Origin of the sequence: Maribellus sediminis (assembly GCF_011799805.1) — a bacterium.
In the GTDB taxonomy this organism is placed as follows: Bacteria; Bacteroidota; Bacteroidia; order Bacteroidales; family Prolixibacteraceae; genus Draconibacterium; species Draconibacterium sediminis_A.
Genome location: NZ_WXUB01000002.1, coordinates 922,747 through 980,417 on the forward strand (window position 1 = coordinate 922,747; position 57,671 = coordinate 980,417).

Here is a 57,671-nt window from a genome sequence, read left to right on the forward strand (position 1 = left end):
AGGGGTTCACCTTCAAAAGCCACGGAAACCTGACCAAGATACTGGGAAAACAACCTGAAATAAACGGTTTCGCTGATCTGACGGTTTTGAGTCTGCAAGGTCTTTTTTACCACAGCCCCCAGTTTTTCAATGGCCTGATACACCGAATAGATCAATTCCAGCAGAATGGCATCGCCACTCGTTTTTTGCTGATGATACAAAAGACCAAGCACATCCAGGAAATAATCACTATAATCTTCGGTCTTGTCCGGTATTGTGAAAATGCGTTGATGAAGCGTCGAGAAATCGATCCCGGCGAGCTCCACATTAATTTTATTGTTTTTCTTCAGATCGCTTACAAAAGCCGTGGTTACTTCTTTTTCTATGCCGCCCAACAACTGGTGATTCAAAATATCTGTAACATAACGATGAAACGCCATATAGCCGTCTCCGCTTTTTCGTTTGTTTTTCAACAGGTTGATCAGGAGCATTACAAAACCATAAACAACCGAGTTTCGCACCGGGTAACCCATGGTAATGTTGATGGTTCCTGTTTCCTCAGGAATGGCTCCCAATGACGGAAACAGCAGCGATTCATCGGCAAGAACAACCGCCGTATTATCAAATTCCTGGCGGTAATCTTTTTCGGTAGCCTTCAGAAAATTTGGAATTTGCTGACTCTGTCCATACACCGAAGAAACAGCTACCAGGTTGATGTCTTTCCGGTGATTGAAAACATCGGTATTCAGCTCAAAATCTTCAGGCGGAGAAAATACCTTCAGGTTTTTACGTAAAAAATATCCGGCTTCATTCTGCTCATCGTCCACATAGGTTTTATCGAAGTCCCACAAAAACTCAGCTTTCCCTTCATTTTTCAGGTGATCGAAAATCCGAATCTCACAGGTATTTAAGGCATTCAGCCCAATAATGTAATATTTGCTGAACGGAAATTCCACAGTTCCGGCTTTCACCTGTTCTGCAACTTCCCGGTCTATCATTCCCGGAAATGCCAGATTTTGCCCGCGAAGCAGCTTTTTAAAATCGGCATAAACAGGATACAGTTTATCCCAGATAGCAATGTATTTTTCGCGAAAACCGCTTTTATCGGCCACGGCCATGCTACCCCAAAATCGTTCCAACGCTTTTTTCTGGTCCTCGGTAAGGTAATCAAATATCGATTCTATTTCTTTTAGGTCCGAAATATTCCGGAACAGATCTTTCGCATCAACCAGATATCGGTCGATATCGTTAAAATCGGCCAGCAGGATCTCGCCCCAAAAGTAAAATTCATCAAAGGTTTCGGTGGTTTTTGTATGCTTACTAAAAACATCGTAAAGCAGAGAAATCAGTTCCAGCTTTTCAGCTGTATTCCACGAAGAATAAGAAGCTATCAACTCGTTTACGGTGGTGGTCTTTGGCCCGATCGCCGGCATTCTCAGTTCCTTTTGCAAATAAGCCGTAAAAAAGACACCCGAGCGCCGGTTCGGAAATACAAGGCAAATGTCTTTTAACTGGTTCGAATGCTTTTTATAAATGTATCTGGCACACTGGGCGAGGAATCTTTCCATTATTGATCTTCAAAGTTCAGAGATCAAAGTTCAGAGTTTGGTCGAAAAATACAAGTAAATAATTAAGAAAATAGACACAGAATTTACAAGTCTTTCTAATTGTAATAACAGAGCCATAATTTGATATGGAAGAACATTTCGTTAAATCAGAATCATTTTTTACTATATTAGTTTCCATTAAATCTCAGTACTTAATACTCAGTACTCCATACTCTAGAACTATGAAAAAATATTTGCTGTCATCTGCCTTCATCTTTTTAATTTTCTCCGTTTTCGCACAAGACCGAATCACCGGACTTAATTTTGCCACCCGCAGCGAGGTGATCGCCCAGAACGGCATGGCGTGTACCAGCCAGCCTCTTGCCACACAAGCTGCTCTCGACATATTAAAAGCCGGTGGAAATGCAATTGATGCAGCCATTGCTGCAAATGCGGTTCTGGGATTGGTAGAACCCACCGGAAACGGAATGGGCGGCGACTTGTTTGCCATTGTTTGGGACGCAAAAACGAAGAAATTATATGGTTTGAATGCCAGCGGACGTTCGCCGTACGAACTTACTCTCGACTACTTTAAGGAAAACGGGTACGAAAAAATCCCATCGTACGGACCGCTTCCCGTTTCTGTTCCGGGTTGTGTTGATGGCTGGTTCGAACTGCACAATAAATTTGGGAAACTGCCCATGACCGACGTATTAAATCCGGCCATTTCGTATGCTGAAAACGGATTTCCACTCACTGAACTCATTGCATACTACTGGGGACGAAGCGCCAACTTCCTGAAACAATATCCTGGATTTGAAGAAATATTTATGCCGAACGGTAAAGCACCCGAAAAGGGTGAAGTATTCAAGAATCCATACCTGGCCAATACACTTCGCCTGGTTGCAGAACAGGGACGCGATGTTTTTTACAAAGGCGAGATCGCTGAAAAAATTGTTGCATACGTGCGTGAGCAGGGTGGATTTCTGAGCATGAAAGATTTTGAAGATCATCATTCAGACTGGGTGGAACCGATTTCGACCAACTACCGTGGTTACGATGTTTGGGAACTTCCGCCAAACGGTCAGGGAACAGCAGTTCTGCAAATCCTGAATATCCTCGAAAACTACGACATTGGCGGCATGCGTTTTGGCTCTCCCGAATACATGCACCTGTTTATCGAGGCAAAAAAACTGGCGTATGAAGACCGCGCCAAATATTATTCCGATCCTGATTTCAATAAACTGCCGATCGCAGAACTGATTTCAAAAGCATACGGAAAAGAACGGGCAGCTTTGATCAGCGAAAACCGTGCGGCGCGCTCCTACCCGGCCGGAGAGTTGGAACAGGGAAATACCATTTACCTTACCACCGCTGATAAAGACGGCAATATGGTTTCACTTATTCAGAGTAATTACCGTGGAATGGGCTCGGGAATGACACCCGGAAAACTGGGTTTCATTCTTCAGGACCGCGGCGAATTGTTTGCACTCGAAGAAGGCCACATGAACGTTTACGAACCACACAAACGCCCGTTTCATACGATTATTCCGGCCTTTATTACCAAAGACGGCGAACCTTATATCAGCTTTGGTTTAATGGGTGGAGCCATGCAGCCGCAGGGACACGTGCAGGTTATCTGTAACCTCATCGATTTTGGAATGAACCTGCAGGAAGCCGGCGATGCACCGCGCATCAGTCACGATGGATCGAGCCAACCCACCGGAGAACATATGAACGACGGCGGCCGTGTTTCGCTGGAGAGCGGTTTCGAGTACCAAACCATTCGTGAACTGATGAATAAAGGACACCGAATTGGCTACGCACTTGGTCCCTACGGCGGCTACCAGGCTATTATGTGGGACAGCAAAAACAAGGTTTATTACGGAGCATCCGAGTCGCGTAAGGACGGACAGGCTGCGGGGTATTAATAGGAGAAGGCTAAGGCAGAGTAAAATTACTTACTCTTCAATCTCCTTTATTAAGCGAAGTGCATTATCGCGAATTGGTTTGTATCTTATATACCACAAAACCAATCCGATAACAAAGCCAACCAAAAGTGATGCTCCAAAAAATATCTGGGTGTGTACTACCGAGGTATTCTGATCCAGCCAGTCGATGGTGAGGCCAACATCCATGAATGCGAGGCCCAGTAACACCCACAAACCCCGCTTCTGAAAAGGCTGATAACGGTAAGCAGCTTTTTTCAGCATTTCAAGCGTCGGCAGCGAATAATCAACGTATTTGTATTCCTTGTAATACTTTCTGAAGGTAAGTGCTATAACAAGAAAAGCCAGCATCAGGAATAAGCCACTTACAATCGTATTTAAGCTGTGTGTTTCGCGGTATTCGAGTATGGTTATACCGGCAAAAACAGGTATGAAAATCCAGTAGAAGATCTGTACGGCTCTTATAATCCTTGCATAATTCGAGTCTTCTTTCTCCAATTTGCCGGTAAGTTTTTCCAAATTGGTATTAAATTCCTGTGTAGTCATGCTTGTTCTCCTTTCAGCTTTTCTTTTAATTGCGACTTAATACGGTGTATTTTCACTTTCACATTCGGCTCGGTAATCCCGATCACCTCCGAAATGTCCTTCATCGACAGGCCTTCGAGCATCAGCGAAATCAATGCCTTATCGATCACCGACAACTGGTTTAGTTCCACCTGCATGCGTTCCAGCATTTTTTCTTCGGCCATTTTCCGGTGCAGGTTTTCGTCGTCGATTATCGAATTCAGGTTCTCGGTATCGCCGTTTACCATCAGCTTCATGTGCCTGAAAGCTTTGCCGGTAAATGTCAGCGAGGTATTCACGGCCACACGGTACACCCAGGTACTCACTTGCGAATCGCCCCTGAAATTGTCGAGGCTCTTCCAGATATTCACCAGCACTTCCTGGTACATGTCTTTCTGATCTTCAACATTGGAATTGTAGTACCTGCATATGTTGCGGATGCGTTCGCTGTTCTCTGATACAATCGAATTGAATGTTTCTTCTTTCGTCACTTTTCAGTGTTTTTTCCTATTTAGTAAAGCTGAAAACGGATAGTTACATTTTTTCCTGAAAATATTAAAAAAGAAATTCAAGCCTGACTTTATATTGACTCTGAAACAGGAAGTTAACAAAATGAAAAAATTGAGAATAACGCGATAAAGTAGTGAATTGGTAAGTGGGTGATTGAGTTACTGAGGAAATAGTGATTCTACACTAATCTCCTTCAATCTTAACATCAATCTTTTTCAATCTTAAACCAATCTGCAAGGAGGGAAAGGCAAAAGGCAAAAGTTGAACGGCAAAAGTTTCCTAACCAAAACCTAAATCGTGATTAATCTATAAGACTGGCAAATGTGTGACTGAGTAATTGAGGCAATAATCAATCTCCTTCAATCTTAGATTCAATCTTTTTCAATCCATAAGAATTTAAAATAAGGACAAGGCAAATGTTTCGTACTTAACACAAGTGTCTGATCAATCTAAAGGATGAGCGAGTAATTGAGTGACTGGGTGATTGAGTGATTGGGTGATTGAGTGATTGGGTGATTGAGGCTATTTTCAATCTGCATCAATCTCCTTCAATCTTCTTTCAAATAAACTTATTCCCTACCTCCCTTAACCAACAACCAAACGGTAAATGCCATTTCTCCAAAAATACTTGGAATAGCAACCAGTGCCAGGAATATTCCGGCCAGGGCATCGTAATTGGGCAACACAAAATGTGCAGTTGTGTCGGCCATGTACATAATTCCGGCCAGCGCCAGAAACAGCGCAATCCATTTTGGCTTCGGCAGAATATTGGCCAGTAAAATCAGGTGGCCTCCAAAAAAGAATAAGCCGATCAACCAGATAATATTGAACACATCAACATAGTACGCTATGGTTTCGCCCGAATCCTCGTTAAGCGTAAGTACCAGTGCAAATACGGCAATACCCATGATGGCGGCATGCATGATTCGCAGCCAGGTGCTTAACTGCGTCAAATAATGATCGCGATACAATTTGAAAAGTCCCCAGGCGACTACCACATCAAACAAGGCAGTAATTAAGAAAGCCATGATTCCCAAACGTACCATCATGTTTTGCTGAAGAACAGTTTCCAACGGGTTTTGCTTCAGCGACTCAAGCATCATAAAATTGGCGAAAATGGCAGCAAAGAAAATAATCAGGTAACTAACACCTGTAATGATCGAGAGTTTCCTTGAATTCATATCTGAAAGGTTTTCGAATTAAGTTAAATGAGTTATAACTTAAAACTAAACCCGTGATACGTTATTTTGTTTAGGTATCGAAGCAAAAAGAAAAGGTTCCACCACTTTTGCAAGCGATGGAACCTTTATATTTTTTACATGCTGAACGCTCTATTTCCGGTACAATGGATCGGCACCAATGGTACCAACCAACTCATCCAGGTATTGTTTCGATTCAACGTGTTTTAAAGTTGCTTTGGCTTTTGCCAGTCTGCCGGCAATGTCCATTTCTTCAACCAGTACGGCGTTTTCCTGTTCGGCCATAAACTTCTTCAGGTAAGCAATCTGGTTTTTGTAGAAAGCAACGTCTTTTTCCTGTTTCAGGGCTAAGCGGGCTTTGTACCAGTCACTCTTGATAACCTCGCTGCGGTCGAACAGCTTACGCAGTTTTGGATCGTTGATATCCTTGCCTTCGTAATGGCCGTAAGCCATAACATGCAACAACACTTTTAACGGAGGAATAGCAGATTCAACGCTGCCATCTTCGAAATAAGGTTGCGCGGCACGCTGCATTGCCTCGGTGATGTTGTTGATACCGTCTACATAATCATCCATTCCCTGAAGCTCAGGTTTCAGCATGCGTTCGTTAAATACGGCCAGCGGCTCGTCAAACAAACGGTTCATACAACGGAAAGCAAAGTTTTCGGTGATACGGTAGCCCAAACGGCTGGCCAGTACTTTTTTGCCTTTGTATTCGAAGTCTTCCAGTTTCTCCAGACATTTGTTTTCGATCAGCTTCTTCGGATCGCGATCTTCAGGAACCAAACGTGCCCAGATTTCCGGAATCAGAATACTGATATCGTGATCGAAGCGGTTTTCGCCTCCAATGTAACCGGCTGCCGAACTAAAACCGTTGTATTCGGTAAGAATGTATGACAGTAGTGCGTTATTCAAATCGGTTGTTGGTACCAGCATGTTGAAAGGACCTTTTGTAAGTGCACCTTCCAATCCGGCACCTGTTGTTGATGGCGATTTTCCGGTGATACTGGCTATAAAATCCATAAATAACTCAGGCAGCTCCTGGTAGTGAATCGGATTGTAAACCGCCAACGGACGAATACCGGCCTTTTTATCGGCAGGATTGTTTCTGCGTCCCGGAAGAACGGCATTTACAGGCCAGTGAACCGGATCGGCCGGTTTGATCTTACGGAACAAACGCACACCGATATCTCCAAGGTACGAATCGATGGTTTCGTTCTTAAAAATATTACGTTGCAGGTAACGCGGGTTTTTGGTTGGCTCGCCGTTTACGATACGCGGATGCGAGGGTGTAACAAAATATACATCCTCATCGCTCTCGGCAACTGTTTTAATAAACTCCTTAACCGGCTCGGTATATTTCTCGAAACTGATGGCATTTTCAAGCAGATCGATGGCATTTTCCCGGGTCAGTGGTTCGTAGTTGGTCAGGAAGGTGTTGTTTTCAACAATTTCCATTTCGGCCTCTTTATCGTAACCACGGATCACCGCTTCATCAGGACGCTGGAACAGGTAGCTTTCGCAGTTGGCCACCAGCTTCACACTTTTGTTGTCGTATTCCGGATTCAGATTATTTAACTGAGCTGCAGGTACCGTAACTGTTGCCGAGATATCATCTTCAGTCTGAATTTTCATGCTCGGAACAAAGTCAGAACGCAGTTTGTGCAGGTACCATCTTCCTTCTTCGTTAAAGCCGATACGAACATAACTTGCGGCAATTGGATTGTGTTTGTAACGCAACACATTGCCCGGTCTTCCGTTTACGATTTCAACATTAAAGAATTCGCGCCATTTTGTTCCCAGTTCTTCCTGTCCGCGATAGTGGCGTTTTACAAAAAGTGCCAGCGTGCGAACATGCTGCGGAATGGCTTTCAGGAAATTGTTATAGTCGTCGTTATACTGTTCCGACGGAGTAAGCAATTTTACTGCCGAACCAAGCGTACGTTCCTTACTTAAGAATGAACGTGAAACAGAACCCGGCCGTACTTTTTTCCAACGACCCGAATAATCGTAGTTGATGATCTCGTCCACCATGTTTTCGGCTTCTTCCAGGTTTTCAACGTAGAATGAACCGTGTTTAATGGCGTTCTGCATCGATTTTGAGATCTCGGATTTTCCACCTCCCGAAACCGTACTTGGCTTGTGGCAGAACATACCTTCGGGTGCAGTATCGATAATGCGCCACATCGATTGCGTTGGGTGTTTCACCAGCTGGAATTTATGTCCGGTTGGGTGAACATACACTTTATCGGGCGAAAGTTTCAGGTTGAATTCCTTGCCTTTGTAGGTCCAGGTAATGGCACTTTTATCTACTTCAATGTCCGCATTTTCAGGTATGTAAATTATATCCGGATAGTTTTTATCGATGGCATAATTACCGTCCTGAAGCTCAATTTTATCGGCCAGCAGTTTCTTCACCTCATCAAAGGAATAAGGTTTGTCGAATTTCTTGGTAAAAATGCTTCCGAACACGCTGTCGCTCATGTTTCCGCGCGGGAAAGCAATGGCACCACCGGCATGTTCTTCTTCAACCAAACCATAGAGGTTAGCCGAATAACTGATCTGGGTTTTAATTTCTTTTTTCGAATAGCCGTAATAGTTGTCGCCTATCAGGGTAACCACCACCCCACGGTCGTCGCGGCAGGTAAGTTTGAAAGCTGAACCGTCGTTGTACAATTCATTTTCATCTTTCCAGCACATGCCGTCGCGTTTCTGACGGGGTGTGGCATCGTCGTAATGCGGCAGACCAACATCTTTCTTTTTCAGCTTGGTCATTTGAGGCGCCAGGATGATACAACCGGTGTGTCCGGTCCAGTGTTCAACATCCAGTGCTGCATCGTTAATGGCCAGGTTATGGTCGCCGGCATTGCCAAAAATGGTTTCAACAAAATCGAGGTTACTTACCAGGCTACCCGGAGCAAAGAAACGAATCTCCATGCTTTTTTCGCTGGTAACACCTTTCACTTCAGGGCAAACCACCGGACGTAACAGCAAGGACACCATTACTTTGGCCTCTTTTTCCTGACTTGAAGTAAAGGGCAATCTTTTTAGCTCATCGTCGGGATTGAGCGCTGCATGAAGCAGATGAGCAAACGTAATTTTTGGTACTTCTTTCTTATCGGCCGGAACAGGTAAACCACCACGCACAATGTGGAAAGTACCTTTTGTAGTTCTTCGGTCCTGGGCCGGATTATTTAAAATACCCTGTTTCAAACGGTAAGAGCTCAGCAACTCGCTTTTAAATTCTTTTCCGTCAGGCGGAAGACTCAACTCGCGAGCCATTCCTTTTTGGTTAAGAACCAGGGTTGAATCGGGTAAACGGTATTCTTTATCATACGCTACCTCTTTTAGATAATCATCGATAAAATTCTGAATTCGAGTATCCACCGGCGAAAGGTGTCCACTTAGCAGGCGTGACTTTTCCCGGAAACTGTTGATAAGGCCATCAGTTAGGGCAAGAAACTTGGCATTGGCATATTTCTTTACCGAGTCGGATGAATCGATATACATCGGCTGGCCCAGTGAAGCCAGCTGTAAATTGATGTATTGGATCATATCGCGACGATCGCGTCTACTCAGCTTTTTGACTTTGTCTGTAGTTGAAATCTTCTCCATTTTTACTATTTTGTTTCAGTGTCTAAAATTACGCAATTCGGAATGAATCTACATAAATAGCAACGGTTCGAAGCCTCAGATTTAACGGAATTTAATGTTCTGCTAAGTATTCTTTGATAGATACATCACATAAGATGAAACGGAAAATGGAGATGTTTTTGGAAAATCATTCCGAATGAACCGGAATAGACAGGAATCGTTATATTGCAATAAAAACAAGTATGAAACTGATATCGTGGAATGTGAACGGACTTCGTGCCGTGGCTAAGAAGAATTTTTTTGAAGATCTGACAGTAATGAATCCCGATGTAATGTGCCTGCAGGAAACCAAAGCACAAGATGACCAGGTAGCCGAAACGCTGGCAGAATTGAACGGTTACCACATTTATAGCAACTCGGCAGAGAAAAAGGGATACTCCGGAACTGCCATTCTTTCGAAGACCGAGCCACTGTCTGTTTCCCGCGACATGGGCATAGTTGAGCACGATAATGAAGGACGCATTTTGTGCGCCGAATACGATAAATTTTACATGGTTGACGTATATGTGCCCAACTCGGGCAACGACCTGAAACGCCTTGACTATCGCCAGGACTGGGACCTGCAGTTTTATAATTACCTGAAAACACTGGAGAAAACAAAACCGGTGGTGGTTTGCGGCGATTTTAATGTGGCGCACAAAGCCATCGATCTGGCGCGACCAAAAGCCAACTACAACAAATCGGCAGGCTACATGCAGGAGGAAATTGACGGCATGGACCGTTTTACTTCCGGCGGATTGGTTGATACCTTCAGGCATTTTAATCCCGATGTAAGCGACAAATACTCGTGGTGGAGTTACCGTGCCGGGGCCCGAGGCAAGAATGTAGGCTGGAGAATCGATTATTTCCTGGTGAGCGAGCACTTCCTGCCATCGGTAAAAAGTGCCTTTATTTTAGACCAGGTTATGGGCTCCGACCACTGTCCGGTAGGAATCGAAATTGCTTAATCAAATACTTACAATAATGAAAACCGCCACACTGTTTGTTTTGCTACTGGTGTTGTTTTCGTGCAGTTCAGTCACAAAAGAGAAGAGCGAAACAGACGAAAGGTCGTTCGAAGAGGTTTCGAAAAAAGTTATTGCAGATCTTTTAGCACGGCCCGACTATATGATGTACAACACCGGAGACGTTGTTGCCATGCATTATGCCGAAGTTTGTGCGGCATTTGGAGCCGCACGGATTGCCGGATCAACCGGGGACACTGTGCTCGTTAAGGCTCTCGCAGAGCGGTATTCGCGCCTTAAAACCGACAGCTTACCCAATACAGCCAATCATGTTGATGCAAATGTTTACGGCATACTTCCTCTTGAACTGTTCGTTTTAACCGGTGATTCTGCTTTTTACCGCCAGGGTATCGAACTGGCCGATAGTCAATGGAAGGATTCGCTACCAAACGGACTGACCCGGCAAACACGCTTTTGGATTGATGATGTGTACATGATCGGTAGCTTACAGATTCAAGCCTACAGGGTAACAGGAAAAAGCAAATACCTCGATCGTGCTGCACTTGAAACGGTAGCCTACCTCGACAGTCTGCAGGAATCCAACGGATTATTCCATCACGGGCCTGAAGCTTCTTTTTTTTGGGGGCGTGGAAACGGTTGGGTGGCAGCGGGATTGGCAGAGGTCCTTTCCGAACTTCCTCCTGATCATCAGCATTACGCCAGAATTGAAGCCGGCTACAAAAAAATGATGGCGGCTCTCCTCAGCTTGCAGACTGAAGACGGAATGTGGCGTCAGCTTCTTGATGTTGAAAGCGCCTGGAAAGAAACTTCCTGCACCGGGATGTTTGCCTATGCCATGGCGGTCGGTATCAAAACCGGCATTTTAACAGACGCAACTTACCGGACAGCCTGCATAAAAGCATGGAATGCTTTAACGGGATACATCGACGAGGCTGGTAAAATGAATGGAGTTTGTGTTGGTACGGGGCAAAGTACCGACATCAATTATTACCTTAACCGCCCTACTGTAAGCGGCGATTTTCACGGCCAGGCACCTGTTCTTTGGTTAGCAAATGTATTAATTCAGTTGCCATGAAAAGATTGACTTACTCATTATTGTTTCTGATCATAGTAATGGCGGCATGCCAAAAAAGCGACGATAATCATCCGCCAATCGAAAACGGTCTGTACTTCCCTCCCACCACTTCAGGAGAGTGGCAAAACACGGCTCCCGAAGAACTTGGTTGGGACACCGACAGCCTTGAAGCCTTGTACACCTTTTTATCCGATCACGGAACACGTGCCTTTTTGATTTTAAAAGACGGAAAGATAGTGGCCGAAAAATACTGGGGTAAAAACATCCTTAACACCGGCGATTTTAATGCCGAATCGAATTGGTACTGGGCTTCAGCAGGGAAAACATTGTCTGCTTTTTTGATCGGCGTTGCCCAGCAGGACGGGCTACTCAGCATATCCGACAAGACTTCGGATTACCTGGGCGAGGGCTGGACTTCACTCACAAAAGAAAAGGAAGAGCTCATTACCATCCGTCACCAGTTGACCATGACCACCGGACTTGATTACACCGTAAATGATACGTATTGTACTGATCCCGAATGCCTGCAATATAAAACCGATGCCGGCCAGCAGTGGTACTACCACAATGCACCTTACACTTTACTGAAAGATGTGATTGCCAGCGCCAGTGGAATGACGGATAATGAATATACACATGAAATACTGGAAGTGCCCACCGGAATGAGCGGCACGTGGATTTACAATGGGGTGAATAACGTGTATTACAGTGTTCCGCGCGACATGGCGCGTTTTGGCCTGCTCATCCTGAATAAGGGAACCTGGGACGAAACAGAGCTTTTGAGCGATCAGAACTATTTTTCAGAAATGACCACCACTTCGCAAAATATAAATCCGGCCTACGGTTATTTGTGGTGGCTAAACGGAACAAGCAAAACGATGATGCCGGGAATAACCATTCCTTTGAATACTTCGATTTCACCCGACGCACCGGAAGACCTGATCGTTGCTGCCGGGAAAAACGGGCAATTTCTGGATGTGATCCCGAGTATGAACATGGTTGTTGTGCGCATGGGAGAAGCACCCGACGAGGCGCAGGTGCCCATCATTTTTCATAACCAGATGTGGCAGAAACTAAATCCGGTAATCGGACGCCAGCCAGTGATGTAACCAATATTCTTTATATACGTCTTCTAATAATCATAAAAATCTTGTTAATATTAAGATCGACCATTATTTTGAACTGATTCTTTGAAGCAAACATTTAAAAGAAACAAAATGAAAAACGTATGCGGCCTTCTTCTCGTCATCAGTTTTGCAGCTATCTTATCCTCATGCCATTCCAAACAACCTTCGGCATCAAATGCAGGGAGTTCTGTTCACAGTTATTCCGAAACATACAAAGCACCGGCTTTTGTTAATGACAATCGGTTAGAACAGATAAAAAAGATTGCTCCCGACATACAAAAATCCATTGAGGAACGTGCAAAAACAGCACATATCCCGGGCATTGCTTTTGGCATTGTTGTGGATAACGAACTGGTATTTGCAACAGCTACCGGTTTAGCAAACATTGAAAAAGGAATTTCGGCAACTCCGACTTCTGCCTTTCGGATTGCATCCATGACCAAGAGTTTTACGGCAATGGCCATTCTCAAACTCAGAGACGAAGGCAAACTTAGCCTGAGCGATCCGGTTAGTTACTACATTCCCGAAATGGCCAACCTTAAATACCTGACCAGTGATGCACCGGTAATAGATATTGAAAACCTGTTAACCATGACAGCCGGATTTCCCGAGGATAATCCCTGGGGCGACCGACAATTGGACGAATCCGATCAAATGCTCATGGACCTGATCAGTGAAGGCCTTTCTTTTTCCAACGCTACTTCGTATGAATTTGAATACAGCAACACCGGTTATGCGCTTCTGGGACATATCGTTTCACGCGTATCGGGCATGCCTTTTCAGGAGTACATTACGAAAAATATTCTTCTGCCGCTTGGCATGGAACATACCTACTGGGAAATTGACAGTGTTCCGGAAGAAGAGCTGGTTATCGGATACCGCTGGGAAGACGAACAATGGAAGCTGGAACCAATGCTTCACGATGGATCGTACGGCGCAATGGGCGGTTTAATCACAACCATCGAAGATTTCAGCAAGTACGTCAGCTTTCATCTTTCGGCATGGCCACCACGAAACGACGCTGAAAGCGGCCCCTTAAAAAGAAGCTCACTCCGAGAAATGCAGACACCGCAGTTCCCATCCTTGTACGCCGACGCAAAGGACTATAACGGCAATCCCTGTCCTACCTGTTCCGGTTATGGTTTCGGACTTGGAATTACCGAATACTGCAATGGTTTGAAAAGAGTCTCACACGGTGGAGCCCTGCCCGGGTTTGGAAGTAATTATACCTTTTACCCCGATTACGGAATTGGAATTATGGCCTTTTGTAACCTGACGTATACCTCGCCCTGGTCGTTGGCGGAAATAAGTAAGTTGCTTTTTGAAACTGCAGATCTGCAACCCCGGAAATTACCCGTGTCTGATATTTTACTCGAACGAAAAGAGCAACTCACTCAGTTGATTCAAAACTGGGAACCGGAGCTGGAAGAAAAAATACTGGCAGAGAATTTTTACCTCGATCAGTCGCGCGAAAAACGAATGGCTGAAGTGAAGCAAATACCGAAAAAAATCGGAGTTATTCAGGAAGTTGGTGAACTTGAGCCTGAAAACCAGCTCAGAGGCAGTTTTAAACTACATGCTGAACACGGCGATGTTGTGGTCTTTTTTACCTTAACACCCGAGAAAGCTGCGAAAGTGCAGCAACTGGATATTTCATTTAAGGAAAATGAAACAAAGTAAAATCGTACCGAAAAAGATGTAATGCTCAATAAAAAAGCCCGGAATCCCGGGCTTTTTTATTGGACGATTTATGGCACTAAACTAAATACTATGTTAATACTCTGGAAGATGAAACCCAAATTAAACCGGTAGATTTCTCCAAAACCGTTTTTCTGGTTATATTGGCAAACTAAACTGCCGGTAGCTGTATTCAGGAAATTATGCTTCAAAGTTTAACTTAGTAGAGTATCGCTGTTTGCCAATTTGCACGAAAATCAATTCTGTTCCTCCATCATAAACAAGGAATAAAAGCAAAGCACGCAATAGGATAAAAAAGTAAGTATAAAATCACTTCCGTTCCATAAGCAGCTGCGTGTAGTTTATAATTTGAGACCAATAAAACAAAAAGATGAGAACCGTACTTATTATTGTCCTGTCGTTATTTTTTTCGCAACTATGGGGTCAAACCCATTGGGAAAGCATAGTTACCGAAAGTGATGAGTTTAAATATCAATTGCCGCTGACCGAACCCACCGAAGATTGGACAGTCTTAAATTACGACGATCAGAACTGGAAGAGCGGAAATGGCGGATTTGGATATGGCGACAACGATGACAATACGATCATAGCCAGCACAAAATCTGTTTTTCTGCGCAAAGAGTTTACCATACCGGCAACGCTTCAATTGTATAACCTGGTTTTGGATATCGATTATGATGATGCCTTTGTTGCGTATTTAAACGGTGTTGAAATTGCCAGGTCGGGCAACCTGCCCGATGGAAAGCCGGGCATTAATGCCAATGTTTCGGTAGATCACGAAGCAATGATTTATAGCGGAGGGCAGGCCGAACGCTTTACAGTTGATCCTGAATTAATTAATGCAGGAGCGAATGTACTGGCAGTGCATATTTTAAACGTAAGTTTGACTTCCTCTGATTTATCGTCCAGGATTTTTCTTAATGCAGAGATTGACGGAACGGAAATCATTTTCAATGAATTACCCGAATGGTTTCAGCAACCGGTTACTTATACATCATCAAATCTTCCCATAATAAAAATCAATACGCAAGGAAAAATCATTGTCGACGAGCCAAAAATAATGGCGATCATGCAGGTGATCAACAATGCCAGTGGAATCAACCACTTTAACGACACTAGCTATGAATACGATGGGTACATCGGCATCGAAATAAGAGGAAATACAGCACAGATGTTCCCGAAAAAAAGCTATACCGTTGAAACCCGGCTAAGCGACGGGTCAAACAACAATGTTTCGTTAATGGGCTTACCTGCTGAGAACGATTGGGTGCTGCACGGGCCTTACTCCGACAAATCATTAATGAGAAATGCATTGGCATACACCATTGGCAGTGGCATGGAAAACGGATGGCATCCGCGAACCCGCTTTGTGGAGCTTGAAATTAACGGCGAATACCGGGGAGTTTACCTGTTTGTTGAGAAAATCAAAATTGATAAAAACCGCGTTGACATTGCGACATTAAAACCCGAGGATGTCAGCGGAGACGAATTGACCGGCGGATATATTATCAGTATCGACCGGGATCAGGAAGGAAGCTGGAACTCTCCTTTTATGGGAAGAACCGGAAGTGTTGATGTCCCCTTTTCGTACGTCGATCCGAAATATGATGAGCTGGCACCGGTACAACGCGAATACATCAAATCGTACATTACTGAGTTTGAATATGCCTTGCACGGTAATAATTTCAAAGATCCGGAATTGGGATACAGGGCCTACATTGATGTGGAAACCTTTGTCGATTATTTTATTATTACCGAATTAAGCCGCGACCTGGACGGTTACCGGGTAAGCGTTTATTTTCATAAAGATAAGGACAGCAAAGGCGGAAAACTTAAAATGACGCCTTTTTGGGATTACAATATTTGTTTTGGAAATGCCAACTTTTTTAGTGCCGGCAGCCCCATTGGATGGGCTTCGGATGGTATTGGAGCAGGCGACTGGTACGAAATTCCTTTCTGGTGGGACCGCTTCAGGGAAGATCCTTATTTTGAGACGGTACTTAAATACAGGTGGGAGGAACTTCGCAAACAGGTTCTGCATAAAAGTACCATCAACAATTTCATTACTTCCACTTCTGACCAGTTGAAGGATGCACAGGCAAGAAACTTTCAGAAATGGAATGTGCTGAATAACTGGGTGTGGCCAAATAATTATGTTGGAGGAACCTATTTAAACGAAGTGGATTATCTGCGAAATTGGATATTCGACAGAATAGACTGGCTGGATGAGCAAATCGACATGATCGAACCTTCGTTTACAACCGGTAATGAACTCGTCCTTTCTGATGATCCTGATCCACTCGTCTATCCAAACCCGTTTAGCAATAAGTTTACCGTTGAAATTGATTCGCCCGATTATGCCGAACTCGATATTGTTGTTGAAAATCTGCTGGGCCAGCTGGTCTGCAGAAAAACAAGCACTGCAGTTGCCGGAAAGCAAACCATTGAATTTACTTACGATGAACTGGGACAAAGTGGCAATATGTTTATTTACACGATATTGAAAGACGGACAACGGATTAAATCAGGTTTGATCGCACATCAATAAAAACAAACAACCCCGCGTTATAAACGCGAGGTTGTTCACCAATTTAAAATTCATCATCATTCACGGTTTGCTGAATTATTAGTTCAGCGAAACCTGTACATCAGTCGGGTTGATCAGCGTGTTAAATACCGGCGATTGTTTGGCAAAGGCGAGAAGTTGCTCCTTTTCTTCGTCACTTGCACCTTCTATTTCGAATTTAACGCGAATCTGGCTGAATTCTTTTGGGGTATCCGGATTCATTCCAAGAAAACCCTGAAGATCCACATCGCCTTCAATGCTCGATGAAACGGCTCCTACTTCAATTCCTTGTGCTGCGGCCAACAAAACCATGGCCGTTGTCATGCATGCAAGCAAACCATGCAGTAAAATTTCTCCGGGGTTGGCACCTTTGTTCTCTCCCAGCAAAACCGGTGGTTCATCGTTGTCGAATACAAAAGGTGTTTCACGCGAGGTGTCTTCCTGGCAGGCGCCGTAAAATCCCTGTACAAAGCTACGGTTGTGTCCGCCGCTGATCCAGGTGTTGGTGGCACGCAATTCAAATTTCGATACTTCAGGATTTCCCTGGATGGCTGCTACTGTGTTCATAATTCCTTCAGTGCTGAAGCCGTTGATTGTTGTTACTGTTGTTTCCATTTTTTAATTGTTTTTAGGATGAATAATTAAGTACAATGCAAAGATAGAGTGCAACACAGCCCCGGGGATAGACACAGCAGTTCACAAAATCTGCAAAAAAGTTCAAAGGGTATTTTTTAGTAGAAAATCGAATAAAAAGAGCATAGAAAAAGATGGATTACGGTTGAAACCGGCCCTGGATTCCTTTCGTCCGAAGGACATTCGAGCCCTGATCTGCTCCCTTCGCCGGACGATTTTTTATTATTTATAAATCCCAGAGCGACACTCTTCCGATAAATCGGAAATCGTTTGCCCTGGGCTGATAGCTGACGCCCCTTCAGGGCTCCTAAATAGAAGGCCCCAAAGGGGCGAAAGGTAACAGCCCGGTGCGCCTGACGGCAGTCAGGAAGTGCTGGGTTATGTATGAATTCTGTTCTCGTCGGGCGACGAAAGTTAAAATATGATCGTTCGTAGTCCCGGACGAAACAAGAATGACCAAAATTCAACCGACATAAAAAATATGGAATTAAAAGGCTACTCAAGGAAGTACCGGACTACTTTTATCCTGCTTTGAAAATATGCAAACACATGCGTCGCATTTGATAGGGAACATTGAATTGAGTATGTTATTGTGAAAACGATTATTTAACGCCCTCACATTACTCAGGCATTCACCAACCGGTAGCGAAGCGGCGTTTCGTTAAACTTTTGTTTAAACACCCGAATAAAACTCGAAGGCTCTTCAAATCCGCTTTCAAAAGCAATCTGCCCCACTGTTTTGTCGGAAGTCAGCAGCAGATGTGAAGCAAGGTCTAGCCGTTTTTGTGTAAGCCACTTGCCGGGCGAAGTATTAAAAACCGAGCTGAACATTCTTTTAAAAGAACTCAGACTCATGTTGCATAAACGGGCAAATTCTTCCAGTTTCAGGTTGTAGGCAAAGTTCTCTTCCATCACCTGGCGCAACTGGGTGCTTTGATCTTTACCCAGCGAATGCAGGTACTTTGCAACATTTTTATGCAGCGGGCGGGTGAAAATATTCAACAGCAATTCTTCAAATTTGTGAACCAGCAGGTTCTTATCGGGCACAAACTCGGCTCCCAGGAAAAAGGCCAGCGAGCTGACATAGGCCTCCAGAAATTGGTCCAGTTCAATACGAATTACCGAATCGGCTTCCGACTGGTCTTCCGGCAGCTTGTGAATGACTTCAGAAAAACGGGTCATAAAATTTTTGATAAAATCGTCGGGGATAAAAACCATCAGTGCACAGTAGTCCTCATCGAAATACTGGTGCACCAGGTTGGCGCCTTTTTTCACAAACAACGAATCGCCGGTTTGCACCACGTACTCGTTGTAAATGCTTTTCCACATTTTTTTGCCGCTGGTAACAAAAACAAAATAGTTGGTGTCCGACCAGATTCCGGCCTTGGTTTCCTCTACCACACAGCGGTATTCCACAAACAGCAAATCGTCGATTACCAATTTGTTGTAATATTTATTGTCCCTGATATACGCGTACAGATCAATCATTATGCATTTTTTTTGAAGGCTTTCCGACTTAAAGAATACCCATTAGTCTGAATTTCATTTAAGTTACGATAGAATGATAAAATCAGCATAATAAATGGGGATAAAATGTTCAGCTACGGTTGTTTAAAGTATAAAGAGCGAACAACAACCATTAAAATAAGAACTGCTGTTCCTCCAAATAAATTTCATTGCCGATGACAATTCATTTTCAATGGCAGCAACACTTTCAAAAATACGGACCCAAACCGTAAGCATTGTATCACAGTAAGTTATTTCGTAAATTGTATAAAACCCATCGACTAATGAAACGATCTTTCTGCAATTCCCGCTTTCTTCTTCGATCTCAAAATATGTCTCGAACTAAACAGTAACAGACGAAGCACGCGACTTTGGATAAGTATGTTAAACTAAACAATTAAAAACTATAGCCTTATGAAATTTATCTTATTACTTTCCCCGCTTGTAATGATTATTTATTTAATCTGGTGTTACCTTAAAATCGGTATGACAACTACAGTCTCTCAAACCTACCGTAAACTTGATGTCCCGCTGAAAGCTTTATTCCCTTTAACGTATGTTATTTATGCCTCACCAATAATGTTGGTCACCGCGGACAGGTGGTTCATTGCTGCCGGAATCATGTTCATGCTTGTGGCTTCAAATCCGGTGTACTGGGTGAAGGAAGGCCTGGGCGACAACCTGCATTACATCGGAAGTTACGGTGCCATTCTCCTGGGTCACGCCGGTTTGATTATCATGGATTACCATAACAATTCTATTCAAGGTTTTGGCGGAATTGCAGTTTATGTAACGCTCGCTTTTATAGTATTTGCAGCCGGAGTTACTTTTAACCTGGCGTTTTTTAAGAAAGTGAAACACGAAACATACTGGATGGAAGTTTTTGCAGCGATTAGCATTCCCCTTACCCTGTTTTTTGTGTTCAAATAAAAGTACTTTATTTACGCAAGCGATTTTCGCTCAATTCCCATAGCTTAAAGCTAAATTAGCAAGCCTTGGTGCGTTTGCAATTTTAACATAACAGCCAAAGTTTTGTATATTGCAGCTTCCCGGCACCGCACGAATAAACAAAAAAAAGCCTGCAGCGTTGCATAAGCTGAATAAATAGAACAAACGATGGACATCAAACAAATTTTCGAAAACAACCATAACTGGGTAAAAGACAAATTGAATCAGGACCCGAATTACTTTAAGAACCTTTCCAAAGGGCAAAACCCGGATATCCTGTACATCGGTTGTTCCGACAGCCGGGTAACCGCCGAAGAGCTAATGGGGATTTCGGCCGGCGAAGCCTTTGTGCACCGGAACATTGCCAATATGGTCCCCAACACCGATTTAAGTTCGATGTCGGTAATCGATTATGCTGTGGTACATTTACAGGTGCAGCACATTGTGGTGTGCGGCCATTATTATTGCGGCGGAGTAAAGGCGGCCATGCAGTCGCAGGACCTGGGCATACTGAATCCCTGGTTGCGAAACATCCGCGATGTGTACCGTACGCACAGAGATGAATTGAACGAAATTGAAGAGGAAGACCAGCGCTACAAACGACTGGTGGAACTGAACGTGCAGGAGCAATGCATCAATGTGATTAAAACGGCAGAGGTGCAACGGGCCTACCGCGAACGGGGAATCAGCATCCACGGCTGGGTATTCGATATCAACACCGGGAAACTGATCGACCTGAAAATCGACCTCGAAAAAATACTGGCCAACGTGATGGAAATTTATCACCTGGAGTAATACCGGAAGATGCTTGTAAATTTCCGGCTTTTTCCCCTGGAAAAGCTACCCTTTAAAAACAAATACAAGAAATGAGCGATTTTGATCACCTCTGGAAATTCGGCGCATTCTAGTGTACCTTTTCAATGCTTTGCCGCAATTGGGCCGATTTTGTAGGATCATTAACCTCGTCCGGTGAAAAAGGCTGATCGAAGCTGAACGATTGTTCCGGACGAAAATGGAGCAGAACCTCGCAAAGAGGTGTATAAAGGGTAGCTGGAAAAGGGGAATAAGCGGAATAAAAAGTTTACACAAATACCTGATAACAGAATTAGCTTTGTATTTTTAAGCCCGAAGTATGCGGTGTAATTCCGTACCCGATTTTTAACTGACTAAACCTGACAAATGAAAACAAAAACGCTTTCCGGTAAATCCTTCTACCTTAACAACTCCTACATGCTATTCCTGCTTGCTGTTCTGACTGTCCATTTTTCGGCATGCACAAACAGTGAAACTACAAATAACAAACAGCCCAACATTGTATTTTTACTCGCCGACGATATGGGTTACGGCGAACTGGGGGCCTATGGTCAGGAAGTAATTAAAACACCCTTTCTCGATTCGCTTGCTTCGCAGGGTATGAAATTTACCAATTTTTATGCCGGCACCTCGGTATGTTCGCCATCCAGGGCATCGTTAATGACAGGTTTACACACCGGGCATTTAAGCATCCGGGGCAATAACGGGTATTACAACGGCGAGTGGAGCCGTATTCCGCTTAAAAAAGACGAAAAAACACTGGGCGAAATGCTGCAAAACGCGGGCTATCAAACTGCCATGATTGGAAAATGGCACCTCGGTCGCCCCGAAGATTTTTCCACCTGGGCAAAAGGTCGCGGTTTCGATTATGCCGTTCAGGAACAATGGGGCGAGACAAAAGACGGGATCGAAATTGATGAACGCGTACACTGGGTAAACAACAACGAAGACTCCATATTTTACGACTACAGAAATTACGATTGTCTGGATGAATTCAGAACCAATTTTGCCCTCGACTATTTAAAACAGAAGGACAAGGAGAAACCCTTCTTTCTGTACATGTCGTACCGGATTCCGCACGCGCACGAATTCTTTTTACGCGATAATGATTTGTACAGCGACAAGGTGGATGAGTGGCCCAAAATTGAGCGCCTGCATGCGGCCCGCATTACCATGCTCGATGCACAGATCAGGAGGCTTTTCAAACAATTGGAAGCCAGTGGCGAGCTGGACAATACATTTATCATTTTTACGAGCGACAACGGCCCGCACAACGAAAGCCACCACCGCTACCGCTTCTTCAAAAGTGCGGGCAACTTAAAAGGCTTTAAACGCGATGTATACGAAGGTGGAATCCGGGTTCCCATGTTTGCCTACTGGAAAGGAAAAATCAGCCCGGCAAGCATAAGCGACCACCCGGGCGCCTTCTACGATGTAATGCCCACCCTGGCCGAACTGGCCAACACGCAGGTTCCCAATAAAACCGACGGCATTTCCTTTGTGCCCGAACTGATGGGAAAAGCACAAAAAGAACATGAGTTTCTCTACTGGGAAATTCACGAAGGCAAACAAGTGAAGGGATTTCGGCAGGCCACACGCTTTGGCAACTGGAAAGCCGTACGATACGCCGATAAGTACCACACCGAATTGTACGACCTTACGAACGACGAAGCGGAACAAAACGATGTATCGGAACAATTCCCCGAAATTGTGGAACAAGCCAATACCATTCTAAAACGTGAAAGCGTAAAAAACGAATATTTTCCGTTTTCGGGTGGTGTATTTAAAAATGAACCTTAACTTACTGTCCGATCAAATGTAGCAATCTCATTGGACAGCTTCTCGCTCCCCTGTATTTTTGTCCTGAATACCTCGGGTATCATCTTTTTACCCTGGGTAATTGCTGTCCTCCCCTGGCGAAAAACGCTTCTCGCCTGATTGCTTAAAGACCTTACCAACTCCCCGATTGCCTGTTGCTAAAACAAAGTCGCCGCCCGGGCACGCACACGCACCTACCTCTTTGCCAACACGTTAAAGGAGAGATAACGAATGTTAAAAGTCTGAATTTGTGAATTTTTCACTATTTTGCAGTTATGCTAAAAACGAAACTAACTAAGCCCGCTCCAACTTCTAAATTAATCTTCAGAAAAGAGCTGATTCATACCCTGGAATCCGGAAAGGAAAAAAGGTTAACCCTGGTTTCGGCCCCGGCAGGTTACGGTAAAAGCACATTGATCAGTCAATGGATTGATCAAAGTGATATCCGCCATTCATGGTACTCGCTCGACAAATCGGATAATGACATTGTTATCTTTTTACAATACATTATCGCCGGTATCCTGTCGGATTATAAGAGCCTTCAATTTAAAACAGAGAAATTGCTTGCATCCAACGCCAACCCATCGTATGAAACGCTTGCTACTTTTTTAATAAACGATTTGCTTGAAATAGACGATCACTTTTACATCGTGTTCGACGATTATCATTTGATTGAAAATAATGCGATCAATAATTTCATTCACTTTTTATTGAACAACCTTCCTCAGCATATTCACCTCGTGCTGATTACCCGATCTGATCCTTCAATTCCTTTGGCACGCCTGCGAAGCCGGCAATTGGTTACCGATATCCGCTTATCCGATTTATCCTTCAGTGCCAATAATATCTACGATTACTTTAAAAAGAGTTTGAATATTAGTTTATCCATTGATGATGCGAAAACGCTTGAAGTGAAAACCGAAGGTTGGATAGCCGGGCTGCAGCTTGCAGCATTATCGCTGCAAGGCAGAGATGATATAAGTGATTTTGTGGAAAAGCTGAAAGGTGATAACCGGTATATAATGGACTATCTGATTGAAGAAGTTCTTCAGCAGCAAAGCTCAGCGTTAAGAGATTTTCTTATAGCTACTTCCATATTAAAGCGTTTTAATGCCTCCTTATGCAATGCTATTCTGGGTATAAATAACAGTCAGGAGATAATTGAATATCTTGAACGAAATAACATGTTTGTTGTCCCCCTCGACTCAGAGAGGCAATGGTACAGGTATCATCATTTGTTGGAACATTTATTATTAAACAGACTAAAAAATAAAAACCCCGCTTACACAAACGACTTGCATACTAAAGCCTGTAACTGGTACGAAAAAAATGGAATGATTGAGGATGCAATTCAGCATGCTATAGAAATAAAGGACTTTAAACGAAGTTTGGGACTGTTAAATCAAATTTCTGCCGATTTATGGGCAACCGGCAGGCATAGCAGTTTATTAGAATATGGCAACCTGTTGACGGATAATGATATTTATACCAACCCCGGGTTTTCAATATATTATTCATGGGTGCTTATACATTCCGGCCAGGCACTCAAAGCTGTTCAATATCTAAGTAATGCAGAAATCGAGATTGAAAAAAGATTAGCAAAGCCGCACGATTCAAAAGAGTTATTCGAACTAAAAGGAAGGTTAGCCGTAGCGCAGGCAATTTTGCATACCGTGACCGGCGATTTCGAAAAAATCGAAAAACATTCCTGCATTGCTTTAGAATATCTTTCTGAAGAAGACCCACTTTGGTACAGCTGGGCCTGGTATGCTGTTGGATTAAAAGACATGGCCTTAAACAATCTTCCGGAAGCAATAAAATCGTTAAAAGTTGCCGTTGATTACGCTAAAAAATCAGGTAATATCTATTTAGTTTCAACCATTGTGTTACGCTTAGTGTATACCGAACAACGGATGGGACACTATGTATCCGCCTTCCAGAACTGCACCGGATTATTGGAGTATATCGAAGAGCAGGGTTATTCTGAATTAACGAAAGTAGATTGGATCTACTCAGGGTTGTATACAACGCTTTCGATGATAAATTTTATGTGGGGAGAGTTTGAAAGGGCTAAGGCGTATATAAAAATTGGTTATGAATTATCGTTGAAAGAACCCAATTTAACCTACCGGTTCCTAAGCTTGTTTACACTGTCGATTGTGAATTACGACAAAAATAATTTAAGTCATTGTTTAGCGGATTTGAAGCAATTGGAGGAGCTCATGCACAACAATACCGTGCAACCACACTTTACTGTTCTATACCTGGCCCGGAAAGGATTTGTTCTGTTAGAAACTGAAGAACCGGAGAAAGTACTGGCATTTTTCAATACCAACAACATCACCTCCGATTCCGAAATAAATTCTTTTAACGAGTACGCTTTTATCCCTTTGGTACTTTACCTTTTGTCGATTGGAAATATCAGTGAAGCACAAAAGAAGTTGGGTGAAATAAATAGGCTGGCAACACAAGCAAATCGCTTAGACCGATTAATTGAAATTCAGGTAATTTATTCATTAATACATGAGGTATCAGGAGATACCGAAGAAGCTGTTCAATGTCTTATAAATGCGATGGATATTGCATCTGAACAAAGAATTGTAATTTACTTTTTGCACTATCTTGATAAAATTAAAGAACCCTTGCACAAGGCTTTTAAAGTACTTGCAACACGCAAGCATAATGTACCGGAAGAATACCTCGAAAAATTGAAATTACTACTTGCCAGACATAAAAAAGTAAGTAAGAACCAAAATTTTTCTGATATAAGTAAGCGTGAATTAGAAACCTTAAAACTAATCGCCGAAGGTTTATCAAACCAGGAAATTGCAGAGGCTTTGTTTTTAAGTATTCATACGATTAAATCGCATGTAAAAAGTATTCTTTTAAAGCTTGAGGTCGACAAACGCTCTAAAGCAGTTGTTAAGGCGAAAGAGCTAAATATCATCTGATTGTAAACCGCAAATTAATACAAATGGCATTCTTTTCCGGAAGCAGGTAAAACCTGAGAAGCCCTTTGTTCATATTTCCGAAATCCAAAATTTCATCCCTTTAATTCACTCTTAAGAGTGAATGATCTGCTTTGGAGTCATCCTACCTTTGATCTGTTATTTCATTTCAAAATAAACACATGATAAACAAGCAAATGATGAAAAGAAAAGTGAAAATAAGAATCAAAGGTCTTCTCGATGATAAATGGAGAAACTGGTTCGACGGGATGGAAATTACGCACGAAGGCAGCAACTCAATTCTCAGCGGAATCATAATCGATGAAGCTGCACTACACGGAATTCTTAACAAGATAAGAGATTTAAACCTCACGCTTTTATCGGTGAATTTTGACAGTTAACTCAATGCGAAACTTACATGAATTAAAAACTAAATAAGATGAAAAAATTACAACTAACAATTTTAGTAGTTGCCATGTCAATCAACGTGGTAATGAGCCAGAACACCACACAAACAGCTGCCAGCTCAAAAGAAAACAAAAAAGAGGATGTTCAATTCAAACATTCCATCGGGTCTTCTCTTTTTATGCTGTATAACTTCACCGATGAATCGGCCGATTATGTCCTGCTTACTTACGGCTATCAGCTAAGCAGCAAAGACCGTATTTTTGCCGAATACAATACCTGGAAATATGCCGAGCCCATGGGTACCTATGGCGATTCGGACGAATCCTATCCGGGATATGTCAGAACTCACGGGATAGGCATAGGATATAAGCGTTTTATTTGGAAAGGCCTGTTTGCAACTGCCGAGGCCACCAACTTTTACAAGCAATATTTCGGCGAAAACGACAACAAAATCCAGACAGGTTACCAGTTGTACCTGCAAACAGGCATTGGCTATCGTTTCGAATTCTTTAAAAAGCGTTTCTATGTCGAACCTGCATGGTTAATAAAGTTCTGGCCGGTTGATACCAACATTCCTGCTGACTTTGCCGCAATTGAAGAGGGAACTCCCAAGCACATCTGGGAACCCAGTCTGAATTTCGGATTCAAATTCTAAACATCAAACAATGTCCATTATAGTCGTGGCGCTTTGCCACAATTGGATCATACGGGTTTGTTTCTGGGTTTTTTATGGCCTGTTCTTTTGGATAAATATATGTCTTGAAATCCTGACAACAAGCGCTCTTGTTAACTTTGATAAGGGAGCCCGGGAGATTGATTCTCCCGGAATCTCTCACCTTTAAACAAAACCTGTCCCGGTGTCTGCCGGGACGGAACATAATCAGGAATCACCTTCCATTCCTCCACCACCCCACCTTATAAGCTCAGCCTCACTTATTTAGAAATTGTACAAATTACATTTATAGTTTGTATTTATCTGATTAACATATAATTTTAGACTCACTAATCCAGGTGACACCCAGAACGATAAGCAGCGAGAGATTTTTTCACCAGAGGACTATGTTGGCTTAATTGCCGTTTTGTTTATCCGTCAGCTGACGGATAAACGTTTACAAATGGTTACAAACGGATATAAAGTTGAAAATGAACAAGTTTGTGGAAAAACACAAAACACTGCTAATAGCGATATAAACGTACTACATATACACGTACATTAGGCGTAATATTGAACAATGACAAAAGATGAAATTAAAATATTAGCAAAAATTGAGAAGGAAAAGAAAAGAGTGTACAATAAATCTCGTAAATGCTTTCACCCGTTTTGTGATAAAACGGCGATTAACTCTCATGTATTACAAAAGAATGCATTTATTTCAGCCATTGCAGATGAAGGGCATGTATATGAATATGAGCATTTACCATTTAAAGAACAGAATTTCCATTTCAAAAAATCAGGAATAAATGAAGTTTTCACGTTTAAAGGATTTTGTTCCTTTCATGATGATTTTCTATTTCGTGATATTGAAAAAAAAGAAATTAATTTTTACGACTATAAAACACTTCTAATTTTTGCGCATAGAATATTAGCACAAGAGATTACTAAGAAGAAAAATGTTATCGAATTTCATGAGTCCCTAATTCAAAAGAATATTGGAGACTCACAGTTCTTCAAGGAAAATATTTCTGGACAAAGACTAGGAATACAAGATGCCAATTACACACTAAAAAAGGTTCTCAACAATATCAAAAATCCAGAATTAAAAGAATTTAATTTTCACACAAGGGAGATTAAACAACTTGAAATCTGTGCATCAGGACCATATACATTTGAAACTACAAGGGAGCAAAATGAAATGCATCCTGAAATTTATGCCTTACCATTGACAGATATTTTTGTAAATATTCTTCCAACCAATGGTAATACAACCGTTTCATTTTGCTATTTAAATTCTAATAATTTAAAGTGCAATACATACATAAAAAGTAAATTTCAATTACCGGAAGTAGAATTTATAAAGTTTTTAAGCGACATTTTAGTAGCTCAAATGGAGAATTGGGTAATATCTACAACGCTTTATGAGAAGGTAAAAGAAGATGAAAAAATACTTTTTAATATAACTCAACAAGCATTTAATACAGACGATGAAAGATTTGAAATCGACTATAACCTTTTTAAATAAAAATACTACGCCTAACAATTTGTATATGGCAGGCGGGGGCTTTAGCGGTCTGACAAGTCAGATCTCGTTCCCACTTTACTGCGGGTCTGACAGGATTTCTCTTCGAAATCCCGCCCGACCACATACAAGTGACCGTTAGGCTTCATGCTAAAAAGACAGAGATATTATGAATATTTTAAAGTTAAATTGTAAATATGAAAATTGAACCAAAAGAGACAGCACTTATAATTGTAGATATGCAAAAGGGATTTTTGGATGAGGGAGCACCAATTTTTACTCCTAATGGGAAATCCATTATTCCACAAGTAAAAAAACTCATATCCTTATGCAGAAAACACAGTATTCAAATTTTTTGGTCTAAAAGTCATATCGACCTATTTAAACAAGGTCCATATCCCTTATTATTTCCAAAACATTTTGATAAAGAAACGGGGGAATCTGCCATGAGTAAAAAATCTATTTATTATGATATAATTGATGAACTAAAAGAAGATATAGCTAATAATGATATAATTATTTATAAAGATAGGTATAGCGTATTTTATAATACAAATTTCGACACTAACTTAAAACAGCTTGCAATAAAAAACTTGATTGTATGCGGTGTTACAACAAATGTTTGCGTAGAATCCACGGTAAGAGATGCTTTTACATCGGATTACTTCCCATTTATGATTTCCGATTGTACAGCAACATTTTCTGAAGAATTTCAAAAAACCGCTGAGGACATAATTAGATTTTGCTTTGGGTTTGTTTTAAAACTTAATGAACTAGAAAATAAACTTTAAAATTATGAAAAAAATAAAATTATTATGTGTCATATCTCTTCTGCTTACGGTGGGATTTTATTCTTGTAAAAATTCATCTAATAAAAAAACAGAGGAGGGAAAGCTGGAAAATGTTGTTTTAGCTTTTGCTTGGAATCCCGGTCCTGAAAATGCTTTTGTCTACTATGGAATTGAACAAGGTTTCTTCGAAGATGAAGGTATCAAACTTGAAATAAGACCATTTAAAGGCTCTGGAATTGTGGCTGAAATGCTTGCTAATGAAAGTGTAGACTTCGGTTTTATAAGTAGTGACTATATTGTCACTTCACGTATAAAGGGAACGCCTATCTCTGCAATTATGACTTTATACCATGAATCACCCGTAACTATATATTCACTAAAGGAAAAAGGTATTACTTCACTTGACTCCCTTTACCATAAAAAGTTCGGTGTAATTAAACAAAGTGCGACATATCCTCAAGTTAAAGGTATGTTCGAATTAACAAACCGTGATTATAGTAAGGTAATCGAGGTTGCGACAAGGGCTAGTTCACAAGAATTGATGCACAAAACAATAGATGCGGCCATGGACTATACAAATTATTCTCCCTGTATTTTGCAAGCTGAAGGTATTGAAGTAAATGAAATCCTTGCAAAAGACTACGGAATTGAAATGGCAGGCATTAGTATTGCAGGCTTGACAAAAACATTTAGAGACAAAGAAACTTTAACTCAAAGTTTTATAAATGCAATGGTCAAAAGTTTAAATGAATCTAAAAAACACTCGAAAGAGTCACTTGCTACGCTTCTTCAAAATGACATCACTCAGAATCCTGATATACTGAAAATCCAACTAAAAAGAACTGAAGAACTGTTTTATACAAAAAAAACAGATATTAATGGTGCAGGATTCTTGGAGTTATCTGATTGGCAAAAAACTCAAAACACTTTGAAAAAAATCAACGCTATAGACCAAACTATTGACCCAAATTTCTTTTTTGAAAATTCTTTTTATATAAAAGCATGGAAAAAATATAATGACTAGACTACGAGAAATATACATTACTTCTAAAGCATTTATATTTAATCTTCTGATTGGTTTAATACCGATAATACTTATATGGGTATTGATAAAAATGGTATTTAAAATTCAAGATATAACTATTCCTTGGCCAAACACAGTTATTAAAGAGATAATCCATAACTGGAGACAATTATTGGAAGAAACAGCTCATACAATGCTATGGGCAATTATTTGCTTCATTACAAGTACGTTTTTAGGAATATTATTAGGTATTATAACTCACAAATCAATCACTTTCTCTAAAATTGTAGTACCATCAATAGTTATCAGCCAAGTTCTCCCAAAAGCTGCAATGTTGCCCTTATTAGTTATATTGTTTGGTTACAATCCGATTTCAAAATCAATAGTTGCCACAACAATCGGTTTTTTCCCAATCTATGCTGCTACAATAAATGCTTTAAATTCTCTACCAAAAGAATGGGTATTGTTCTATCTAGTATCAGAAAATAAAAAACTAACTTTTTTCTTTAGAATAGAGTTTCCTTTTATCATAACAAACAGTTTAAGCTTCTTCAAGACTTCATTAATTTATGTGGTAATTGGAATAATAACGGCAGAAGTTATTTCTGCTGAAAAAGGAATTGGAACAATAATTAGTAATGCGTTTTACAATAACAATGCACCAATAATGTACGCCGCTTTATTCTACTCAACATTCTTTGGCGGTGTCCTACTTTACTTATTTGAATTAGCAAGAATTTTAGTCTTACCTTTTAATAAATGGCAAATCTCAACATTATACAAAGATGGCAGTAAGTTTTAGATATAAACCAATCATGACGGGTTGGACTGTAGGAGCGATTTCCTCAATTATTTTAATAATTATATCACTCTATAGACTTGGTTCAGAATTAAATAATATTGAATATATTTCTTATTTTGAAGTAGCTTGGCAAGATTCAATGCTGAAAAACAAATTTCTTCCACAAGCGAATTTTGCCATTATTTGTATTTATATCTGCGTATTATTTATCTGTTTGTATCTTTTTAAGGTATATATTTCAGTTAAAATTATTGAGGGTAGTACTGAGCATAGAGAACGATTCTTTGAAATGGTATTTGTACCCTTTCAAATTTTTGAGTGGATTCTTAGGTTAGTTATCGTTCTCTATCTAATATTGGGAATCTCAGGTCATGAATGGTTCGTTAGTAATATTGACATTAAAAAGCACATCGATTTTTTGTTTCTAAAAACGATGAATAATTCAGATTATAAGTCAATTAGCAATACGGAGTTATACTTACCATTAGTTAATATATTAGTTTATTCAATTAGTATATATCTCTTATTGATTCTCTATAGCTTACACTTATATGTAAGCCTACTTTTTAGTAAAATAAATTGGTACTTAAGAAGAAAAAACAAATTGTACGATTCTCTTTTTAAGCAGGAAAGCTATTGGAATTCACCTAAGCACGCCGGGAAAGACCACTTTATTTATTACTCTAAAAGATTTTTTCTTCCGAATTTACTTGGCATTGTCTTACTTCTATTAATTCTTGTATTATCGTGTATTAAAATACCACCAATGGTTTTTACTACTCTTCTTGGGGTACTAACAATAACTAATGCAATAATTCTGATTCAAGCTTTCTTCAAGAAACACGGTGAGGTGAAATGTTTGTCTATTAGCTTTTTGTCGTTGTTTTTTGAAGATAAAAAATTGGAAACAAAAAAAATCCTAAAACTTTGGTATGTTATTGAATAATATCGCAATAGAAGCTAAGTCGGTAAATAAAAACTATAATGGGAAACAAATTCTACACAAAATAAATTTGTCAATTGTTTCAGGCGAAATTGTTTCAATTATTGGACCTTCGGGTTGTGGAAAATCTACTTTACTTAGATTATTATCATTAAAAGAAAAGCCTTCAGAGGGCAGTATAATAGTAAATAAAGATTTTGGGTCCTTGTTTTATTCTCCTCAAACTCCAGTTTTAATGCCTTGGTTAGATGTAATGGATAATTTGCTTTTACCATTCAGATTATTGGGTGACCATAAAGACACTAATTTAGAAAATGTAGTTTTTGAAGCATTAGAAACTGTGGGATTACGAGAGTTTTGTAATCACTATCCTCATGAGTTATCTGGCGGAATGAAAGAAAGAGTAGTATTTGCACAATTGCTTTTACATAAATCCAGCTTGGCGTTCTTGGATGAACCTCTATCATCAATAGATGAAATTACAAAATATGAGATATTAGAAATTGCAAGAGAAATATGGACAGAATCTTCAAAAACAATTATTTGGATAACACATGATGTAAGTGAAGCACTATATATTTCAGATAGAATTGTGCTAATGTCTCAGACACCATCAAATATTATGAAAGAGGTAAAAATTGAAAAAACAAGACCTGAAATGAATGGTTTTTTAAAAGACAGTTATTATAACGATTTAAAAGCGGAAATTTTAAAATTGTACGAATAAAAAGCACGAAAGCCTAACACTTTGTATAAGTAATGGCAGGCGATGTGGTAAATATCAAGGTTTGTAACCCGCTCAAACTGCTTAGCGGTTTGAGAGGAAACTACCACGCAATCTGCCACTACTCATCAATTTTCCGTTAACCAATTTTGAAATTAAATAACAATTACAAAACAATAATATGATTATGAATGACATATGGGTTACAATTCTCTTATCGTTAATTGGAATTTTCTCTGGTGGAGTTATATCTTTCTATTTCTTTCGTTCACAACAGAAAGACGCTATCTCTAAACTCTCAGCTAATATTGCAAAACTAAATTCACGTGAATCTTCATCAGAAAGAGTTGAAAAATATTTAATTGAACAACGCAAAAATTTGAATGAAGTTTTAAACCAAATGTCTAAAATCCAAACTTCTATTAATTTCTCAGAAAAGATTGAAAACCATGACAAATTAAATGACGTCAAAAGTACATTGGACAACATTAAAGAAAGTTTTAAAAGTGATTTATCTGATTTAAAGAAATCCATTGACGATAGTTTTACCTCAATCATCTCAAGATTTGATAATGGAAATTTTAATGCAACAAAAATGCTTCATTCTCAACTGGCAAAAGAATTTCAGAAAGACGTTAAATTATTTATTCCATCTTCGGAACTGGAAAGTGAAGTTCTTGCTTCAAAGTTAGTCGACAATTTCTTAAAGTTATATAAAGAAATAAATCAAATACAAAGGGAAAATTTAAATTCTGACAGAGAACATTTTCTTAAAAATGTTGATGACAGAATTGATGATTCATTTAATAACTTCCAATCGAGATTTGAAGAAAGTTTTCAAAATTTTGAAAGTAAACTTTCCTTACCTAATTCTGGAAAACAAAAAAAATAAAATAAAAATATTTGATTACTATAAAGAAATACAGTCTGAAGCTGCTCAGTTAGCATATAGTTCAACATGCCAATTTATAACTATAAAAAATGAAAATCCACAACCACACAGGTGCGGTGTTTTTGTTGAAATTGATGGAGAACATTTTATGATAACTGCCTCGCTAGAGCGGATTTGCAATCCGTGCCCTGGTCGATAGACCAGAAAAGTTGATAAAAACAAAACTAAAAACCTATGAATAAACTAAAACTGACCTTGATATTTCTGTTGTTCTTCGCTTTCGAATGCTTTAGTCAGCAAACCGGAAACGATGGAATAGGAAGTACCGCCATACGAAGTGGCATTGGTTTGGGGAGTGTGCTGGCTGTTGTTGTTTCGTGGGAACGGAATAAATCTGTTTTACTGGCTTTAATACACGGCATCTTCAGTTGGCTGTATGTACTGTATTTTGTACTCACCCGAAAACCTGAAGAGCGGCGCAAATACTAAATTGAGTTTCCCTGCTCAAAAACTTTAAGCCGTCGGCTGAGGTACGGATTACATCCCGTCCGTCGGCTGACGGATCGGGACGCACCGGCGGTGAATTTAGGAAAAATATTCAATGCCAAATAAATCAACTTAAGCTACTGAAAATTAAAACACTAAATAACAGCAATAAATAATCAATAATGAAAATGTCAGGTTTATGGCGTAAAAATGTCCTATTAAAATCATCACTGATTTTTGGATTGGGTATTTGTTTATCATAAACTTGTTCAATCTACGATGAATTATGAAACAACCCTATTTAGGTAAAAAAGTTCTGGAACTTCGAAAGGCAAAGGGACTAACCCAGTCAGAATTAGTGGAGAAATGTGATATTACAATAAGAACTCTCCAACGGATTGAATCAGGCGAGGTTACTCCAAGAGCATATACAATTAAAGCAATATTTGAAGTTTTGGATTATGACTTTTATGATTCTTCAAAAACAAAAACTAGTGAATCAGTTAGAGTAATTAACCATGTGTTATACAGACTCGAACAGGTTTATAAATACATTATTGATTTATTTAACTTAAAAATTAACACAATGAAAAAATTAAAAATTTTATCTATTCCTGTTATTTTGGTTTGTATCGTATTAATTACAGTTAGTTATAATGCAAATGCCCAGCGTAGAATTCAAAAACAATTAATAGGTACATGGCAAGTTTGTAATCCCGACAGCACCGTTGCAAATAACCTTTACAATGATAGCGACATAGCAAGGTACAAGATTATTACAAAAGAGACGTTCATGGTGAGCGATTTTGCCCCTGAGAGAAAAATTGTGCTTAACTCATTTTGGGGAACATATACCGTGGAGAAAGGCGTATATACCGAATTTATACAATATACAACACCACAATATCGCAACGTATTTGGTGTCATGAATTCTTTTAAAATAGAAATAAAAAAAGATTTTATGTTTATTAAAGGAGTCAATAATGACCTTGATGAAATATGGAAAAAAGTAAAGAATTAAATTCTATTACGGCCTCGCTGGCGCCAATCCGTCAGCCGACGGACGGTGTGCAATTCGGAAGAATTGAAAAGAACAAACTTTCAGCCGTCGGCTGAGGTACGGATTACATCCCGTCCGTCGGCTGACGGATCGGGACGCACCGGCGACTATCAAAACAAAAATGACTATGAAAAACCAAAATTATCTGATTTTATTGCTGATTATTTCTGTTGCAGGAATTTCGACCGGGTTTTATTTGAAATTTATTAAATCGTACACCGACGAAAAACTTCAAATTACCACAACCAACGATGTCGGGAGAAGCCCAAATCTGGGGCAAACTATCAATTTTCTGGAAGAGCTCAACACAATAACAGGGTCTGCTGTAACCGACAAGAATGATGTTGCACTCAAAAGACTCAAAACAATTAATTTGACTTCAATTGTAGTATTACTCATTTCAATACTCGTTGCAGTTGGAACAACTCAAAAATTATTACGAAGGAAAATTGTTTGAAAAAATAATAAGGTTGGTAATCTTGCTTATGCCGCCCGTCCGTCGACTGATGGATCGGGACGCACCGGCGGTGCAGAATACCGGTAAATCAGTAAATGCCGTAAAAATGCCGTCAGAAAATCGCTACCAAATCGGGGAATGGGGAATTACTTTTGCCTCAAAAAACTAATTTCACGATTTATGAAAGAACCAGGAAAAAGAATTAAAGAAAGCAGATTAAAACAAGGTTGGACCCAGGAAGATTTGGCGGAGCACGCAAAAGTTAATTTGAGAACAATTCAGCGAATCGAAAATAATGAAACCACCCCACGACGAAAAACACTCGACTTACTGTTTGATGTTTTAGCTATCGACAGGCTTGAACCGGAGAAAACGCCCCTGAATAAATACATGCTATGGTCATCGTTTCTGACACTGCTGATTGTTGCAGGCACATTTTTAGGATGGACCAGACGTTTTAAAATGTTTGTGGATGGAGAAAGAACTTACCAAACCTTTACCGGTTGGACAGGCTATACTTTTTTAAACGATTATCACTTTCAAAACTGGTTGCTCAGTATTACCAGTATCTCGGTAGGCTTAATCGTGGTTGCGAATTCGCTTGGGCTGATAAAAAATAAAATGAAATATATTCTGGTGCAGCTGGCATGTTTAATCCTTTATTTGGTTGGTGTCTTAGGGTGGAGTACCAGACAGGCTCTTGAACTGAGACCGGGATTATTCCTGATTGTAATTGCAAGCATTTTATTGGTAGTAGCCTACCGAAGGAACGGGACAAAAGCAGGTGCCAACCAATAAGCTTCACCCGCTCGATCCCATTTACAATCGGAGTGAAATCCGGAAGGATAGTATAAGAAATCTGCAAATAATCAGGCTGCATACTGATTAACAGAAGATAAGTGAGATTTTAGCATTATTTTAATAGCATTAAAACCTAAGTAAATTTTTATACGATGAAACTACTAACCAAACTTATTTTCTTTTTTGTACTTACAGCAGGATTTTGTTTTACCGCCTGTACTCCAAAAACCGGCAGTAACCAGGAACCGCTTATTAAAACCACCTCCGGTGAAATATCGGGCAGTATTAACGATAGCGTATACGCTTTTAAGGGGATTCCGTACGCCACGGCCGAACGATTTATGCCTCCGCAGGATCCGGATGCCTGGGACGGAATTCGTGCATGTACCGACTTCGGGCCGGTTGCCCGGCAAATAGTACCCTGGTATCCCGATTCAGTTCAAAACGAAAAGGAACTGTTTAGTGCAAATGTTTGGACGCAGGGAATCCGGGATGGCAAAAAACGGCCGGTAATGCTCTGGTTACATGGCGGCGGATTTCATGTTGGCGCCAGCAACGACCCGATGACCTATGGCGAAGCCCTGGCTAAAAAAGGGGATGTGGTTTTTGTATCCATAAATCACCGCTTAAACATTCTTGGTTTTCTTGATCTGTCGGCCTGTGGCGATAAGTATGCACAATCGGCCAATGTGGGTGTGCTCGACATTGTGAAAGCCCTCGAGTGGATTCAAAAAAACATTGAGCAGTTTGGAGGCAATCCTGCCGATGTAACCATTTTAGGCGAATCGGGAGGCGGCGGAAAAGTGGGTACCATTATGTGTATGCCGGCGGCAAAAGGTTTGTTTCACAAGGCCATTATACAGAGCGGAACCCTGATAAATACAATGACCAAAGAGAAATCGCAAGCCCTTGGTTTGGCCGTACTTGAAAATCTGGGACTTACACCAAACGATGTTGAAAAACTGGATACGATCCCTTACAAAGACCTGGTTAAAGCAGGGAATGATGCCATTGCCAAAATATCGGGTCCGAGAAAACCGGGGTCGCCAACCATGTTTGGCTTTGCACCTTCGGCCGACGGTGAAATTTTGTTACAGCAACCTTTCAGCCCCGGATTTGCAGACATTTCAAAGGATATACCGCTTATGATAGGCTCCACACTAAATGAGCTAATGCGTACCGCTTACGGCGAAAAAGACCTGACAATGGAACAGGCTAAAGAACGCCTGGCAAAAGAATATGGCGATAGAACCGATGAGTATATTTCACTCTTCGCAAAGGCTTATCCTGATTATACGCCTCAGGATCTGCTGTCGGTTGACAAGACTTTCAGGCCATTTACCATAAGAACTGCAGACGCACGGGCACAGGAAACAGATGCCCCGCTGTATGTTTACTTTTTAGCATGGAAAAGCGGTGTCGACAATGCATCGAAAGGTTCGTTTCATGGCCTCGACATTCCACTGGCATTCAATACGGTTGACCTGAGAGCAGACTGGACCGGCAATACGGAAGAAGCCTGGGAATTGGCAGACAAAATGAGCTCGGCATGGATCAACTTTGTAAAAACGGGTAACCCAAATGTTGATGGCGTGCTGCCAACCTGGGAGCAATACACTCCGGAAAACGGCGCTACCATGTATTTTGATAACGAATGCAGAATTGTAAATAACCACGACCGGGAATTAATGCATTTTATTAAACCCCTGGATTAGTAGTTGGAGTTATTCTCCCGCTCGCCCACTGCCAGCGATAGAAAAAAATCAACATAAAAACCAAAAACTAAACAACCATGTCAGCTACTAAACTTACAACTATCCGGGAATTTTGTACGGCCAACTCAAACCCGGAGATTATAAAAAAGTACCAACGCTACTTTAAGGAAGGTTATGATGGCTACGGTATTGACGATAAACTGTTCCTGCGGCAGATAGAGGACTGGCAGGAACAATGGAAAGCCGAAATGACCATCGACAGCTACCTGGACCTCGGTGACGAACTGATGAAAACGGGCAGGTTTGATGAAAAGCACGTGGCTATCAATTTTTTAAAGTCGTGCAGAGCCGATTTTTCGAAAGATACCTTTCAACGGGTTGGGCGCTGGTTCGACTACGGCATAAACAACTGGGCCACTACCGATGTACTTTGTATGCTGATTTTGTCGGCTTTGTTGTTGGATAAAGTGATCGGCTTGGAGGATCTGAAAACATGGATCGACGCTGAATCGGAATGGAAACGCCGGGCAGTTCCGGTGGCCCTTGTCGAATTGGATAAATCATCAATGGATTTAAGTCCGTCAGAAGCATTGGACCTCGTTGATCCTTTAATGTTGGATGATTCGGAATATGTACAAAAAGGCATTGGCACGCTTTTACGCGGTTTGTGGAAGAAATACCCGGCTGAGGTTGAGGAGTTTCTGATGAAATGGAAAGACAGCTGCGGAAGGTTGATCGTGCAATACGCCACCGAAAAAATGGATAAGGATTACCGAAAGAAATTCAGAAAAAGTAAATAACGTAAGCCGCCCTACCCCTCGTTTGCAACGAGGGGTAGATAGTAAATTCAGGAAAAGCAGATGAGTGGAGAAACAAATTTAGCTGAGCTGCTAAAAGGAATGCATCCCAAACTTAACGAAGGAGAGTATATTTTTTCGACCCTAAAAGATGTAAGCAGGATTGACCGAAATGATACGCTTTGTGAATTCAGGGAAACGGAAGGAACAACGCTTGTTATGGAGAAAGGAAAAGCCGACCGGTTAAACCTGAGTTACGACTATATTGTCTCCTGGATCACCCTGACGATTCATTCATCGCTTGACGCGGTAGGTCTGACAGCCGTATTTTCAACGGAATTAGCCAAACACCAAATATCTTGCAACGTGATCGCCGGATATTACCACGACCATATTTTCGTCGACAGGAAAGACGCGGACCGGGCCATGAAAATCTTAACTAAACTATCAGAAGGTTAACAATATGATCTGTTGTGAAGAATTTAAGTTCAACATAAACGAATAAGCATAATTTTAGAATTCGTATTTCATTCTCAAACTACTTCTCAATTGTGAAACTAAGCGATTTAACATGATCTTAGCTGCAGCACAAACCAGTCCCAAACGATTTGATATCAATGTAAATCTGGCCGACCACTATCGATTCATCGAGCTGGCCGCTAAAAACAATGCTGATCTGGTTTTATTCCCCGAATTATCCATCAGCGGCTACGAACGGGAAAAGGCTGCAGAACTGGCATTTGAATCAAACGATTCGAGGCTCAGTGAATTCAGAAAACTGGCAGTGAAGAATAAGATCGTTATAATTGCCGGGGCGCCCATCCGAATGAATAAGGAGCTCTACATTGGCGCTTTTGTATTTCAGCCCGACGATACGGTTTCGGTGTATACCAAACAGTTTCTGCACACCGGTGAAGAGGTTTACTACCACTCATCGTTTGATTTCAACCCGGTAATTGAGCTAAAGAACGAACAATTGACTATAGCCATTTGTGCCGACATCAATCATCCCGAACACGCAGAGCAGGCAAAAAAGCTGGATACAAGCATTTATCTGGCAAGTATTTTCTGGGAACCACAGGATATGGCCCGCGCTTACCAAACGCTTTCAACATATGCAAAAAACCATTCGATGAATGTGTTGATGTCGAATTTTACCAGACAATCCTGGGGGCTCGATGCCGGCGGCGAAAGCGGATTTTGGGATAATTCAGGTGATTTAGTTGCCAAGTTAAATGGTTCTGAATCAGGCTTGCTGCTGATTGAGAAAACCGATAGTAACTGGACCGGTAAGAAAATTAAGTTTTAAGATTAAAAAACTTCAACACCAATTTAGCGAGATGCAGGAGATCAGGATAGCGCCTATGAGCGACGGAAACTGGCCCGAAGTTGCCGGAATCTACGAAGCGGGAATTGCGACAAAAAATGCCACTTTTCAAACCGAAGTTCCGGAATGGGAAACCTGGGGTAGTTCACACCGCAAAGATTGCAGGCTGGTAGCCAAACATGGAGAGCAGGTTGTTGGCTGGGCGGCTTTGTCGAATGTATCGAGCCGCTGTGTTTATGCCGGTGTGGCCGAGGTGAGTATTTATGTTTACCCGGATTACAGCGAAAAGGGAGTTGGCAGCAAGTTAATGGCAGCTTTAATTGAGGCATCGGAAGCAAACGGCATCTGGACCCTGCAGGCCGGAATTTTCCCTGAGAACACCGGCAGCATCCGCTTACATCAAAAATTCGGTTTCCGAATCCTCGGCGTGAAAGAGCGCATCGGCAAAATGGACGGCGTGTGGCGCGATGTGGTCAGCCTGGAACGACGGAGTAAGCTTGTTGGAATCGATTAAAACCTCCCCTTTTCGGTTCGTATTAATTTCGCTGCATTTGTCAGCCTACCATGTAAAGCGTAATAAAGAAACGGCCTGTCGCGGAAGTTCAATGGATAGCTTCATTTCGTTGTCGGGAATCACCCACTCGGGAGAGGTGTAAAGATCGAGCTGACCGGCCCGTTCCAATGCGGCAATTTCTTCAGCTGTTGGCTGCTGAGGCGAACCAATGCTTTTCCAGTAGGTGTACGAATTACTGTGTTCCTGATCCACCCGGTAATGCTGCATCAACACCTTTGTATTTGGCAGATTTTCAAGGCTCAGTTCCACCAGGGCAGGCGCCACATCCAAATTGTTGTTGTCGTGGTAATTCCAGATCATTACAGTAGCCGAATGCTCTCCAAAAGTGGCAATCGCATTCACATCCGGCACCGCTTTTCTTACACTTTCATCCCTCACCGCTTCAAAATCATAAGCCATATTTCCACTCACCGAAACGCGATTTCCCTGCATCATTCCAAACATCCTGAAAACATTAAGCACGGGCTTATCCACTCCATTGGTAGCCATGTCCCTGAAACCGGCATACCAGGGTTGATCTTCGAATTCAAAGCCCCATGTCACAGCCCCCAGAAAATTCACATCGAAATGATCGGCCAACGCGTATTTCCGGGCAAAAGAAGCCGCAGTATAGCTCGAATACATGGTGCCGTTCCGGTAAGCATTATGCGGATAATCGGCTTCGGAACATGCCGCACAACCTTCAGGGTCCGACTCCCCGATGATGATGGGCAGATCTTTGAATTCGGGGTAAGAAGCCACGATTTCAAAACCTTTGCTGATGTCGTTCAACTGGGCGCCCATGTTCATCTGTACCATGCCATCAACCACTTTTGGATTGCCTTTGGCGTGAAAAGTGATAAAATCCAGGGGGGATCCGGTTTCGCCGGTGGCATAATTTTTCCCGTGACTAACATGATCCAGAAATTTCCGAAGGTAATCCGCTGCCTTATCCCATCCGGGGCCGGTTGTTTCGGGTCCCCCGATTTTTGCGGTTGGCAGAGCGCGCTTTACAGCATCGGCGCTGTAATCATAGAGTTTGATGTATTCTTCCAACGTTCCCTGCCAGTAACCAATGTTTGGTTCGTTCCAAACCTCCCAGTACCAGCTTTCAACTTCTTCCTTGCCGTAACGATCTACAGAATGCTTTACCCATTGATAAACCAGCTCCGCCCATTTTTCATAATCATTGGGAGGATAGGCCCAACCCGTATATATTTCTTCGTACCTGGCTCCGGGCTTCCAGTAATGGCGATAGGGCTCGGGACGGGAGGATAATGCTTTGGGCATAAATCCGATTTGAGCCATTGGTTTCATCCCTCGTTCGATATAGGAATCGAATATTTTGTCGATGATGGTCCAGTCGTAGACCGGGTTGCCATTAGCATCTTCGGTGTATGCATTGGTAGATCCCCACTTTAAAGCATGCGTTCCTTCGCCGGTGACCAACAAACTGTGCACACGCATATATACCGGAACGGGACTCAGTTCAGCCAGTTCTGTCAGGAGCTTTTGGCCATCTTTCATGTAGGTGTAGTTAGGTTCGTCGTGCCCCCAAAATGCCCACACAGGATCCATATCACCAACCGTATTGTTGAAATCCACATCGATGGTTACCGGCTCTTCCGGTAAATACTGTGCGGATAAATCAAATGAAAAGCCGGTTAACAGCAGAAAAACAGAAAGGGGGATCATCTTTGAAAAATGGCCATAAGTTTTCATATGCAACAGGTTTAGACAGCTTGGTTAAAAACATTTCGCTTTCTGATCAACATTACTGGTGAACAGTCGGTTTCGCTTTAAAGTTAGAAGTTCCAATCCATCCGTTATTTATACACCAGGTTTAAAGCTGCACCGATTATGCCGGCATTGTTTTCCATTTCGGCGGGTACCACTGGCGTGTCGATAGCAATGTATTCGTTGAATTTGTCCATTTTTTTGCTCACACCTCCCCCAACGATAAACAGGTTGGGATTAAACATCCTGTCGTAATAATCGAGTGCGCTGTTAAAACGTTTGCCCCAGTCCTTCCACGAGAGGTCTTTGCGCTTTCGCACCGAATCGGCAGTATAGCGTTCAATTGTCTTGTTCTTAAACTCCAGGTGGCCCAGTTCAAGATTCGGAACCAGGTGTTTGTCGATAAAGATCACGGTTCCGATACCAGTACCCACGGTGAGCAAAAAAACCATCCCTTTGGCTTTGGCACCGGCCCCAAAATGGATCTCGGCCATTCCGGCGGCATCGGCATCGTTAATGCATTCCACTTCGCAACCGGTTTTCTCCGACAGGTGCTGGTTGATGGGCTGTCCGATCCAGCTGTCGTCGATATTGGCCGCGGTCAATACCACACCGTTTTTCACTACTGCAGGCACTCCAACTCCCACTTTTCCTTTCCAGTTGAAATGCTGAATCAGCTCAGTCATCACTTCCGACACAGCTTCCGGAGTCGCGGGTTGTGGCGTTTCAATGCGGTGACGTTCGGTTACCAGTTCGCCGGTTTTGGTATCTACGATCGCTCCTTTTATTCCCGATCCGCCAAAATCAATTCCAAGTACTTCCATGTTTTTGAGTTTTTTACTACCGTCAGGCTAAATTCATTTAGATTCCTCACTGCGTTCGGAATGACAAATTTATTATGGAATATGCTTTTGGGAGGGATTTGGCAGCTTGGCAGCCAAATCCCTCCCAAAAGCACCACAACACTTAACGACCTGTCATTCTGAGCGTATCCGTTAGCAAACGGAGAAGCGAAAGAATCTTTTTCATAAGACAGAATTTAATCAGTGAACAGTAACTTTTTATTACTCCTAAGTTACTATCAAAATCGAAGAATGTAAAGCATGAATTGAATTTCGCCTGTAATTTTTTGAACAGGCAATTTGCAAACATTTTGCTCAAACCCTGTAAATCGCTTATACTTGCATCTTGTTGTAACCAGAATCACCAATGACGCGACCGGAGAAAAAAACATCGAAAGCAACACGGAATTATGTGTTTAACCTGATCTCGTTTCTACCTTTTCTATTTTTGCTTACCACAGGCATCATTGTTTTACGTTACCACAGCGGCTTCGATAAAGAACTGCCAACGTTTGGAATCAATGGACATCAATGGTTAATCGTTCATCAGGTTACCGCGCTGGTAATCATTCCCATGATATTCACTCATTTGCTGATGCACTTGCATTGGGTTAAACAGCTGTTCACCTTCAAGCTAAAAGGTACTAACAGCGGAATGAACCTCACACAGCTGATCGTTTTTCTGATGTGTGCACTCACCGCCCTGCTGGCCTGGTGGGTTTTCGACGGCACCAAACTGGCCGAAGCACTTCGCGAAGTGCACAGCAAACTCGGGTTGCTGCTCATCATATTCTGGGGCATTCACCTCTACAACTACTCGAGGTGGCTGATAAATATGACCCGCATACAATTGGGGAAGAATTAACTCTAATATTTTATAGGGAATTTTTCAACGGAAAACGTTTCCGGGCCCTGATACTGCCAGCGTCAGGCAATATCAGGGCGATGATCAGAAACTTTTTATAACACAACTTAATTTAGGTACCTTTTGAGGCCGCTATCCACTATGCAAAGATTACGAAACGGCCGAGAACCAACTTTTGCATTTACCTGCTTTACGGGTTTGTAATTTTAAAACAGTGGGTTGTAAAATGCTTCTCTACTAAACCTAACTAACTAAAACTAATCTATGAACAATCTTAATAGAACTCTTTTGCCTTTTATATTGGAAAGCAACTTCCGTCTTGGTTTTGTATGTCAATAGTTATTAAATTTTGACGCTGCAAAGAAATACAATCACGCAACCCCCACCGCATTTAATTTGCTGAATACAACATTCAGAAATGCCTAAAAATGAATAAGAAAACGGATAATTACCGATCAAGTTTTTTAGAAATGAATCAGTAAATCTTATAAAATCTCCGGGATGGACTAAGCAGAATCTAAGCACATTGATAAAACCGGGTAATTTATTCTGACATTTCGCAGCGCCGTATTCATGCTGTCAGTTATGCGGAACAGTACACTAGGCATTTGCTCAAAATTGTTGATTTAATCCTGCTGTCAGCAGATTTCATGTCAGATTCGTTTGTATTTTTGCACCAATAAAATCATTAGAACATGAGCGACGATAAGAAGATAATTTTTTCGATGTACAAGGTGAGTAAAACCTACCCACCCTCAAAAACGGTGATCAAGGACATTTCGCTTTCGTTTTTTCTGGGTGCGAAAATCGGTATCATTGGTTTGAACGGATCGGGTAAATCGACCTTGCTGCGTATTATTGCCGGACAGGATACTGCCTATAACGGCGAGCTGGTATTTGCACCGGGTTATTCGGTTGGATTGCTTGAGCAGGAACCACAGCTCGACGAAAGCAAAACCGTGATAGAAGTGGTAAAAGAAGGTATGCAGGAAACCGTGGATGTACTGAACCGCTACGAGGAGATCAACCAGCAGTTTGGACTGCCCGAGGTGTACGAGAATCCTGACAAAATGGATGAACTGATGGCCGAACAGGCGCAGCTGCAGGAAAAAATGGATGCACTGGATGCCTGGAACCTCGACAGCAAACTCGAACGTGCCATGGATGCTCTGCAGTGTCCGCCCGATGATCAGCCCATCAGCGAACTATCGGGTGGTGAACGCCGCCGAGTGGCGCTTTGCCGCTTATTGCTGAAAGAACCTGATGTGCTCTTGCTCGATGAGCCTACCAACCACCTCGATGCCGAAAGTATCCAGTGGCTGGAAGCCCACCTCGACCAGTACAAAGGAACCGTGATCTGTATTACCCACGACCGCTACTTCCTTGATAATGTGGCCGGCTGGATCCTTGAACTCGACCGCGGAATGGGTATTCCGTGGAAAGGCAACTACAGTTCGTGGCTCGAGCAAAAAGCCAAACGACTGGAGCAGGAAGAAAAAGGCAGTCAGAAACGTAAGAAAACTTTGGAGCGCGAGCTGGAATGGGTGCGCATGGCTCCGAAGGCACGTCACGCCAAAAGCAAAGCACGTTTGAGTGCCTACGATAAAATGCTGAACGAAGACGCCAAACAAAAGGAAGAGCGCCTCGAGATCTTTATTCCGAATGGTCCGCGACTGGGTGACAAAGTGGTGGAAATGGAAGGCGTAAAAAAAGGTTTTGGCGACCGCATCTTGTTTGAAGACCTCAGCTTTAAACTGCCTCCTGCCGGAATTATCGGCGTTATCGGTCCGAACGGTGCCGGTAAAACCACCTTGTTCAAACTGATCATGAAACAGCTGGAAGCCGAAACCGGAACCATCGAAATTGGTGATACGGTTAAAACCAGTTATGTGGATCAGACCCACGAGGCTATCGATCCGAATAAATCGGTTTACGAAGTGATCTCGGGAGGTACCGAAACCATTATGCTTGGTAACAAGCAGGCCAACGCGCGTGCTTATGTCTCGCGTTTTAACTTTTCGGGTTCCGATCAGGAAAAGAAATGCGGTGTGCTTTCGGGTGGTGAACGTAACCGTTTGCACCTGGCGCTGGCGCTAAAATCGGAAGGTAACCTCTTGCTGCTCGATGAGCCTACCAACGACATCGACGTGAATACGCTGCGTGCGCTGGAAGAAGGCCTCGAAAGTTTTGCCGGTTGTGCCGTGGTTATCTCGCACGACCGCTGGTTCCTCGACCGCATTGCTACCCATATCCTGGCTTTTGAAGGCGAAGGCCATGTTCATTTCTTTGAAGGTTCGTTCTCGGAATACGAAGAGAACCGCAAAAAACGCATGGGTGGCGAAGCACCGAAACGATTTAAGTATAAAAAGCTGAAAGCATAGGCTGGACTAGTACAAAGTTCAGAGTTTAGTGTTCAAAGTATAAAGTTCACCCGATGACTCAAAGTCACCGGGTGAATTTATTTTACGCGGTTCTATTTTTCCAAACGTATTAGAATCCGGCAGTATATATATTTTCCTTCGATTAAATACTTATTCATCTTTTTGTTTTGTTTTCTTGCTGATTTAGACTAACTTATGTAAGTAACTAAAACATAACAAGATGAAAAAATTGTACTTAGGGTTTATTGTAATCCTTCTTTTTATCGCCATCAACAGTGCAAATGCACAGGAAAATGAAAAGCAACTGTGGTATTGCTGGGAGGAAGTTGTTCACCCCACACTAATTAATGAGTATTGGGAACTTAGCAAAGAACTGTCGGAATTATGCAAAAGCGAAGGTTATTCTTATGCTTTTTATGCCTGGACAAGCGGTAATTTTAAATACCAGTACTGGCATCCGATCAACTCGCTCAGCGACATTGATAAACTGGAAGCAGAATGGGATAAGATAATAGCAAAATTCGGGGCTGAAAAAACCGAAAAATGGATAAAAACGATTCAATCAACCAATTCGCGCACAATTACCGAAATTTCCGATCTAAGCTTTTATCCTGCAAACCCCAGGGTTGTGATGGATAGTGTAAATTATATGGAATTTCAGGAATTCTATATTATCCCTGGAAAAGGAAAAGAATTTGAAAAGATGATGAAAAAAGCGGTGGCTCATATAAAATCGGAAGGACACAGCGATTCCTGGCACGTCGCTTCAGGAGGATTGGGTTATGATGGTCCTGTTTATATTGGATGGGCTTTCGATAAAAATAAAAAAGAGTATATAATAAACGACGAAATCTTTTCGAAAAAATATGGTGATTTCTTTAAAGAGTTCAATAAAGACTTTGTTAAGATTTTAAGAAGCGTTGAAAGGAAAGAAGCTTGGTTTGCACGAGACCTGAGCTATTTTGGAAACTAAAATTTTCTACAATTTTAATTCAGTATTCATTAAGGAAAAGTAGGAATCAGAAGAGGCTGTCCCATTGAGACAGCCTCTTCTTTTATTTTCATATTGATTAATCTTTTATACCCAATTGGTCTAAAATAAAGGCATATTCCAGCGCGGTTTCTTTAATCCACTCAAAACGCCCCGAAGCACCTCCATGGCCGTAATCCATATTGATGTGGAAGATCAGCAGGTTGTCATCGGTTTTCAGATCGCGGAGTTTGGCTACCCATTTGGCAGGTTCCCAGTACTGCACCTGCGAATCGTGCAAACCTGTTGTTACCAGCATGGCCGGGTAATCTTTGGCCACCACATTGTCGTAAGGCGAATACGACTTCATGTAGTAGTAATATTTTTCTTCCTTTGGATTCCCCCACTCGTCAAATTCGCCGGTTGTCAAAGGAATGCTTTCGTCGAGCATGGTCGTCACCACATCCACAAACGGAACTGCAGCGATAACGCCCTTATACAACTCCGGCTTCAGGTTGATACAGGCTCCCATCAACAAGCCACCGGCACTTCCACCCAGGGCAAACAGTTTCTCAGAGTTTGTATAACCTTCATCAATCAGGAATTGAGCACAGTCGTTGAAATCGGTAAAGGTGTTCATTTTATTCAGCAGCTTGCCATCTTCGTACCATTGGCGGCCATAGATCTGACTTCCGCGAATATGCGCGATCGCATAAACAAAACCACGGTCGAGGAGTGGCAGTCGCGCTACCGAGAACGAGGGATCAATGGTATGACCGTATGATCCGTAACCGTAAATCAGTGCCGGGTTGTTGCCATCCTTTTGCATGCCCTTTTTATACACAATCGACATCGGGATTTTTGTCCCGTCCATCGCCGTTGCATAAATACGTTTGGTTGCATAATTGTTTTTGTCGTATCCTCCCAACACCTCCTGTTCTTTCAGCAAGGTGCGCTCTTTGGTTTTCATATTGAAATCGAAGGTAGATATCGGCGTTGTCATGGAGGTATAGTTAAGTCGAAATACCTCCGTATCAAAATCCATATTGATACTCGAATGCACCGAGTACACTTCTTCATCAAAATCGATAAAATACTCCTCTCCTTTCCATGGCATCACCCTGATATTACTGATTCCTTCCTTTCGTTCTGTTAGCACCAGGTAATCCTTGAACACATCGAAATCGGAGAAATATACATCGTCGCGATGCGGAATTACTTCTTCCCAGTGTTCTTTTTCGGTAGCATTTAGCGGCGTTCGCATCAAACGGAAGTTCTGCGCATCGAGGTTGGTACGGATGTAAAAGTAATCTTCTACCTGATCAACCGAGTACTCCAGTTCGCGGATACGAGGCTGAATGACCTTAAATTCTCCTTCAGGATGATTGGCATCCAGGTAACGGTATTCCGAAGTCAGCGTGCTCTCGCTTCCGATGATCAGGTAATCATCGGTTTTACTTTTATAAATGAACACATCAAAAGTTTCATCCGCTTCATAGTAGGTCACCCGGTCGTCTTCTAACGGAGTTCCCAGCGTGTGCTTCATGATCTTTTCCGAACGCAAAGTCACATCATCCTTCAGCGTGTAGTAAACCGTTTTACTGTCGTTGGCCCAAACAGCACCACCGGTAGTCAGCGGAATGGCATCTTCCAATAATTCTCCGGTTTCGAGGTTTTTAAAATAGATGGTGTATTTTCTACGGCTTAAGGTGTCGACGCCAAATGCAAGAATTTTATTGTCTTTGCTGACTGAATAACTTCCAACGGCATAATATTCATAGCCTTCAGCCAATTGATTTACATCGAGCAAGACCTCTTCTTCCGCATCGAGGCTACCCTTTTTGCGGCATAGCAGGTAATATTCCTTTCCGGCCTCTGTTTTGGAATAATAATAATAACCGTTCTTTTTGTACGGCACCGATTCATCCTCTTCCTTGATCTTCGACTTAATCTCGTCGTACAATTTCTCCTGAAGTACCTCTGTAGGTTTCATCACCTCATCCTTGTAGGCATTTTCTGCTTCGAGGTAAGCAATTACTTCCGGATTTTCCCGCTCGTTTAACCAGTAATAGTTGTCGATTCGGGTGTCACCGTGAATGGTGAGCGCTTTTGGAACTTTCTTTGCTACGGGTGGCATTATTTTTTCTTTACGTGAACAAGCCGACAAAAGTAGGAAGATAAAGGCAAGTAAAAAAACGTTAGTTCTCATAGTCAGTATTTTAATTCGGTAAATAATAATTCCAGAACCTATTTTAGTATTTTACACCGTACTTTAGTGCGGCGCGAGTGATATACCCGATGTATCAAATTCACATAATCTGCTCAGCAATTTATGAATTTAGTACAGATTTTCGATCTTTGTATCTAACATCATGCAGGTTGAATTTACAATCATAGCTTACTTTTTGTTTATCATCGGAATTGGCGTGTACTCGGCTTTCCGGATAAAACAACCCGGCGATTATTATGTGGCAGGTAAAAAAGCGGGCATGTGGCAGGTCTCGGGAAGCTTGCTGGCTACCATTCTGGGCGGATCGGCCGTGCTGGGCACCATCGAACTCAGCCAGAAAATAGGTTGGGCAGCGCTTTGGTTTTTGTTTAGTGCCGCACTCGGACTTTTCATCCTTGTTCCCATTTCGAAATATGTGAGGCGTTTCGGGCATTTTACCTTACCTGAACTGCTGGGACGTTTTTACGGGAAGAAGGCGGAGATCATAGCTTCTATCATTATTCCGCTGGCCTGGCTCGGAATTGTGGCAGCACAGATCATTGCAGCAGCCAAAATACTTAGCGGATTGAATACCATTGGCTATCAGCAAGCGGCACTTATTTCGGGTGTGGTGTTTATCGTGTACACCTTGCTGGGCGGACAACTCAGCATTCTTAAAACCGACGCCTTGCAATCGCTGCTGATCCTGGCAGGTTTAGTGGCCATTTTGATGTTTACCACACATCCGCAGCACGAACAAAACATCGAAGTGCTTCAACTAAATCATCTTTTTAACGATTCCTTTGGCTGGATTGATTTGTTAATACTGCTGATAACTTACTCGGTAACCTTTATCGTTGGGCCCGATATTTATTCGCGTGTGTTCTGTGCCAAAGACGAGCGCACGGCTTCGCGAAGCGTAATACTTGTGGCTTCGATTTTGGTTCCGGTTTCATTTGTTCTGACTTATTTGGGAGTTTATTCCAAAGCATCGGGCGAAGGCATTGTTGCTTTTGCAGAACACCTGTTACCGGCGTGGGCATACGGACTATTTCTTGCAGCGCTGCTTTCGGCAGTAATGTCGTCGGCCGACACTACCCTGCTCACTTCTTCCATGATCATGAGCGAACTGATCACGGGTGATCTGGAAAAGAAACAGGCCCTCCGCCTGACCCGTTTTCTGATTGTCGGGCTGGGAATTTTGAGCATCGTTATTGCGCTCTTTGTTACTTCCATCATTCAATCGCTGTTGCTGGCACTCACCTTTTTCTCAGGAGCTTTTGTGGTGCCCACCCTCGCAGGATTGCTTCGGCTCAGAGTAAATAAGAAACGTGTTGTTATCGCAATACTATCGGGTGGATTGATAGCACTTGCTGGTAAAATTCTTTTTCTGGCGGGTTATGAAAAATCCGGAAATTTGCTAATCATTGTAAGCTACTTTATAAATTCTCTTATACTGTTTTATCCTTTAAACCGAAATCTGGAAACCGTCTAAATTACTTCAAATCACAGTTATAATTATCAATATTTCAATTTTTTACTATCTTCAGCCACCTTGTATAAGGGCTATAACATAGGCAATTTCTAATTATTGGATAACAGTTTAATGAACGATTACACAAATTACAAAGGACTGATTGAAAGCCTCGAAAACGATTATTTTTTTTACTCGCACAATCTGAAGGGTAAATATTTGTACATAAGCCCGTCAGTAGAAAAAATTTTAGGATATTCGGTAGAAGAGGCCAGAAAAGGCATAGTGAAGTATTTAACCGATTGTGAAGCCAATAAAGAAGTATTGGAATTACTACAAAAGAGTGCGACCGGAGAACAACAAAAAACTTTTGAATTGGAACTTTATACAAAATCCGGTAAAATAAAAATCATTGAAATAACCGAATCACCAATATTCGACAACCATGGCAAAGTAATTTCTGTTGAAGGTGTTGCACACGACATTACGGACAGAAAAAATCATGAGCGGATTATACGGCAGCAAAATGAAGAGCTAAAAAGAAAAGAAGAAGAACTTCGAAATCATCTCAATCAGCTGTCTGAAAGCAACAAAAACATCGATAAGTTAAAGCAGGAACTTGAAGACCGTTCCAATTTACTGCTGAATATCATTAACGAAATCCCTGAAAAGATATTTTTAAAGGATGAAAACGGCAAATTCATAATTGCCAACACGCCTGTAGCAGCCAACTACGGAATGAAGCCGGAGGAATTAATAGGAAAATCAGATTTTGATTTGTACCCGGATCATTTGGCTGAGCAAAAATATAAGCGCGAGCAAGAAATTATAAAAAGCGGGACAATTCATTCGTATGAAGAAGGAAGCTTCGACAAGGAAGATGGTTTAATTGTGAATACGCGAATAAAACCATTCAAACTGGATGAATTGCATACAGGCATTCTGGGAATACAGGTTGATATTACCCAGGTTAGAAAGAAAGAACTGGAATTGCAGGAGTTAAATTCGAAGCTTACGTTCCAAACAGAAGAACTCAACAACACACTCAAAAACCTTCAGGAAACACAGTCTCAACTGGTTCACTCTGAAAAAATGAGGGCGCTGGGTGACCTTATTGCAGGCATCGCACACGAAATAAACACGCCAATTGGTGCTGTCAATGCTTCGGTGAGTAATATCTCGGCTTCACTCGACGCATCCATGCAAAACCTGTATAAGTTGTTTACAAGCCTTACCAAAAAGGAACTGATGATTTTTCTGCGGATCATGAATCTGATGGAAAAAAGTAAACCTGCATTAAACTCAAAGGAAAAAAGGCAATACAAAAAAGAAATACAAAGGAAATTTGATTTAGCAGGATTTAAGGAAGTGCCCGTAATTTGTGAACTTATCCTCTACCTTAACCTCTACGACGATACCGATGAAGTGATCAGGATGCTTAACGTGAACGATCCCGTGTTCATTCTCCAATCGATCCGCAATATTTATTCGGTTCGCAAAAATGCGGAAAACATTAAACTTGCCGTTGATAAAGCATCGAAACTGGTTTTTGCCCTCAAGAAATTCGCACACAAGGATATTACTGAGAAAAAAGAACAGGCCAATCTGATTGAAAATATTGAAACTGTTCTGATCTTGCACCATAACCAACTGAAGCAAGGTATTGAAGTTATAAAGGATTATGAAGAAGTACCGCTGATCAATTGTTATCCCGACGAATTGATGCAGGTTTGGACCAATTTGATCTCCAACTCCATACATGCCATGGACTACCACGGAGATCTCACTATCACTGTAAGAAACTTAGGGAAAAAGGTAAAGGTCAGTATCAGCGATATCGGACATGGAATCCCGGATGAAATAAAACAACGCATATTTGAACCCTTTTTTACAACCAAAAAATCCGGTGAAGGAACCGGAATAGGATTGGATATTGTGAAAAGAATTTTGGATAAGCATAATGCAACTATGGAGCTTGAGAGTGAAATTGGTGTTGGTACCAGCTTCCATATCACACTTCCGGTTAACTAAAACTTGAACTATTATGAAGAATGCAATTGTATGTGTCGACGATGAAAGCATAATCCTGGATAGCCTGGGTGAACAGATAGCCAACTTATTTGGTGATGACTTTTTGTATGAATTCGCCGAAAATGCAGAAGAGGGAATGGAGATTCTTGAAGAGCTTTCGGAGGAAGGGATAAGTGTTCTGGTTATCGTTTCAGACTGGCTGATGCCCGGAAAAAAAGGAGATGAATTTTTAATAGAAGTTCATAAAAAATTCCCAAATATTGTTAAGGTAATGCTAACCGGACAAGCCGACAACGGGGCTGTTAAGAATGCACAGGAAAATGCCAATTTATTTGCCTGTATCCACAAACCCTGGACTGCCGAACAATTGGAAAGTGTAATCAAAGAAGGAATATCGAACATTAATAAAAAGTAGTTGGGGATGAAAAAAAGGGTTATTTTATGTATCGATGATGAGGAGATCATTTTACAGGCGTTGGAAGAGCAACTGAAAAATATATTCGGAAAAGAATACGAAATTGAAACCTCGGACAGCGGAGATGATGCCATCGAATTCTTCAGGGAACTAACTGAAGAAGGCATTCACGTACCGGTCGTAATTTCCGACTACATCATGCCCGGGAAAAAAGGTGACGAAGTACTGAAGGAAATACACCAACTGTCGCCGGGATCACTGAAAATATTGCTAACCGGACATGCCGACTTTGATGGTATCAGCAATGCCATAAATAATGCGCAGTTGTACCGGTATATCGCCAAACCCTGGGATAAGGATGACCTTGTACTGACCGTTAAGGAAGCTATAAAAAGTTTTTTACAGGAAGCGAAAATCAGAAAACAAAACAAAGAACTGATCAAACTGAATGCTTCACTCGAGGAAAAAGTAAAGGAACGTACAAAAGAACTGAGTGTTGCCAATGCTTCGAAAGACAAATTTTTCTCCATTATTGCTCACGACCTTAGAAGTCCTTTTAATGCGCTGTTCGGCCTAACTGACTTTCTGATTGGGAGTTGGGAAGAGATTGACGAAGAAACAAAACTTGAGCTAATTACAGACCTTCAAAACTCGTCCAAGGTTACCTTTAATCTACTTCAGAATTTACTGGAATGGTCGCGATCACAAACGGGTAAAATTATTGTTGAGGCGGTTGAATCGGATGCCGGCCAAATTATAAATGAAAATATAGCCGTTCTTCGGAAACAAGCCGACCATAAACAAATTACCGTTGCAAACAATGTTCCGGATGGCACTTTGTTTTTTGGCGACAAGAATATGATTTCCACTGTTTTCAGAAACCTGATTTCAAATTCCGTAAAGTTTACCAATATTGGTGGAGAAATAGAAATTAGCGTCAACTCCCAAAACGGATATCATGAGTTCTGCGTCAGTGACAATGGAATTGGAATGGATGAGGACACCTTGAATAAACTCTTTCTGATTACTGAAAAAGTAAAACGATCGGGTACTGCAAACGAAGAAGGAACCGGGCTCGGGTTGATTCTCTGCAAAGAATTTGTAGAGAAAAACGGCGGCTCCATTCGTGTTGAAAGTTCAAGAGATGTTGGCAGCAAATTCTTTTTTACTCTTCCGGTTAAAGCTTAAACGGGTTTTGTTAATTCATCCAGAAAAGCATGATACTTTTCATCCAGTAACGGTTTCAATTCCTCATTCACCCATTGGTGATAATCGTTCAGCCATGCTTTTTCTTTTTCGCTCAATAATTCCACTCTGATCAGCGATGTATCAATCGGACAAAGAGTAAGCGTATCAAAACCAAGGAATCGCCCAAATTCAGTCGTTTCACGCTCTACGCAAACCATCATGTTCTCGGTGCGAAGTCCGTATTCACCTTCGCGGTAAAAAGCAGGTTCATTGGAAAGCACCTGTCCCGGGAGCATCAGGTTTTCGTTGTATTCCAGTCGGATGGCCATCGGTCCTTCGTGTACATTCAGAAAATGCCCTACTCCGTGACCGGTACCATGACCATAATTCATTCCGTGCTCCCAAAGTGCCTGGCGCGCCAGAATATCGAGGTGACAACCTTTTACGCCGTACGGAAATTTGGCCTGAGTCAAAGCGATCATTCCTTTCAAGGTCAAAGTAAAATCAGTTTTAAACTGATCGGAAACGGCGCCCAAAGCAACTGTTCTTGTAACATCGGTAGTTCCATCGAGATACTGGCCTCCTGAGTCAAACAAAACAACTCCATCAGCTTCCAGTGGTTTGCCATCATCGGGGCCAATATGCAGGTGAACCAGGGCACCGCGGCTTTTGTAACCCACGATCGGAGGAAAACTCTCACCTTTAAAACCGTCCTGCTTCGAGCGAAATTCAGCCAGTTTTACCCCCAATTCATAATCCGTCAGCGGATGCGTACCAATGGTTTCCTTTAACCAGTATAAAAACTCCACCAAAGCCACTCCGTCCTTTTTCATAGCACTTCGGAAACCTGCAAGTTCTGTTTCATTTTTAAGCGCTTTTAAAATGGCTACAATCGAAGTTCCTTCCACTATTTCGTTATTGGCCTCCAATGCACTGTACGCCGCATAATTCAAAGTCGACGGATCAACAAAAACGGTTTTCCCGGTTATTCCTGCCAGGTAATCGTAAAACTCGTTGTAATGCATTAACTGAACGCCATCGGCTTCGAGTTTTGCTTTCAGTTCCTCATCTATTTTAACAGGATCGACAAAAAGTACATAAACGTTTTTGCCAACCACGGCAAAAGCTGTGAAAACCGGATTGTAGGGAATATCAGAGCCTCGCAGGTTGTAAAGCCAAGCCAGTTCGTCGAGCATGGAAACTACGTGCAAATCCGCTTTTCGCGTTGCCAGTTCGGCGGCTATTTTTTGCTGCTTTTCAACCCGGCTGACTCCGGAATACTGCAATTCCAGCTCAAAGGCTTTGTCATTCGGAATTTCCGGACGATCTGCCCAAACAGCTTCCAGCAGATCGGGTGTTTCAATCAGTTCAATATCCTGTTTCAGCAATCCTTTCTGAAGATTTCTGAAATCGTTAATGCTAACGGTTTGCGCATCGAGCCCAACTTTGCTACCGGCGGGCAAATTCATCCCCAGCCACTTTTCAGGCGCAATGGCATCGGTTACACGCAGTTTCATCATATCGATTCCGGTACCTTCCAACTCTTCTGTTGCCTGCAGAAAATAACGGGTGTCAGTCCATAACGCTGCTTTTTCAGCAGTGACGGCCACCATTCCGTACGAACCGGTAAACCCGGCAATAAACTCGCGTGTTTCCCAGCGTTTGGGCAGGTATTCACTCGAATGCGGATCGGTGCCTGAAATGTACCAGGCATCAACACCTGTTTTATTGATTTCGTTACGGAGAGCGGCTACTCGGTTTTGAATCGTATTTTTCATAGGATTAAAATTGTCTGTTTTCAGCGGTATTACATGGAATTCGCATGAACGTAATCATCGACGATTGGTGTGAATCATTTCTCATGCTCATTTCATGTTTTTAGTTTTTCAATGTTTGTTCTGCTTTGCGGTGCATGGTTTGCCGGCTTTTCAAATGAATTACCGGATTGCACCTGGCTCACTTATCCACTTATACCCCGGGTTAAAACCCGGGGCTATTCATTTTCGACTCCTCTGGAGTCATATTCCTTTTTGCAATTCGAATATACAATTAGCAATTTTACAATTTAACATCAATCCTTCTTCAGCCTTTCAAAATAGCGCCTAACAAAGCTATTTATCGAGGGTGCGGGAATATCGTTGTAATCCAGTTCGTCTTCGGAATAAAAGCGGTAAGCCAGAATGTCGTCCATGGCTTTCAGGTTCTCAATCGACTCCACCTGAACTTTAAACGCGAAATCGAGCGTGAAAACCTTGTACCCGGAAAACTCATACTCGTTAGGTAGCGAAAACAGGTACTCGAGCTGTGTCACTTTTAATCCGAGTTCTTCGTGTAATTCGCGTCTAACAGCATCTTCAACCGTTTCCATCGGGTCGACAAAGCCACCGGGCAGATCCAGTTTCCCATAATCGGGTTCCACACCGCGTGTTACCAACATCAGCTTTCCTGTATCATCGGCAACTAAAGCGGCCACTGCGGCCGATGCATTGATGAAGAAATGGAAACCACAAGCGCCGCATTTCAGTGAGCGCTCGCCAGAAGGTTTGAACTTCTCAGAACCGCACTTCGGACAATATTTTAAGACTTTCAGCGGATGGGTATCCATTTATATTTGATTTAAGAATGTCGATTAACGATCTGAGATTGCAGATTTATTCCTTCTAAAATCGTTAATCACTATTCTACATTCATCATTCAATAATTTCTATTGCCTTCAGCCAGTCGGTAAACAGATTCGGCCAGTTGTTGGCAGGTATTCCTTCCTGGCGTATTCCAAAACCGTGACCGCCTTTCTGGAAAATATGCATTTCGGCCGGTACCTTGTAACGTTTCAGTGCCGAATAAAATTCGATGGAATTTCGCGGAGGAACTGCTCCGTCGTCGTCTGCCAGAATCAGGAAGGTTGGCGGTGTTTCACTGTTTACATTCAATTCGTTTGAATATTTTTTTACCAGTTTCATGTTGTGGCCTTCACCGATCAGGTTAACGCGCGATCCCATGTGCGTGAATTCTTCGTTCATGGTGATCACCGGGTAAAGCAGCAACATAAAATCGGGGCGGCAACTCACCTGTTCAACAGGATCGTCACTTTCCGGATTTCCGG

48 protein-coding genes (2 of these 48 only partly in view) are annotated in these 57,671 nt (G+C 41.8%); 35 read left to right on the forward strand and 13 right to left on the reverse strand.

Translation table 11 applies throughout. The features are described 5' to 3' along the window. Positions 1–1,547 carry the 5' portion of a PD-(D/E)XK nuclease family protein gene (locus HFD85_RS10090; RefSeq protein ID WP_167608541.1) on the reverse strand. It extends 1,297 nt beyond the left edge of the window, so 1,547 of the gene's 2,844 nt are visible here — the first part of the coding sequence; it begins with the start codon at positions 1,545–1,547; its stop codon lies beyond the left edge, outside the window. Between the two features lie 221 nt (positions 1,548–1,768). Here HFD85_RS10090 and ggt point away from each other — a divergent pair, with 221 nt between their 5' ends. Next, the gene (gene ggt, locus HFD85_RS10095) at positions 1,769–3,457 is read left to right on the forward strand and encodes a gamma-glutamyltransferase (protein WP_167608544.1); all 1,689 of its coding nucleotides are present in this window, start codon (positions 1,769–1,771) and stop codon (positions 3,455–3,457) included. Between the two features lie 30 nt (positions 3,458–3,487). Here the strand turns inward: ggt and HFD85_RS10100 are convergent, their stop codons facing one another. From HFD85_RS10100 to HFD85_RS10115, 4 genes are all read right to left on the reverse strand, one after another. Continuing rightward, complete coding sequence (locus HFD85_RS10100) at positions 3,488–4,021, reverse strand: hypothetical protein (RefSeq protein ID WP_167608547.1); 534 nt, start codon at positions 4,019–4,021, stop codon at positions 3,488–3,490. Beyond that, the gene (locus HFD85_RS10105) at positions 4,018–4,530 is read right to left on the reverse strand and encodes an RNA polymerase sigma factor (RefSeq protein ID WP_167608550.1); all 513 of its coding nucleotides are present in this window, start codon (positions 4,528–4,530) and stop codon (positions 4,018–4,020) included. The genes HFD85_RS10100 and HFD85_RS10105 overlap by 4 nt, the downstream gene beginning before the upstream one ends. A gap of 588 nt (positions 4,531–5,118) precedes the next feature. Further along, on the reverse strand, positions 5,119–5,730 hold the full coding sequence (locus HFD85_RS10110) for a DUF4386 domain-containing protein (RefSeq protein WP_167608553.1): 612 nt from the start codon (positions 5,728–5,730) through the stop codon (positions 5,119–5,121). 150 nt (positions 5,731–5,880) lie between these two features. Beyond that, positions 5,881–9,363 carry a PPi-type phosphoenolpyruvate carboxykinase family protein gene (locus HFD85_RS10115; protein WP_167608556.1) on the reverse strand — a complete coding sequence of 1,161 codons (3,483 nt, stop codon included), beginning with the start codon at positions 9,361–9,363 and terminating at the stop codon, positions 5,881–5,883. Between the two features lie 221 nt (positions 9,364–9,584). On the opposite strand from HFD85_RS10115, the gene HFD85_RS10120 reads away from it, so the two are divergent. The 5 genes from HFD85_RS10120 to HFD85_RS10140 all read left to right on the forward strand — a co-directional run bounded on the left by HFD85_RS10120 (position 9,585) and on the right by HFD85_RS10140 (position 16,815). Continuing rightward, complete coding sequence (locus HFD85_RS10120) at positions 9,585–10,349, forward strand: exodeoxyribonuclease III (protein WP_167608559.1); 765 nt, start codon at positions 9,585–9,587, stop codon at positions 10,347–10,349. Positions 10,350–10,365: 16 nt separating this feature from the next. After that, on the forward strand, positions 10,366–11,442 hold the full coding sequence (locus tag HFD85_RS10125) for a glycoside hydrolase family 88/105 protein (protein WP_167608562.1): 1,077 nt from the start codon (positions 10,366–10,368) through the stop codon (positions 11,440–11,442). Next, positions 11,439–12,551, forward strand: a complete 1,113-nt coding sequence (locus HFD85_RS10130; protein ID WP_167608565.1) for a serine hydrolase domain-containing protein — start codon at positions 11,439–11,441, stop codon at positions 12,549–12,551. The genes HFD85_RS10125 and HFD85_RS10130 overlap by 4 nt, the downstream gene beginning before the upstream one ends. Positions 12,552–12,659: 108 nt before the next feature. Continuing rightward, positions 12,660–14,249 carry a serine hydrolase domain-containing protein gene (locus HFD85_RS10135; RefSeq protein ID WP_167608569.1) on the forward strand — a complete coding sequence of 530 codons (1,590 nt, stop codon included), beginning with the start codon at positions 12,660–12,662 and terminating at the stop codon, positions 14,247–14,249. Between the two features lie 388 nt (positions 14,250–14,637). After that, a complete protein-coding gene (locus HFD85_RS10140) occupies positions 14,638–16,815 on the forward strand; it encodes a CotH kinase family protein (RefSeq protein ID WP_167608572.1) in 2,178 nt (725 codons plus the stop codon). Positions 16,816–16,893: 78 nt separating this feature from the next. On the opposite strand, the gene HFD85_RS10145 is transcribed toward HFD85_RS10140, so the two are convergent. Both HFD85_RS10145 and HFD85_RS10150 read right to left on the reverse strand, forming a co-directional pair. Further along, complete coding sequence (locus tag HFD85_RS10145; protein WP_167608575.1) at positions 16,894–17,448, reverse strand: OsmC family protein; 555 nt, start codon at positions 17,446–17,448, stop codon at positions 16,894–16,896. Positions 17,449–18,090: 642 nt separating this feature from the next. After that, entirely contained in the window at positions 18,091–18,954 is an 864-nt protein-coding gene (locus HFD85_RS10150; protein WP_167608577.1) for a helix-turn-helix domain-containing protein, read from the reverse strand. A 432-nt stretch (positions 18,955–19,386) separates the two neighbouring features. On the opposite strand from HFD85_RS10150, the gene HFD85_RS10155 reads away from it, so the two are divergent. The 22 genes from HFD85_RS10155 (at position 19,387) to HFD85_RS10260 (ending at position 40,417) form a co-directional block, all read left to right on the forward strand. Beyond that, the gene (locus HFD85_RS10155) at positions 19,387–19,902 is read left to right on the forward strand and encodes a hypothetical protein (protein ID WP_167608580.1); all 516 of its coding nucleotides are present in this window, start codon (positions 19,387–19,389) and stop codon (positions 19,900–19,902) included. Positions 19,903–20,088: 186 nt separating this feature from the next. Then, a complete protein-coding gene (locus HFD85_RS10160; RefSeq protein WP_167608583.1) occupies positions 20,089–20,715 on the forward strand; it encodes a carbonic anhydrase in 627 nt (208 codons plus the stop codon). Positions 20,716–21,099: 384 nt separating this feature from the next. Next, on the forward strand, positions 21,100–22,533 hold the full coding sequence (locus HFD85_RS10165) for an arylsulfatase (protein ID WP_206081936.1): 1,434 nt from the start codon (positions 21,100–21,102) through the stop codon (positions 22,531–22,533). Positions 22,534–22,826: 293 nt separating this feature from the next. Next, the gene (locus HFD85_RS10170) at positions 22,827–25,502 is read left to right on the forward strand and encodes a winged helix-turn-helix domain-containing protein (protein ID WP_167608586.1); all 2,676 of its coding nucleotides are present in this window, start codon (positions 22,827–22,829) and stop codon (positions 25,500–25,502) included. A 194-nt stretch (positions 25,503–25,696) separates the two neighbouring features. Beyond that, a complete protein-coding gene (locus tag HFD85_RS10175) occupies positions 25,697–25,900 on the forward strand; it encodes a hypothetical protein (protein WP_167608588.1) in 204 nt (67 codons plus the stop codon). Between the two features lie 38 nt (positions 25,901–25,938). Continuing rightward, positions 25,939–26,562: a hypothetical protein gene (locus tag HFD85_RS10180; protein ID WP_167608591.1), complete on the forward strand. Its 624-nt coding sequence runs from the start codon at positions 25,939–25,941 to the stop codon at positions 26,560–26,562. A 577-nt stretch (positions 26,563–27,139) separates the two neighbouring features. After that, the gene (locus tag HFD85_RS10185) at positions 27,140–28,087 is read left to right on the forward strand and encodes a hypothetical protein (RefSeq protein ID WP_167608593.1); all 948 of its coding nucleotides are present in this window, start codon (positions 27,140–27,142) and stop codon (positions 28,085–28,087) included. 194 nt (positions 28,088–28,281) lie between these two features. After that, a complete protein-coding gene (locus tag HFD85_RS10190) occupies positions 28,282–28,875 on the forward strand; it encodes a cysteine hydrolase family protein (RefSeq protein ID WP_167608596.1) in 594 nt (197 codons plus the stop codon). Between the two features lie 4 nt (positions 28,876–28,879). Beyond that, complete coding sequence (locus HFD85_RS10195) at positions 28,880–29,899, forward strand: ABC transporter substrate-binding protein (RefSeq protein ID WP_167608599.1); 1,020 nt, start codon at positions 28,880–28,882, stop codon at positions 29,897–29,899. Further along, on the forward strand, positions 29,892–30,701 hold the full coding sequence (locus tag HFD85_RS10200; RefSeq protein ID WP_167608601.1) for an ABC transporter permease: 810 nt from the start codon (positions 29,892–29,894) through the stop codon (positions 30,699–30,701). Before HFD85_RS10195 ends, HFD85_RS10200 begins: the two co-directional genes overlap by 8 nt. Next, positions 30,685–31,647: a hypothetical protein gene (locus HFD85_RS10205; protein WP_167608604.1), complete on the forward strand. Its 963-nt coding sequence runs from the start codon at positions 30,685–30,687 to the stop codon at positions 31,645–31,647. The genes HFD85_RS10200 and HFD85_RS10205 overlap by 17 nt, the downstream gene beginning before the upstream one ends. Further along, positions 31,640–32,371 (forward strand): ABC transporter ATP-binding protein, encoded by a 732-nt coding sequence (locus HFD85_RS10210; protein ID WP_167608607.1) that lies wholly within the window; start codon positions 31,640–31,642, stop codon positions 32,369–32,371. Before HFD85_RS10205 ends, HFD85_RS10210 begins: the two co-directional genes overlap by 8 nt. Before the next feature lie 184 nt (positions 32,372–32,555). After that, complete coding sequence (locus HFD85_RS10215) at positions 32,556–33,260, forward strand: hypothetical protein (protein WP_167608610.1); 705 nt, start codon at positions 32,556–32,558, stop codon at positions 33,258–33,260. Positions 33,261–33,494: 234 nt separating this feature from the next. Then, a complete protein-coding gene (locus HFD85_RS10220) occupies positions 33,495–33,749 on the forward strand; it encodes a hypothetical protein (protein WP_167608613.1) in 255 nt (84 codons plus the stop codon). A 283-nt stretch (positions 33,750–34,032) separates the two neighbouring features. Next, the gene (locus tag HFD85_RS10225) at positions 34,033–34,767 is read left to right on the forward strand and encodes a helix-turn-helix domain-containing protein (protein WP_167608616.1); all 735 of its coding nucleotides are present in this window, start codon (positions 34,033–34,035) and stop codon (positions 34,765–34,767) included. Between the two features lie 166 nt (positions 34,768–34,933). Continuing rightward, positions 34,934–35,263, forward strand: coding sequence for a hypothetical protein (locus tag HFD85_RS10230; protein ID WP_167608619.1), 330 nt, complete (start codon positions 34,934–34,936; stop codon positions 35,261–35,263). 180 nt (positions 35,264–35,443) lie between these two features. After that, on the forward strand, positions 35,444–36,061 hold the full coding sequence (locus tag HFD85_RS10235; RefSeq protein WP_167608621.1) for a helix-turn-helix domain-containing protein: 618 nt from the start codon (positions 35,444–35,446) through the stop codon (positions 36,059–36,061). A 155-nt stretch (positions 36,062–36,216) separates the two neighbouring features. After that, positions 36,217–37,779 (forward strand): carboxylesterase/lipase family protein, encoded by a 1,563-nt coding sequence (locus HFD85_RS10240; RefSeq protein ID WP_167608624.1) that lies wholly within the window; start codon positions 36,217–36,219, stop codon positions 37,777–37,779. Between the two features lie 77 nt (positions 37,780–37,856). Further along, complete coding sequence (locus tag HFD85_RS10245; protein WP_167608627.1) at positions 37,857–38,579, forward strand: DNA alkylation repair protein; 723 nt, start codon at positions 37,857–37,859, stop codon at positions 38,577–38,579. Between the two features lie 60 nt (positions 38,580–38,639). Then, positions 38,640–39,035, forward strand: a complete 396-nt coding sequence (locus HFD85_RS10250) for an ACT domain-containing protein (RefSeq protein ID WP_167608630.1) — start codon at positions 38,640–38,642, stop codon at positions 39,033–39,035. A gap of 112 nt (positions 39,036–39,147) precedes the next feature. After that, positions 39,148–39,885, forward strand: coding sequence for a carbon-nitrogen hydrolase family protein (locus HFD85_RS10255; RefSeq protein ID WP_167608633.1), 738 nt, complete (start codon positions 39,148–39,150; stop codon positions 39,883–39,885). Positions 39,886–39,916: 31 nt separating this feature from the next. Then, positions 39,917–40,417, forward strand: a complete 501-nt coding sequence (locus HFD85_RS10260; protein ID WP_167608636.1) for a GNAT family N-acetyltransferase — start codon at positions 39,917–39,919, stop codon at positions 40,415–40,417. Between the two features lie 45 nt (positions 40,418–40,462). Here HFD85_RS10260 and HFD85_RS10265 read toward each other — a convergent pair whose 3' ends face one another. Then, positions 40,463–42,178 (reverse strand): GH39 family glycosyl hydrolase, encoded by a 1,716-nt coding sequence (locus HFD85_RS10265; RefSeq protein WP_206081937.1) that lies wholly within the window; start codon positions 42,176–42,178, stop codon positions 40,463–40,465. 104 nt (positions 42,179–42,282) lie between these two features. Next, positions 42,283–43,017 carry a polyphosphate--glucose phosphotransferase gene (gene ppgK / locus HFD85_RS10270; protein WP_167608639.1) on the reverse strand — a complete coding sequence of 245 codons (735 nt, stop codon included), beginning with the start codon at positions 43,015–43,017 and terminating at the stop codon, positions 42,283–42,285. Between the two features lie 385 nt (positions 43,018–43,402). Between ppgK and HFD85_RS10275 the strand changes: the two genes are divergently transcribed. The 3 genes from HFD85_RS10275 (at position 43,403) to HFD85_RS10285 (ending at position 47,254) form a co-directional block, all read left to right on the forward strand. Further along, positions 43,403–43,900, forward strand: a complete 498-nt coding sequence (locus tag HFD85_RS10275; protein WP_167608642.1) for a hypothetical protein — start codon at positions 43,403–43,405, stop codon at positions 43,898–43,900. A 695-nt stretch (positions 43,901–44,595) separates the two neighbouring features. Then, a complete protein-coding gene (gene ettA / locus HFD85_RS10280) occupies positions 44,596–46,281 on the forward strand; it encodes an energy-dependent translational throttle protein EttA (RefSeq protein ID WP_167608645.1) in 1,686 nt (561 codons plus the stop codon). Between the two features lie 220 nt (positions 46,282–46,501). After that, positions 46,502–47,254, forward strand: a complete 753-nt coding sequence (locus HFD85_RS10285; RefSeq protein WP_167608648.1) for a hypothetical protein — start codon at positions 46,502–46,504, stop codon at positions 47,252–47,254. Between the two features lie 97 nt (positions 47,255–47,351). Here the strand turns inward: HFD85_RS10285 and HFD85_RS10290 are convergent, their stop codons facing one another. Further along, entirely contained in the window at positions 47,352–49,460 is a 2,109-nt protein-coding gene (locus HFD85_RS10290; RefSeq protein WP_167608657.1) for a S9 family peptidase, read from the reverse strand. 163 nt (positions 49,461–49,623) lie between these two features. Here HFD85_RS10290 and HFD85_RS10295 point away from each other — a divergent pair, with 163 nt between their 5' ends. The 4 genes from HFD85_RS10295 to HFD85_RS10310 all read left to right on the forward strand — a co-directional run bounded on the left by HFD85_RS10295 (position 49,624) and on the right by HFD85_RS10310 (position 54,568). Then, entirely contained in the window at positions 49,624–50,955 is a 1,332-nt protein-coding gene (locus HFD85_RS10295; RefSeq protein ID WP_167608659.1) for a sodium:solute symporter family protein, read from the forward strand. A gap of 111 nt (positions 50,956–51,066) precedes the next feature. Then, complete coding sequence (locus HFD85_RS10300; RefSeq protein WP_167608662.1) at positions 51,067–52,965, forward strand: PAS domain-containing sensor histidine kinase; 1,899 nt, start codon at positions 51,067–51,069, stop codon at positions 52,963–52,965. 13 nt (positions 52,966–52,978) lie between these two features. Then, entirely contained in the window at positions 52,979–53,380 is a 402-nt protein-coding gene (locus tag HFD85_RS10305; protein WP_206081938.1) for a response regulator, read from the forward strand. A 6-nt stretch (positions 53,381–53,386) separates the two neighbouring features. Further along, positions 53,387–54,568, forward strand: coding sequence for a hybrid sensor histidine kinase/response regulator (locus HFD85_RS10310; protein WP_167608665.1), 1,182 nt, complete (start codon positions 53,387–53,389; stop codon positions 54,566–54,568). Here HFD85_RS10310 and HFD85_RS10315 read toward each other — a convergent pair. The 3 genes from HFD85_RS10315 to HFD85_RS10325 all read right to left on the reverse strand — a co-directional run. Next, a complete protein-coding gene (locus HFD85_RS10315; RefSeq protein ID WP_167608668.1) occupies positions 54,565–56,346 on the reverse strand; it encodes an aminopeptidase P family protein in 1,782 nt (593 codons plus the stop codon). The genes HFD85_RS10310 and HFD85_RS10315 overlap by 4 nt on opposite strands. Before the next feature lie 293 nt (positions 56,347–56,639). Further along, the gene (locus HFD85_RS10320; protein WP_167608671.1) at positions 56,640–57,173 is read right to left on the reverse strand and encodes an NUDIX domain-containing protein; all 534 of its coding nucleotides are present in this window, start codon (positions 57,171–57,173) and stop codon (positions 56,640–56,642) included. 85 nt (positions 57,174–57,258) lie between these two features. Beyond that, a protein-coding gene (locus HFD85_RS10325; RefSeq protein ID WP_167608675.1) for an alpha/beta hydrolase crosses the window boundary here: on the reverse strand, positions 57,259–57,671 show its final stretch. Its footprint extends 490 nt past the window's final position; the window shows 413 of its 903 coding nt (coding positions 491–903); its start codon lies off the right edge, out of view — the gene reads right to left on this strand; the stop codon is at positions 57,259–57,261.

Bases quoted from the DNA above. Each gene is read 5' to 3' on its own strand.
- ggt (WP_167608544.1), top strand. From the start codon at position 1,769: ATGAAAAAATATTTGCTGTCATCTGCCTTCATCTTTTTAATTTTCTCC.
- HFD85_RS10100 (WP_167608547.1), bottom strand. From the start codon at position 4,021: ATGACTACACAGGAATTTAATACCAATTTGGAAAAACTTACCGGCAAA.
- HFD85_RS10110 (WP_167608553.1), bottom strand. From the start codon at position 5,730: ATGAATTCAAGGAAACTCTCGATCATTACAGGTGTTAGTTACCTGATT.
- HFD85_RS10115 (WP_167608556.1), bottom strand. From the start codon at position 9,363: ATGGAGAAGATTTCAACTACAGACAAAGTCAAAAAGCTGAGTAGACGC.
- HFD85_RS10120 (WP_167608559.1), top strand. From the start codon at position 9,585: ATGAAACTGATATCGTGGAATGTGAACGGACTTCGTGCCGTGGCTAAG.
- HFD85_RS10125 (WP_167608562.1), top strand. From the start codon at position 10,366: ATGAAAACCGCCACACTGTTTGTTTTGCTACTGGTGTTGTTTTCGTGC.
- HFD85_RS10130 (WP_167608565.1), top strand. From the start codon at position 11,439: ATGAAAAGATTGACTTACTCATTATTGTTTCTGATCATAGTAATGGCG.
- HFD85_RS10135 (WP_167608569.1), top strand. From the start codon at position 12,660: ATGAAAAACGTATGCGGCCTTCTTCTCGTCATCAGTTTTGCAGCTATC.
- HFD85_RS10140 (WP_167608572.1), top strand. From the start codon at position 14,638: ATGAGAACCGTACTTATTATTGTCCTGTCGTTATTTTTTTCGCAACTA.
- HFD85_RS10145 (WP_167608575.1), bottom strand. From the start codon at position 17,448: ATGGAAACAACAGTAACAACAATCAACGGCTTCAGCACTGAAGGAATT.
- HFD85_RS10150 (WP_167608577.1), bottom strand. From the start codon at position 18,954: ATGATTGATCTGTACGCGTATATCAGGGACAATAAATATTACAACAAA.
- HFD85_RS10155 (WP_167608580.1), top strand. From the start codon at position 19,387: ATGAAATTTATCTTATTACTTTCCCCGCTTGTAATGATTATTTATTTA.
- HFD85_RS10160 (WP_167608583.1), top strand. From the start codon at position 20,089: ATGGACATCAAACAAATTTTCGAAAACAACCATAACTGGGTAAAAGAC.
- HFD85_RS10165 (WP_206081936.1), top strand. From the start codon at position 21,100: ATGAAAACAAAAACGCTTTCCGGTAAATCCTTCTACCTTAACAACTCC.
- HFD85_RS10170 (WP_167608586.1), top strand. From the start codon at position 22,827: ATGCTAAAAACGAAACTAACTAAGCCCGCTCCAACTTCTAAATTAATC.
- HFD85_RS10175 (WP_167608588.1), top strand. From the start codon at position 25,697: ATGATGAAAAGAAAAGTGAAAATAAGAATCAAAGGTCTTCTCGATGAT.
- HFD85_RS10180 (WP_167608591.1), top strand. From the start codon at position 25,939: ATGAAAAAATTACAACTAACAATTTTAGTAGTTGCCATGTCAATCAAC.
- HFD85_RS10185 (WP_167608593.1), top strand. From the start codon at position 27,140: ATGACAAAAGATGAAATTAAAATATTAGCAAAAATTGAGAAGGAAAAG.
- HFD85_RS10190 (WP_167608596.1), top strand. From the start codon at position 28,282: ATGAAAATTGAACCAAAAGAGACAGCACTTATAATTGTAGATATGCAA.
- HFD85_RS10195 (WP_167608599.1), top strand. From the start codon at position 28,880: ATGAAAAAAATAAAATTATTATGTGTCATATCTCTTCTGCTTACGGTG.
- HFD85_RS10200 (WP_167608601.1), top strand. From the start codon at position 29,892: ATGACTAGACTACGAGAAATATACATTACTTCTAAAGCATTTATATTT.
- HFD85_RS10205 (WP_167608604.1), top strand. From the start codon at position 30,685: ATGGCAGTAAGTTTTAGATATAAACCAATCATGACGGGTTGGACTGTA.
- HFD85_RS10215 (WP_167608610.1), top strand. From the start codon at position 32,556: ATGAATGACATATGGGTTACAATTCTCTTATCGTTAATTGGAATTTTC.
- HFD85_RS10220 (WP_167608613.1), top strand. From the start codon at position 33,495: ATGAATAAACTAAAACTGACCTTGATATTTCTGTTGTTCTTCGCTTTC.
- HFD85_RS10225 (WP_167608616.1), top strand. From the start codon at position 34,033: ATGAAACAACCCTATTTAGGTAAAAAAGTTCTGGAACTTCGAAAGGCA.
- HFD85_RS10230 (WP_167608619.1), top strand. From the start codon at position 34,934: ATGAAAAACCAAAATTATCTGATTTTATTGCTGATTATTTCTGTTGCA.
- HFD85_RS10235 (WP_167608621.1), top strand. From the start codon at position 35,444: ATGAAAGAACCAGGAAAAAGAATTAAAGAAAGCAGATTAAAACAAGGT.
- HFD85_RS10240 (WP_167608624.1), top strand. From the start codon at position 36,217: ATGAAACTACTAACCAAACTTATTTTCTTTTTTGTACTTACAGCAGGA.
- HFD85_RS10245 (WP_167608627.1), top strand. From the start codon at position 37,857: ATGTCAGCTACTAAACTTACAACTATCCGGGAATTTTGTACGGCCAAC.
- HFD85_RS10250 (WP_167608630.1), top strand. From the start codon at position 38,640: ATGAGTGGAGAAACAAATTTAGCTGAGCTGCTAAAAGGAATGCATCCC.
- HFD85_RS10255 (WP_167608633.1), top strand. From the start codon at position 39,148: ATGATCTTAGCTGCAGCACAAACCAGTCCCAAACGATTTGATATCAAT.
- HFD85_RS10260 (WP_167608636.1), top strand. From the start codon at position 39,917: ATGCAGGAGATCAGGATAGCGCCTATGAGCGACGGAAACTGGCCCGAA.
- HFD85_RS10265 (WP_206081937.1), bottom strand. From the start codon at position 42,178: ATGAAAACTTATGGCCATTTTTCAAAGATGATCCCCCTTTCTGTTTTT.
- ppgK (WP_167608639.1), bottom strand. From the start codon at position 43,017: ATGGAAGTACTTGGAATTGATTTTGGCGGATCGGGAATAAAAGGAGCG.
- HFD85_RS10275 (WP_167608642.1), top strand. From the start codon at position 43,403: ATGACGCGACCGGAGAAAAAAACATCGAAAGCAACACGGAATTATGTG.
- ettA (WP_167608645.1), top strand. From the start codon at position 44,596: ATGAGCGACGATAAGAAGATAATTTTTTCGATGTACAAGGTGAGTAAA.
- HFD85_RS10285 (WP_167608648.1), top strand. From the start codon at position 46,502: ATGAAAAAATTGTACTTAGGGTTTATTGTAATCCTTCTTTTTATCGCC.
- HFD85_RS10290 (WP_167608657.1), bottom strand. From the start codon at position 49,460: ATGAGAACTAACGTTTTTTTACTTGCCTTTATCTTCCTACTTTTGTCG.
- HFD85_RS10295 (WP_167608659.1), top strand. From the start codon at position 49,624: ATGCAGGTTGAATTTACAATCATAGCTTACTTTTTGTTTATCATCGGA.
- HFD85_RS10300 (WP_167608662.1), top strand. From the start codon at position 51,067: ATGAACGATTACACAAATTACAAAGGACTGATTGAAAGCCTCGAAAAC.
- HFD85_RS10305 (WP_206081938.1), top strand. From the start codon at position 52,979: ATGAAGAATGCAATTGTATGTGTCGACGATGAAAGCATAATCCTGGAT.
- HFD85_RS10310 (WP_167608665.1), top strand. From the start codon at position 53,387: ATGAAAAAAAGGGTTATTTTATGTATCGATGATGAGGAGATCATTTTA.
- HFD85_RS10315 (WP_167608668.1), bottom strand. From the start codon at position 56,346: ATGAAAAATACGATTCAAAACCGAGTAGCCGCTCTCCGTAACGAAATC.
- HFD85_RS10320 (WP_167608671.1), bottom strand. From the start codon at position 57,173: ATGGATACCCATCCGCTGAAAGTCTTAAAATATTGTCCGAAGTGCGGT.